Origin of the sequence: Streptomyces poriticola (assembly GCF_036689765.1) — a bacterium.
GTDB lineage: Bacteria > Actinomycetota > Actinomycetes > Streptomycetales > Streptomycetaceae > Streptomyces > Streptomyces poriticola.
In genome coordinates this window covers 400,439-458,109 of the sequence record NZ_JBAGKH010000002.1, presented here as the reverse complement: position 1 = coordinate 458,109, position 57,671 = coordinate 400,439, and the positions used below count along the sequence as shown (strand labels likewise).

Below are 57,671 nucleotides of genomic sequence, written 5' to 3'. Positions count from 1 at the left end.
GCGGGCGGCCGGCGGGCGCGCAGCGTCTCGCTCAGCGGGGACGCCGGGATCGTGATCGGCGTCGACTTCGGGCACACGCACCTGCGGGTCGCGGTCGGCAACCTCGCCCACCAGGTGCTGGCCGAGGAGGCCGAGCCGCTGGACGTCGACGCCTCCTCCACCCAGGGCTTCGCCCGGGCGGAACGGCTGGTCGACCGGCTGATCACGGCGACCGGGGTGGACCGCGCCAAGGTCGCCGGGGTGGGGCTCGGCGTGCCCGGTCCGATCGACGTGGAGTCCGGGACGCTGGGCTCGACCGCCATCCTGCCCGGCTGGGGCGGCACCAAGCCCGCCGAGGAGCTGCGCGAGCGGCTCGGCGTGCCGGTGCACGTGGACAACGACGCCAACCTCGGCGCCCTGGGCGAGCTGGTCTGGGGCAGCGGCCGGGGGGTGCGGGACCTGGCGTACATCAAGGTCGCCAGCGGTGTGGGCGCGGGGCTGGTGATCAACGGCATGATCTACCGGGGCCCGGGCGGCACCGCGGGGGAGATCGGCCACATCACCCTGGACGAGTCCGGCCCGGTCTGCCGCTGCGGCAACCGCGGCTGCCTGGAGACCTTCGCCGCCGCCAGGTACGTGCTGCCGCTGCTCCAGCCCAGCCACGGCACCGATCTCACGATGGAGGGCGTGGTGCGGCTGGCCAGGGACGGCGACCCGGGCTGCCGCCGCGTGGTCGCCGACGTCGGCCGGTACATCGGCAGCGGCGTCGCCAACCTCTGCAACCTGCTCAACCCCAGCCGGGTGGTGCTCGGCGGTGATCTCGCCGAGGCCGGAGAGCTGGTCCTGGGGCCCATCCGGGAGTCCGTGAGCCGCTACGCCATCCCCAGCGCAGGCCGCCAACTCTCCGTTCTCCCCGGGGCACTCGGGGGCCGTGCCGAGGTGCTCGGCGCGCTCGCCCTGGCACTCAGCGAGATGGGCGATTCGACCCTTCTGGACGGAACTGCGTCCGGGGCACTGCCGGCCGCTGCCCCCGCCTTCACTTAGAGAACGGATGGCACCGTTGCCATCTCGTTAAGGATTTACTTCTTGACGTCGCACGTGTGGCCGAGTTGACTTCCAGCCACCTCGGCCGCAACGACGCGGCCTCGTCAGGGAGGTTTCTGAATGAACACGCGTATGCGTCGTGCCGCCGTTGCCGTAGCCGCCACCGCGATGGCCGTCTCGCTCGCCGCCTGTGGCAGCGCCAAGGAGGCCGACGGAGGCAGCGACAAGTCCTCGGACGCCGCCGCCAAGAAGGGCGACGACATCAAGGTCGGTCTCCTGCTCCCGGAGAACCAGACCGCCCGCTACGAGAAGTTCGACCGGCCGCTGATCGAGAAGAAGATCAAGGAGCTGACGAACAACAAGGGCGAGGTCGTCTACGCCAACGCCAAGCAGGACGCCACGGTCCAGAACCAGCAGGTCGAGACCATGATCAGCAACAAGGTGGACGTGCTGATCCTCGACGCGGTGGACGCCAAGGCGATCGCCAACTCGGTGAAGAAGGCCAAGGACGCCGGCATCCCGGTCGTCGCCTACGACCGCCTGGCCGAGGGCCCGATCGACGCCTACACCTCGTTCGACAACGAGCAGGTCGGCAAGGTCCAGGGCGAGGCGCTGCTCGCGGCGCTGGGCGACAAGGCCGAGGACGGGCAGATCGTCATGATGAACGGGTCGATCACCGACCCGAACGCCGCCCTGTTCAAGAAGGGCGCCCACTCCGTCCTCGACGGCAAGGTGAACATCGGCAAGGAGTACGACACCAAGGAGTGGAAGCCGGAGAACGCCAACAAGAACATGGAGGGCGCCATCTCCGCCCTCGGCAAGGACAAGATCGTCGGCGTCTACTCCGCCAACGACGGCATGGCCGGCGGCATCATCACCGCCCTGAAGGCCGGCGGCTTCTCCACCCTCCCGCCGGTGACCGGCCAGGACGCCGAACTCGCCGGTGTGCAGCGCATCGTCGCCGGTGAGCAGTACATGAGCGTCTACAAGCCGTACGCCCCCGAGGCCGAGGCCGCCGCGAAGATGGCCGTCGCGCTGGCCCACGGCGAGGCGCTCGACTCCGTCGCCAAGGACTCGGTCGACAGCCCCACCACCAAGGGCGTCCCCTCGGTCCTCGTCCCGGTCGTCTCGCTGACCCAGGACAACATCAACGACACCGTCATCAAGGACGGCGTCTACACCGTCGAGGAGATCTGCACCGCCAAGTTCAAGGCGGCCTGCGACAAGCTCGGCCTCAAGTAAGCGGTCCCACGGTCCCGTAGGAGCCCGCAAGGCCCCACGGGACGACCGCCCCCTGCTCCTCCGGCGCCCCGCTCATACCAGCCCCGCAAGCTAGGCGGGGCGCCGGACGGAACCCCCCAACTCTTCTGCACTACCTTCCGCCGGGTCAGGCGGCGAAGGAGATGGTTCACGTGTCCGCTACGCCCGTGCTGGCGTTGCGCGGGGTCTCCAAGCGATTCGGTGCCGTCCAGGCGCTCACCGACGTAGAGCTTGAGGTCCACGCCGGTGAAGTGGTCGCCCTGGTCGGCGACAACGGAGCCGGAAAGTCCACGCTGGTCAAGACGATCGCCGGCGTGCATCCCATCGATGAGGGCGTCATCGAATGGGAGGGCAATGCCGTATCGATCAACAAGCCGCACGACGCCCAGGACCTGGGCATCGCGACCGTCTACCAGGACCTCGCGCTGTGCGACAACATCGACGTCGTCGGCAACCTGTTCCTGGGCCGGGAACTGCGCCGCCGCGGCATACTCGACGAGGTCGAGATGGAGCGCCGCTCGCGCGAGCTGCTCGACACCCTCTCGATCCGCATCCCCAGCGTCCGCATCCCGATCGCCTCGCTCTCCGGCGGTCAGCGCCAGACCGTGGCCATCGCCCGCTCCATGCTCGGCGAGCCCCAGCTGGTCATCCTCGACGAGCCCACCGCCGCCCTCGGTGTGGAGCAGACCGCACAGGTCCTCGACCTGGTCGAGCGGCTGCGCGAACGCGGCCACGCCGTCATCCTCATCAGCCACAACATGGCCGATGTGAAGGCGGTCGCGGACAAGGTCGCCGTGCTGCGCCTCGGCCGCAACAACGGCGTCTTCGAGGTCAAGTCGACCTCGCAGGAAGAGATCATCTCCGCCATCACCGGTGCCACGGAGAACGCCGTGACCCGCCGTGCGGCGCGCACCAACGGGGAGGCTCAGAAGTGAGCATCGACAAGACCTCCGCCCCGGCCGACGAGCACGTCGTGGAGAACCCGGAGGCCGCCCGCGGCTCCGACACCGCCGTCGATCCCCGGCTGCTCGTCCGTGAGCAGGGCATCACCGGCTATCTGAACGAGTTCAAGCGCAAGGTCCGCGGCGGCGACCTGGGGTCCATCCCGGTCGTCATCGGCCTGGTCGTCATCTGCGTGGTCTTCCAGAGCCTGAACTCGGCGTTCCTGTCCGCGGAGAACCTCAACAACATCGCCGTCGCCATGGTCGCGACCGGCATGATGTCCGTCGGCATCATCTTCGTGCTGCTGCTCGGCGAGATCGACCTGTCGGTCGGCTCGGTCAGCGGTGTCTCCGGCGCGCTGTTCGCCGTGCTCGCCGTCACCAACGGCGTCAACGAGTGGCTCGCCCTGGTGGTCGCGATCGCCGGCGGTGCCGTGATCGGCGGCCTGCACGGCTTCTTCTTCGCGCGGATCGGTGCCCCGGCCTTCGCCGTCACCCTGGCCGGACTGCTGTTCTGGAACGGCTTCATGCTCCAGCTGCTGGGCCAGAACGGCACCATCAACCTGGACAGCGAGGGCGTGGTCGGCAAGCTGACCACCTACTACTTCTCCGACGTCGCCGCCGCCTACGGCCTGGCCACGCTCGCCGTCGCGGGCTACTTCCTCTCCGCCTTCCTGGACAGCCGCCGCCGGGAGGCCGCCGGTGTGCCGTCCCGCCCGCTGAGCGACATCCTGGTGCGGACCGGTCTGCTGGCCGTCATCGCCTACTCCGCAGCGGTCATGTTCAACCAGTACAAGGGCCTGCCCCTGGCCCTGCTGCTGTTCCTGGTCGTCCTGGTGGGCATGGACTTCGTGGTGCGCCGCACCCCCTACGGCCGCAAGGTGTTCGCGCTCGGCGGCAGCGTCGAGGCCTCCCGCCGCGCCGGCATCAACGTGGTCGCGGTCCGGGTCTCGGTGTTCGCCCTCGCGGGCCTGTTCGCCGCCGTCGGCGGACTCTTCTGGGCCTCCAAGATCGCCGCCGCCAACCAGAGCGCCGGCTCCGGCGACCTCCTGATGAACGTGATCGCGGCGGCCGTCATCGGCGGCACCAGCCTCTTCGGCGGCCGCGGCCGGATCTGGAACGCCCTGCTCGGTGTCATGGTGATCACCTCCATCCAGTACGGCCTGGCGCTGCAGGGCACCGGCGCGCCGGTCCAGTACATGATCACCGGTGGGGTGCTGCTGGCGACGGTCGTCATCGACTCGGTCACCCGCAAGACCCAGCGGACCGCCGGCCGCGCGTAACGCGGCCGACGGCCCTCCCGGAACCTGTGCCCGGCACCAACGGCGGTGCCGGGCACAGCCGCGTCGTCCCCCGTGTCGTACGCGTGTCCGTGTCGTAGAACGGGCCGTGGCTGGGTACAGCCGATCGCGTGACGTATGACGCACCGCCCGGCGGTGTTCCGCCGCGGCGGAACATTAGACTCGACAAGCCCGGCAACAGCTCGAACAGCTCTACTGCAAGGAGGCACGGGTGCCGCTGCTGACCCGCATCACGGGACCGCGCGATCTGGACCGGCTCAGCCCGGAGGAGCTCGGGGAGCTGGCCCAGGAGATCCGGACCTTCCTGGTCGACGCCGTCTCCAAGACCGGCGGCCACCTCGGCCCCAACCTCGGGGTGGTCGAGCTCACCCTCGCCCTGCACCGGGTCTTCGACTCGCCGAAGGACAAGGTGCTCTGGGACACCGGCCACCAGTCCTACGTGCACAAGCTGCTCACCGGCCGCCAGGACTTCTCCCGGCTGAAGATGAAGGGCGGCCTGTCCGGCTACCCCGCCCAGGCCGAGTCCGAGCACGACGTCATCGAGAACAGCCACGCCTCCACCGTCCTGGGCTGGGCCGACGGCATCGCCAAGGCCAACCAGCTGCGCAAGCGCGACGACCACGTCGTCGCGGTGATCGGCGACGGTGCCCTCACCGGCGGCATGGCCTGGGAGGCACTGAACAACATCGCCGACGGCGACCGTCCGCTGGTCATCGTCGTCAACGACAACGAGCGCTCCTACGCCCCCACCATCGGCGGCCTCGCCAACCACCTGGCGACCCTGCGCACCACCGACGGCTACGAGCGCTTCCTGGCCCGCACCAAGGAGGTCCTGGAGCGCACCCCGGTCGTCGGCCGCCCGCTCTACGACACCCTGCACGGCGCCAAGAAGGGCCTGAAGGACTTCATCGCCCCGCAGGGCATGTTCGAGGACCTCGGCCTGAAGTACGTCGGCCCCATCGACGGCCACGACATCGAGGCCCTGGAGTCGGCGCTGACCCGTGCCAAGCGCTTCGGCGGACCGGTCATCGTGCACTGCCTCACCGAGAAGGGCCGCGGCTACCAGCCCGCCCTCGCGGACGAGGCGGACCGCTTCCACGCCGTCGGCAAGATCCACCCCGACACCGGGCTGCCCATCGCCTCCTCCGGTGCCGACTGGACCAGCGTCTTCGGCGAGGAGATGGTGAAGCTCGGTGAGGAGCGCGAGGACATCGTCGCCATCACCGCCGCGATGCTCCAGCCGGTCGGCCTGGACCGGTTCGCCAAACGGTTCCCCGAACGGGTGTACGACGTCGGCATCGCCGAGCAGCACGGCGCCGTCTCCGCGGCGGGCCTCGCCCACGGCGGGGTGCACCCCGTCTTCGCCGTCTACGCGACCTTCCTCAACCGCGCCTTCGACCAGGTGCTGATGGACGTCGCCCTGCACAAGTGCGGCGTCACCTTCGTGCTGGACCGGGCCGGCGTCACCGGCACCGACGGTGCCTCGCACAACGGCATGTGGGACATGTCCATCCTCCAGGTCGTCCCCGGCCTCCGCCTCGCCGCACCGCGCGACGCCGACCAGGTCCGCGCCCAGCTCCGCGAGGCCGTCGCCGTCGACGACGCTCCGACCGTCGTCCGCTTCTCCAAGGGCGCCGTCGGCCCCGCCGTCCCGGCCGTCGGCCGCGTCGGCGGCATGGACGTGCTGCGCGAGCCGGGCACCGACTCCCCGGACGTGCTGCTCGTCTCCGTCGGCGCCCTCGCGCCGATGTGCCTGGAGGTCGCCGAGCTGCTGAACAAGCAGGGCATCTCCACCACCGTCGTCGACCCGCGCTGGGTCAAGCCGGTCGACGAGGCGATGGCCCCGCTCGCCGAGCGCCACCGCGTGGTCGTCACCGTCGAGGACAACTCCCGCGTCGGCGGCGTCGGCTCCGCCGTCGCCCAGGCCCTGCGGGACGCGGGCGTCGACGTCCCGCTGCGGGACTTCGGCATCCCGCCGCGCTTCCTCGACCACGCCTCCCGCGCCGAGGTCCTGGCGGAGATCGGGCTCACCGCGCCCGACATCGCCCGCCAGGTCACCGGCCTGGTCGCCAGGCTCGACGGCCGGTACGAGCGGACGGCCGCCGACGTGGACGCGGTGGAGCCCGCCCGCGACTGATCCACCGCCGACGGGCCGGCCCGCCACCGCGACCGGCGGCGGGCCGGCCCGTGCGCGTGACGTCAGCGCGATCGGCGGCGGGGCCGGCCGCTACGGGGCGTGACTGAGGCCGGTGATCGGGTCGGCGTGAGCGTGTGACGTCTCCGCGGTCGGAGTCGGAATCGGCCTGTACGTGGGGTTGTGCTGCGGTTGGCCGAGGGTCTGTGCGTGTGGCGTCACTGTGGTCGGTGGCGGGACCGGTCTGTGCGTGTGGCATCCACTGTGGTCGGTGGCGGGTCCGGTCCGTGTGTGCGGTCCGTGGCCGTACGGGCCTGCGTGCGCCGGTCGGTGACGGACCGGTCCGGTGCGCGCGGGCGGTGACGGGACCGGCCTCGCGTCCGCCTTCCTCGTCCGGCCTGGCGCCCGCCTTCCCCGTCCGGCGCCGGAACGCTCCGCCCGGGTGAGCCACCCGACCCGCTCCGCCTCCGCCCCGTATGTCCCCTCCGGCCGGGGCCGCCCGCGCCGATAGCGTGCGCCCATGCCCGCCCAGCCCCTCCTGCCGGCACGCTCCGGTTCCGCACCGGAGACGACGGCCGGCCCACCGTACTGGAGGCGGCTGCTCCCCCTGCTGGCGCTGCTGGCCTGCCTGACCCGTGTGCCCTCCTTCACCCGCCCCGTGTGGAACCCCGACGAGGGCTACCTCGCCGTCCAGGCCCGCATGCTGGCGGCCGGCGGAGAGCTGTACGAGACCGTCGTCGACCGCAAGCCGCCGCTGGTGCCCTGGCTGTACCAGGCTGCGTACGCCCTGACCGGCTCCGAGTCACTGCTGTGGGTGCGCGTGGTGGCCGTCGGCGCCCAGCTCGCCACCGCCGCGCTGCTCGCCTCGCTCGCCCGGCGGCGCTGGGGCGACGGGGCGGGCCGCACCGCAGGGGTGCTGTATCTGCTGGTCTCGGTCGGCCTCAACCCGGAGGACGCCCAGGCGGCAGGCTTCGAGGTGTTCATACTGCCGGTCACGGCCGCTGCGATGTGGTGCGCCGACCGCCGCCGCTGGGGCGCGGCCGGAGCCGCCGTGGGCTGCGCCTTCCTGACCAAGCAGACCGGTGCGGCGGTACTGCTGCCGGTGCTGTGGCGGTGGCTCACCGGTTCCCGGCAGGGCGGGCTGGTCCGGCTGGGGGCGGGCGCCGCGGCACCGGTCCTGGGCGCCGCCCTGCTGACCGACCCCGCGGGCTTCGTCTTCTGGACGGTCACCGGCTCGGGCACGTACGCCTCCTTCTCCGGTTCCGCGCTGCACGTGGTGGGCCGGGCGCTGGCCAACACCGCGGTCCTGGCGGTCGCCTGCGCGGGGCTGCTCCCCGCGCTGGTCCGTGCGGTGCGCTCCGGTGACGCCCGTACCGGCACCGCGGACCTGTGGCTGTGGCTCGGGTCCTCGGGGCTGGCGGTCACCGCCGGCCTGCACTTCTTCGGCCACTACTACCTGCAGCTCCTGCCGCCGCTGGTGCTGCTGGCGACGGCCGCGCTGCGGGCGCTGCCCCGGGAGCGGCGGGCGACCGCGGTCCTGCTCTCGGCCTGTGCCTGTGTGCTGTTCCTGGTCTGGGGTCTGCTGGCCCCCCGCGCCGACCTCGACCACGCCCGGCGCGTCGCGGACGCAGCGGCTCGGCGTACCGGTCCGGAGGACCGGGTGCTGATCTGGGGCATGCACCCGGAGACGTACTGGCTCGCCGACCGCGCCCCGGCCAGCCGCTACCTCACCGCCGGCCTCCTCACCAACTACAGCGGCGGACGCTCCGGGGCCCGGGTCGGTGAACGGTACGGCATCGCGGGCGCGTGGCCCGTCTTCCGTGCCGAGCTGACCACCCGTCCGCCCGCCGTCGTCATCGACGACTCCCGGGGCAAGCCGTACGCCCCCCACCATCTCCCGACCCTGCGCCGTCTGCTGGCGGAGCGGTACACGGAGGCGGGTGCCGTGGACGGCGCGGTGCTGTACGTACGGCAGTGAGCGTCGGGGGCTGGGCGCGGTGACGGAACGGGGCGCGGGACCGGCCCGCGGGCGGGCGGCGGGGCGTGGCGTCGGGCGGGTTCCGCTACGCAGGCCGGACCGTGCGGGGGCCGGCCACCTGCGCGCCGAGTTCCGTCACCCGGCGGCGCAGTTCGCGGTCGGCCGTGACGACCAGGACGGCGCGGTCACCGGCCCGGGCGACCAGCTCGACCATGTGGTCGTCACCGCTGCCGGGCGCCGGCTCCACCCGGACGCCGGGGACGGACCCGACGCCGCGCGCCGCCCCCTCCACCACCAGCACGATCTCGACGGCACCGGGACGTCCCGGCACCCCGTCGGCCGCCAGCCGGTCCCGTAGCCGCTCCGCGGCCCCGCGCCGGTCCCGCCACCAGCCGTCGGGCACCGAACCGACGACGTTGGCCGCGTCGACGATCACCATGAGAGGGCTGCCGTGGTCCATGCCGAACAGGGTCCCACGACCGCGTCGTGCCAGGTCGCACCCGCCCTGCGACGGCCGCCGGGCGCCGCTTAGAGTGAACCGGTGAACGGCGACTGGCTCCTTCGCGGCCCCGATGGCCGCCTCTGTGTCTACCTCCCGTCGGGCGATGCCGTGCAGTGCCGTGCCGAACTCGGGCCTGGCGGCCCCTGGGAGGCACCCCGCAGGGTCGGCGGCGAGCAGCGACTGCACCCCGGCGTCTCCCTCGGCCAGGGCGTCGACGGCTACACCCACCTGGTCGCCTGGCGGCCCACGGCCCGGGGCGAGTCCGGACTCGTGCACTCCACCCACTTCCGGCCCCGGCTCGCACCGCTGGACTGGGAGCCGTTGGGCCACCCCGACCAGAAGGGCGACCGCACCGGCACCCCGGCCGTCGCGGTCGACGCGCAGGGCCGCGCCCACGTCTTCGTCCGCAACGCGGGCGGCGGGCTGAGCATGCGGGCGCAGAAGCAGAAGGGCGGCTGGGGGCCGTGGCGTGATCTCAAGGGCCGGGCACTGCACGGCACGTGTGTCGCGGTGGCCGGCCGGGACGGCCGCATCGAGGCCTACGTCGCCGCGCCCGGCGAGCTGCTGTACTGGCGCCAGGAGCAGCCCGGCACCAAGTTCACGCTGGTCGAGAAGGTGGCGGCCGCGGCCCGGCCGGACACCCTGCGGGCGCTGGACACCTCCGCGGAGCGCACGACGCTGTTCTTCACCGACGACTCCGGGACGCTGTGCGCCTGGCGTCCAGGGGGCGATCCCGTCCCCGTGGTTGCCGCAGCCGGACCCGGCCCGCTCGCCGCAGTCCGCTGCGCCATCGACGGCCACGACTGCACCCTGTTCGCCCAGCGTGCGGCGAGCGGCCGGGTCGCCTTCGCCGCGTACCCGTCGGAGGAGGAGACGGCCGGCGCCTGGTGGACCGAGTCCGGTCCGCAGCTGCCGGCCGACGCCGAGGTGGCGCTGGCCCTGGACGAGGCCGGCCGGGTCACGGCGGCGGCGCAGTCCCCGGCGACGGCGCGGCTGTGGCTGGCCCGGCGCAAGGAGGAGCCGGGGCTGGCGCTGGCCGCGTGGCAGAGCGTGTGAGCGGAGTCCGACGACCGGGTTGCGCAGCCATGAGGAACTGGTGAACGAAACGCATATGATGTTCCGCGTTCTAGGATCCCCCGGTCCGTGACACGGCGGGTTTCAGGGAAGGTGCACCAGCCATGCGGAGAAGGTCGTCGGCTCCCGTCCGGTCGGCCGGGAAGAGCGCCACGAAGCGTGGCCGGATCGCGTCCGGCTCCGCCCACGGAGACTGGGTCACGCTGGGCAGGGACGGCAGGCTCACGCTGTACGCGCCCACCGAGGACGGGCTGCTGCGCTGGACGGAGACCACCGTCGGCGGGCCCGGCTGGAGCGGCCCGCACTTCGTGCCCGTGACAGGACTGACGGCGCTGACGGTGGTCCAGGGCGCGAACGCCTACGTCCACTTCTTCGGCCGCAGGGAGCGGGCGGGCGTGGACGGTGCTCCCCATGTGGACATCGTGCACGCCATCCAGTATCAGACGGGCCTGGCCATCACCGACTGGCGCTCGCTGGGCGGTCCGCACCGGGACCGGGGCCAGGGGCGCGAGGTCGGCCCGCCGGTCGGGGCGGTCGCGGCCGACGGCACCGTGTACGTCTTCGTGCGCGACGCACGCGGCGGGCTGGCGCTGCGCCGTGAGGCCCCGGGCGGCGCCTGGCGGGCCTGGGAGGACCTGGGCGGCGGCGGCATGGATGCGCCGCCCGCACCGATCGCGCTGGCCGGCGGCCGGCTGGAGGTCTGCGCGGCGGCCGAGACGGGTGTGCTCGTCTGGCGTCAGCAAGAACCCGGCGGCGAGTTCACCGGACCACGCGGCTTCGCCCTGCGCCCGGTACCGGGCACGGTCGCCGCGCTGGAGACCGGGCCGGACCGGGCCACGTTCTTCTGGACCGATGCCGACAGCGGTGGCGCAGCGGCCTGGAGGGACGGCGACTGGCCCACCGAGCTGGGCGGCTCCTCGGCCGGGCGGCCCTACGCCTGCGTGCGCGCGGTGGTGGACGGCTACGACTGTGTCGTCCTCGCCTACCGCAATGCGGACGGCTCGGCCGTTCTCGGTACCGGCGGCACCGAGAACGAGGCCGACGGGTTCTGGTGGTACGCGCTGGCCGAACCCTGCCAGGGCGCACCGGCACTGGCCCGGGACGGTCTGGGGCGGGTGGTGACGGCGCTGATCGCCCCCGACGGGGTGCCGAGGGTCGCCCGGCAGGAGGACTCCGCCGGACTCACTCTCACCCGGTGGCAGGCACTGAGCGGCTGAGGCCCCCGAAGCTTGGCGTCCCCGGCGTCAGCCGCCCGTCGCCGGCGACTTCTTCGCGGACTCGGGAATCTCGGAGTCCGAGCGGACGGCCTCCCACAGCTGCGCCGCCTGGGGGTCGGCGGGCACCACCCGGTTCGGATCCTGTGTGTCGTATGCGACGGGCAGCATGACGGTCTCCATGGTCGCCGGGTCGACGCCGTTCATGCTCCGGGCGAAATCCGCCAGGCTGGTCAGCGAGGCCAGTTCGGAGTCGGTGGTGAGGGCCGAGGTGAGGGTGTCGGCGATCTGGTAGGTCTTGGTGGGGCTGCCCAGCAGGTCCTGGCGCTTGATCTCGCTCAGCAGCGCGATCAGGAACTGCTGCTGGAGCCCGATGCGGCCCAGATCGCTGCCGTCGCCGACGCCGTGCCGGGTGCGGACGAACGCCAGGGACTCGGTGCCGTCCAGCTTGTGGGTGCCCGCGCTGAGATCCAGTCCGCTGGAGCTGTCCTTGATGGGCTCGTCGACGGTGACGGTCACCCCGCCTATGGCATCGACCAGACCCTTGAACCCGGCGAAGTCGATCTCCACGTAGTGGTCCATGCGCACTCCGGACATCTTCTCCACGGTCTTGACCACACAGGCCGGACCGGCGAGCGAGTACACGGAGTTGAACATCACGCGGTCGGCCGCCGCATGGTCGGTGCCGTCCGCAGCGGTGCACTCCGGGCGGCTCACGAGGGTGTCGCGGGGGATGCTGACCGCGACGGCCTGCTGCCGGCCCTCGGGGATGTGCACCACGAGTGCGGTGTCCGACCGGGCCCCCGCCACCTTGCCGGTGCCCAAGTCGGCGTTGTCACCGGCGCGCGAGTCGGAGCCCAGGACCAGCAGGTTCTGCCCCGCCGTCGGCAGTTTCTCGGGGCGGTCGTCGCCGAGGGCCTCGTTCAGGTCCACACCCTTGATGTTCCCGTCCAGGCCGCTGTAGAGCCAGTATCCTGCGCCGCCCCCGGCGAGCAGCACGATGAGGAGGCCCAGCAGCACGATGCGTCCCCAGCGCCGGCGTCCGCGCTGTGTCCGGCGGCGACCGCCGCCGGACTCGGCCCGGCGGGCACGCCGCGGCTCCGTGGTGGTGCTGTGGGTCATGGGTGTTCGGTTCCTCTCCTCACGGGCTCCGCGCTGCGGAGTGCGGGGCCCGGGTGGGGGGAGACCGGCCCACGGATGCGGTCACATCAGAGGGGAACTATAAGCAATGCCCCGCATCCGAATTAAGGGTGGGTGACTATAACGCTGGTGCGCGATGAACGCCACACCAATGTCGCTTGACCGCACCTAAGAGTGACATAAGATGTGGCAGGCCTGTGATCGATGTGAAGGGGGGCTTTCACAGGGTCATAGGTTCCGGTGCAGTCGAGGCGGCGAGGGGGCCGCCCGTGCGCCACAGGGGTGGGGCGTCTCAAGGGCGAGCCGTGGTCGTCCGGTGGGCGAAATGTCTTGGTAGGAGTGCAAGTTGGTGGTTCATCCACGCCTGAGCGTCGTTGTGCCCTTCCAGGACGTGGAGGCGTACCTGGCCGAATGCCTGGAGTCCCTCGCGCGCCAGTCGTTCCGCGACTTCGAGGTCGTCCTGGTCGACGACGGGTCCACCGACGGCTCCACCAGAATCGCCGCCGACTTCTGCGCGACGGACCCCCGTTTCCGCCTCGTCCGACAGCATGCGCACGGACCGGGTCACGCACGCAACACCGGACTGCGCAACGTCCACCCCGAGGCGGAGTTCCTCGCTTTCGTCGACGGCGACGATGTCATCCCCGAGTACGCCTACGAGCTGCTGGTCCGCACCCTCGACGAATCCGACGCCGACTTCGTCTCGGGCAATGTGCAGATGATGAACTCCACCAAGAAGTGGCAGTCACCGCTGCACCGGGGGCCGATGCAGAAGAAACGCCGCGGCACCCACATCACGAAGTTCGAGGCGCTGATCTACGACCGCACGGTCTGGAACAAGCTGTTCCGGCGGACCTTCTGGGACCACCATCACATCAGTTTCCCCGAAGGCGTCATGTACGAGGACTCGTGGGTCAACATGTACGCCCACTTCCGGGCCGAAAAGGTCGACGTCCTCACGGACGTCGTCTACTACTGGCGCCGCCGGGAGGGCGGCGCGGCCCCCTCCATCACCCAGCGGCACAGCGAACTGTCCAATCTGCGCGACCGTGTCGCGGCGGTGCAGTCGGTGAGCCGCTTCCTCGCCGGGCGGCGCTCCCGGCTGTACGAGGAGAGCAAGCGCAAATACGACTTCGCCTGTCTGAAGTCGGACCTCATGCTGCACCTGAAGGTGCTGCCGGACGCCGACGAGGAGTACCGGAACGCCTTCATGCAGTGGGCCAACGAGTTCCTCGACGAGACCGACCTCACCATCATCGACGAACTGCCCGCCGACGCACGCGTCAAGTGGCTCCTGGTGCGGGAGGGCCGGCTGGCCGAACTCCTCGACGTCATCGAGTTCGAGCGCCGCGGCGGGCCGATGCCCGTGCAGCGCCGGTTCCACCGCTATCTGAAGTACCCCTACCTCGGGGACCGGGAGGTGGGCCTCGACAAGAAGGCCTACCGGCTGGACAAGGAGTTCTCGCTGCACGGTGCGCTGTCCGGCGCGCACTGGAGCACCAACGGAGATCTGCTCACCCTCACCGGAACCGCCTACGTCCGGTTCATCAACGTGCACAAGAAGCACATGTCGGTGAAGGCGATCGCCCTGAGGAACAAGAAGCAGGGACGCATGGTGGTCACCACGGCCAGGACCGTCTATGCGCCGCAGGCCACCGAGAACTCCCAGCAGAATCGTTACTGCTATGACTGGGCCGGCTTCGAGGCCCGCATCGACACCACCCGCCTCAAGCGCAAGGGCAAGTGGGCCGAGGGTACCTGGGACGTCGCCGCCGGCGTGCTCAGCCGCGGACTGTTCCGCTACCGGGGCCTGACCCGGGGCGCTGCGGACACCGCCGCGAACCCGCCCTATCGGTACGTGGACAGGAACACCCGCATCCTCCCGGTCTTCCTCCAGGGCAAGCTCAAACTGCGGGTGGAGGTCGTGCGCTGCCGGATCACCGGCCACCGGATCACCGGCGACCAGCTGGAGCTGCGCGGCGTCTACCTCGGCCCCACGGTCCCTGAGTGGGGCAAACTCCGGGTCGCCAGCCTGAACGGTGCCGGCCAGCACGACGCCACGGTCCGCTTCACCTCGGGCGGGGAAGGCTGGTGCACCTTCACCGCAAAGGTGCCGCTACGCTCCCTCGTCCCGAAGTTCCGGGCCGACGCAGCACCGGAGGCGGACGTCCCGGAGTCCTGGAGCATGGGCAGCAACGGCTGGAAGACCACGTTCCACGTGGAGGGCCGCAAGATGACCATCTATCCGGTCATGGCGGAGGACACCCCGGACGGCCACTACCGCATGCCCTCCTCCCTCCAGACCCGGGAGGGCGACCGCGAGGTCGTCGTGCACCGCAACGGCTCGGGCTATCTCGTGCTCTTCGAACGGGCGAACCTGCCCACGCTGACCCGCTTCGGCTGGCAGGAGGACGGCTCGCTGGAGATCGACGGCCACTACCGGGCCGCGAACCGGCTCTCCGGCCAGCAGCACCGGGACGCCCACCTGGTGGTGCGTTCACGCGCCCACGGGGCCGAGCGCACCGTCCCCCTGACCTGGAGCGGTGACGAGTTCCGCGCCGTGCTGGCGCCTGCCGCCATGCGCACGCTGGCCGGGAACATCCCGCTCGCGGCCGGCCGGTGGGACTTCTTCCTGCGCCGGCAGGACCTTTCGGCGGTGGCACGCGACGACCGCCTCGAAGACCTGATGCTGAAGATCGAGCAGGACCTCATCGAGGCGTTCCCCCAGGAGTACCGGGAGAACGAGCGCCGCTACGAACTCCAGGCCGAGGCCTACGACCGGCTCTCCCTCCTGGTCCACTCCGCCATGCCCGACCACGCGCGCGGCCCGTACCGTCAGAAGCTGCTGCGCACCAAGGCCTACCCCGCGGCCCGCCGAGACCCGGTGCGGGACGCCGTCCTCTTCGACGCCTTCAAGGGCACCCAGTACTCCGACAGCCCCCGCGCCCTGCACGAGGAGCTGGTGCGCCGCCGCACCGACCTGGAGCATCTGTGGGTGGTGCGCGACGACCAGGTGCAGGTGCCGCCCACGGCGACACCCGTGCGCATGTGGTCACCGGAGTGGTACGAGGCCCTCGCCACCAGCCGGTACGTCGTCGCCAACAACCATCTGCCCGACTGGTTCCACAAGCGCGACGGCCAGATAGTCGTCCAGACCTGGCACGGCACCCCGCTGAAGAAGATCGGCCACGACATCGAGGCCATCCACTTCGCGGACCAGCGCTATCTGGAGCGCGTCGAGAAGGAGGTGCAGAACTGGGACATGCTGGTCTCGCCCAACAGCTTCTCCACCCCGATCCTCAAGCGAGCCTTCGGCTTCCCCGGTGAGATGGTCGAATGCGGCTACCCGCGCAACGACATCCTGCGCCGCCCCGGCACGGAGCGCAGGGAGCAGGAGATCCGCCGCCGGATCGGGCTGCCGGAGGGCAAGCGAGTGGTGCTGTACGCACCGACCTGGCGTGACGACCAGTTCTACGCGCCGGGCAAGTACAAGCTCGACTTCCGCATCGACCTGGCCCAGGCCCGCTCCCGGCTGGGCGACGACCACGTCCTCATGGTCCGTCGGCACCCCAACGTCGTGGACCCGGTGCCCGGAGCAGGCGACGGGTTCGTGTTCGACGTCTCCGACTACCCGGACATGGCCGACCTGTCGCTGATAACCGACGTGATGATCACGGACTACTCCTCCCTGATGTTCGACTACGTCAACACCGGGCGGCCCATCCTGTTCTTCACCTACGACCTGGACCACTACCGGGACACCCTGCGCGGCTTCTACTTCGACTTCGAGGGCAGCGCCCCCGGCCCCCTCCTGTCCACCTCCGAGGAACTCGTGGCGGCCGTCCGCGACATCGACCGGATCCAGGAGCGCTACGCCGAGCGGTATCGCTGGTTCCAGAACGAGTTCTGCGACCTGGACGACGGACACGCCGCCGCCCGGCTCGCCGACCGGATGCTGACCGTGGGCGGGGACCTCGCCCCGGGGGAGGCGCGGGCACCCGCCGTGGGCAGCGCCGCTGCCCGGCACACCGGTCGGGCCATGACACCGGTCCGCTGGAGCTCGGCCCACTGGTTCGCCGACCACAGCACGTCTTCGGGCCTGACCGCCGTGCTGCCTGCACGGAGCACGACCGCGGACGGGACCGTGCCGGGACGGCTCCCGGACCGGCAGCAGTCGGTGCCCCCCGAGGAGCGGACGTACGAGGGCGTGATCGCGTGACACCGATCGCCACGCCGGACGGTCCCGGCACCACGCCATGACCCGTCCACCCTTCACTCCGTGCACGCTCGACGCGTCCTCCGCTCCGCTGCCGGACGCCGAGCGTGACCCGGGTGTGGCCTCAGCGGGCGGCGTCGTCCACCCGGATCAGCAGCGCCCGGTGGTCCGAGACCCCCGTGTCGTGCACGGCGCAGCCGAGCAGCGGCAGTCCGGTGAAGAGATAGTCGAGCTTGTGCCCGGACGCATGAGTCGGCGGACCCGACCGGTCCGCGGCGGACTCCTGGTCGCACTCCCGGTAGCGGCGGTAGGGGCCTGCGGGCCAGGCCTCTTCGGCGGGGTTGCCCGGCACCGGCGGTCTGAGGTTGAAGTCGCCGCCGAACACGGTGCGACGCCCCGGCACGGCCGCCAGCAGCGCCCGCAGCTGCCCGTCGCGGTACTCCCGGCCGGGATGCCGCAGATCGCCCCGCGGGACGGTCAGATGGGCGTTGCACACCCGGACGTCGTGGGCGGTGATCGTCCCGCACAGGATGCCCCGCTGGAGCCCGACCACCGGCTGCGGCGAGGAGACGGTGCCCACCGAGGACAGCGAGTGGGCGGAGAGGATCGCGAAGCCGGCCGCGCCCTGCCCGGGGCCGTCGCACGGGACCGTGCGGGTACGCCCGGTCCCGCCGCGCCAGCCGTAGGGGCGGAACGAAGCCTGCCAGGTCCTGCCGAGCCCGGCACGTACCGACTCCACCTGCGCCGCGCAGGTCTCCTGGAGCAGGACGACGTGTGCCCCGGCGGTGACGAGGTGCCGCACGGCCTGCTGTTTGGCTGCCGCCGTCCCGGTGTACGCGCAACCCCACCGCCGGATGCCGCACATGTTCCAGGTCGCCACCGTCAGGGCGCGCGCGGCCGGCCCGGCCGGCGACGGATCCGCGGGGGGCTGCGGTGCGAGGGCGGCGAGGCCCGTGGTCAGCGCAAGGGCCGACGCCGCGGTGAGCCGTCCGCGGCGCCGACGGAGAGCGGTCCGGCTCGCGGAGGCGGCCAAGTGCATTCCGTCATCATGTCCGATCGGCCGAACCGGCGCCAACGTGCCCACTCGCCCCTGTGAGACTGGAGTTCCGTACATGTCCAAAGCGCCCGGCGGGCGGAAGGTGTTCAACGGCATCGAGGCCTCGGGCACGTTTCCGGTCGAGTACCGCTTCTCCCATGCCAAGAGCGGCAACCGGCACCTCGTCGTGGTGTTCGCGAACTTCTCCGCGCCGGAGGACTACGGATGGTCCAACGGCGTCTTCGACAACGTGCGCGCCAACATCCTGTGGATCCGGGACCGTTTCGACGGCATGAACGCGTACTACCTCTGCCGCGCCATGGACTTCGGCCTGGCGGACTCGGTGCAGCTGCTCATCTCGAACGTCACTCATGCCCTCGGACTCACACCGGACCAGGTCACGCTGTGGGGCGGATCCAAGGGCGGCAGCGCAGCCTTGTACTTCGGGCTGAGGTACGGCTACCGGAACATCGTCGCCATCGTCCCGCAGTTCCTGATCGGCGACGCCCTGGAGAAGCGGCACCCCAAGGTCGCCGCCTACATGCTCGGCGAGGGCGCCCCGGCCCACCACGCACGCGTTCTGGACGCGGTCGTCCCCGACCTGGTGCGGGCACAGGCCAACCGAACCGCCAACATCTACCTGCTCTCCTCCCCGCAGGACGAGCACTACGCCGTCCAGGTCGAACCGTTCCTCGGGATGTTCCAGGGGTACGACAACTTCAACTATCTGCACAGCGAATCCCCGACGATCACCGGCCATGCCACGGTGACGAGGCGGAACGTCCCCGCGCTGGTGGGACTGCTGAACCTGCTGGCGGACGGCTACGCCCCGCGGCTGGGCTTCGTGCGCCACGCCGCCGAGGAACACGACCGGGACCGGTCACCCGTCGACGCCTACCTCGCCGCCACCGCCAAGGTGCAGGACGCGGACGCGTTCCCGCCGCCGGTGGTGACCGCCCCGGTCGCCGACGGCGAGGTCCCGGCCGACGGCCTGTGGTTCACCGGCCTGGCCCCCGGGGCGGTACGGGTGAGCATGTGGCGCAACGGCAAGTTCCTGGCGTCGCCGCAGGTCGCCGCCGACGGCACATGGGCCTGGCGGCCGGAGCGGCCCTGGGCACGAGGGCGGCACGCGGTGAAGGTGTTCGCCGTGGACCCCGCAGGCTTCCACTCGGACCGCGTCGAGATCCACTTCACGGTGGCGGACACGGTGTCCCCCGCCGCGCCGTTCGTGTCGGCGCCCGGCCCGCACGCTCAGGTCGCCCCCGACGTCGGATTCCACGGGACCGCCGTGGGTGCGGCACAGGTCCGCTTCCGGGAGAACGGAGTGCTGCTGGGCGCGGTCGGGGCGGCGGCCGACGGCAGCTGGGGCTGGGATCCCGGCCGGCCGTGGCCGGCCGGGCCGCACCTGCTGGAGGTCGTCGCGGTGGACGGCAACGGAACGGAGTCCGCGCCCGCCCCGGCCGCCTTCACGGTCCTGGAGGCGGCCGAGCCGGCCGGCTACTTCATGCCGCGGTACTGACGAACACCGACTGCCGCATCCGACCTAGTCACGAGTGGAATCCGCACATGCCGAAAGCAGCGCCGACGGGGCGCGACATCGTCACCGGGATCGATTCCTCCGGTGCGTATCCCGTCGAGTACCGGTTCGCCCGGGCGCGAAAGGGCAATCGCCGTCTGACGGTGGTGTTCGCCAATCTCGCGGCCCCCGACGACTACGGCTGGTCCACCGGGGTCCTCGACGATCTGCGCTCGAACATCCTCTGGATCCGAGACCGCTTCGAGGGCGGGATCACCTACTACCTGTGCCGGGACATGGACTTCGCCGTCGAGAGGTCCGTCATCGATCTCATCGCCAAGGTGATGCGGTCGCTGGAGCTGACGCCGGACGACGTCACCCTGTGGGGCAGCTCCAAAGGCGGCAGCGCGGCGCTGTACTTCGGGCTGCGCTACGGCTTCCGCAACATCGTGGCCTGCGTGCCGCAGTTCCTGATCGGCACCTTCGTGCGGGACGTCTACCCGAAGGTAGGCCAGAGCATGCTGGGGGAGGCACTCGCGGAGGAGAACGCCAGGATCCTCGACGCGGTGCTGCCCGACCTTCTTCGTGCGGGTGCCAACCCGGAAGCCAACATCTACCTGGTGTCGTCCCCGCAGGACGAGCAGTACACCACTCAGGTCGAGCCGTTCCTCGGGATGCTGCACCGCTACCCGAACTTCAACTTCATCTACACCGAGTCCCCGTTCATCACGGAGCACAACAAGGTGACGGTACGGAACGTGCCGCCCCTGCTGGGCATCGCCTATCTGCTCGCCGACGGCATAGCGCCGCGCATCGGCACCGTGCTCAACGGTCGTGAGGAGCCGGACCGGGACACATCGGCCCTGGATGCCTTCCTCGCCTCGACCGCCAAGGTACGGGCGGCGGAGGCCTTCCCGCCGCCCGTCGTCGATGCCCCGGCCGCCGACGCGGTGGTGCCCTGCACGGGCTCGCGGCTGACCGGCACGGCCCCGGGCGCGGTCCGGGTGAGCATGTGGGAGAACGGCAAGTTCCTCGCCTCGCCGAAGGTGGCGGCCGACGGCACCTGGGCGTGGACCCCCGGCAAGCCCTGGGCGAAGGGCGCCCACCGGGTCAAGGTCTTCGCGGTGAACCCGGCCGGCTTCCACTCCAGGACGACGGAGGTGGTCTTCGAGGCCGCCGAAACCGCGGCGGCAGTGAGTCCGGTCCCTCCCGCGCGACCGTCGCTGTCCGTCCTCGCACCCGAGGCCCGGCAGCAGGTGTCCGGCGCCGCGGTCGGCTTCCGCGGCGTGGCGCCGGGCGCCACGCAGGTCGGGTTCCGGCGCGACGGCGTCCACCTGGGTTCGGCAGCGGTGGCCCCGGACGGCGGGTGGGGATGGGACGCCGGCCGGCCGTGGCCCGCGGGAACGCATCAGGTGGACGTCGTCGCCGTGGACGCGAACGGCCTGGAAAGCCCCCCGGTGACGGTCCCGTTCACCGTCGTGGATCTCCCCGCACCCGCGGCAGGCCCCTTCACCCCGTACCCCTGACCCCCGTACCCCTGTCCTCGCCTGTCCTGACTCAAGACTGGAAGCCGCACATGTCCACAGCACCGCCGAAGGGACGCCGACTGATCCACGGGATCGACACCTCGGGAGCCCATCCGGTCGAGTACCGCTTCACCCATGCCAAGGGCGGCAACCGGCACCTGGTCGTCGTTTTCGCGAACTTCGCGGTCACCGACGACTACGGCTGGTCGAACGGCGTCCTCGACCCGGTGCGTGCGAACATCCTCTGGATCCGTGACCGCTTTCACGGTATGAACAGCTATTACCTGTGCCGGGACATGGACTTCTCCCTGGAGCAGTCGGTCGCGGCCGTCATCGGCAAGGTGATGACGGCACTGGATCTCACCCCGGACGACGTCACGGTCTGGGGCGGCTCCAAGGGCGGCAGTGCGGCGCTGTACTTCGGGCTGCGCTACGGGTTCCGCAACATCGTCTCCATCGTGCCCCAGTTCCTGATCGGCACCTATGTGCGGCAGAAGCACCCCAAGGTCGCCCGGTTCATGCTCGGTGAGGGTGTCCCGGGGCACAACGTACGGGCCCTGGACGCACTGCTGCCCGACCTGGTGCGATCCGGCGCGGGGCGGCGGGCCAACGTCTACCTGCTCTCCTCGCCGCAGGACGAGCAGTACGCTGAGCAGGTGGAGCCCTTCCTGGGACTCTTCCAGGGATATGAGAACTTCAACTTCGTTTTCAGCGAGTCCCCGTACATCACCGATCACACCCAGGTGACCCGACGCAACGTGCCGCTGCTGATGGGCATTCTGAACTGCCTCGCCGACGGCGCCGCCCCCCGGTTCGGCCTGGTGCGCAACGGCTACGAACAGCCGGAGCGGGACACGTCGGCGATCGACGCCTACCTGTCCGCCACCTCCCAGCAGCAGGGGCAGGTCGCCCCGCCGATCGTCCTCGCGCCCGCCTCGGGTGCTCGACTGCCCAGGGACGGGGTGCGCTTCGAGGGCACTGCGCAGGGAGCGGTGCGGGTGAGTCTGTGGGAGAACGGCAAGTTCCTCGGCTCTCCCTCCGTGGCCCCGGACGGCACGTGGTCCTGGCAGCTCAGCAGGGCATGGAGCAAGGGCCGTCACGTAGTGAAGGCCGTGGCGTGGAACGCGGACAAGCAGCACAGCCGGGGGACCGAGGTCCCGTTCGTGACGACCGAGGCGGCCGTCGGCACGGAGCCCGGGACGCCGGCGCGCCCGGCCGCGACCGGGGGAGCGGACGACGTACCGGCCGGGGTGACACTCCCGGCGCCGGATGTGCGTTCCCCCGAGTCCTATGAGCAGATCCCGGGATCGGCCGTGCGGTTCACGGGGCTGGCCCCCGGAGCAGCGCAGGTCGGTTTCAGGGCCGGCGGCACCCTCCTCGGCACCACCCCGGTCGCGGCTGACGGCCGGTGGACCTGGGATTCCGGATGGTCCTGGCAGGAGGGCAGGCACACGGTGGAGGTGTTCGCCGTGGATACGGCGGGCACCGAGTCCACGGCTGCCCCCGTGCCGTTCGCCGTGCTGAACACGCCTGCCGGGGCACGGCCCTTCGGCCACTGACGGCCGCGGCACCACACGGCAAGGAGGGCCCCCGCTGGGGGCCCTCCGCACCGGTGTCCGCTGTGCGCTACGCCGGAACCGACGCCACGCCCCGAGCCAGGAACCGCTTGCCGTTCACCCGCTCGCTGACGCCCTCGCGGTCCAGGTACGGCGTGATGCCGCCCAGGTGGAAGGGCCAGCCGGCGCCGGTGATCAGGCAGAGGTCGATGTCCTGGGCCTCGGCGACGACGCCCTCGTCGAGCATGAGGCCGATCTCCTGGGCCACCGCGTCCAGGACGCGGGCACGGACCTGCTCCTCGGTGAGGACGGTGTCGCCCTGCTTGAGCAGTGCGGCGACCTCCGGGTCCAGCTCGGGCTTGCCGCTGTCGTAGACGTAGAAGCCGCGCTTGCCGGCCTCGACGACCGCCTTCAGGTTCGGGGAGACCGTGAAGCGGTCCGCGAAGGCGCGGTTCAGGGTCTCCGAGACGTGCAGGCCGATCGCCGGGCCGACCAGCTCCAGCAGCACCAGCGGCGACATCGGCAGGCCGAGCGGCTCGACGGCCTTCTCGGCGACGGCGACCGGGGTGCCCTCGTCGATGACGTTCTGGATCTCGCCCATGAAGCGGGTCAGGATGCGGTTGACGACGAACGCCGGGGCGTCCTTGACCAGCACCGCGGTCTTCTTCAGCTTCTTGGCGACACCGAAGGCGGTGGCCAGCGAGGCGTCGTCGGTCCGCTCGCCGCGGACGATCTCCAGCAGCGGCAGCACCGCGACCGGGTTGAAGAAGTGGAAGCCGACGACCCGCTCGGGGTGCTTCAGCTTCGCCGCCATCTCCGTCACCGACAGCGAGGAGGTGTTGGTGGCGAGGATCGCGTGCGCCGGGGCGACCGCCTCGACCTCCGCGAACACCTGCTGCTTGACGCCCATCTCCTCGAAGACCGCTTCGATGACGAAGTCGGCGTCGGCGAAGCCCTCGGCCTTGTCCAGGACGCCGGAGACCAGGGCCTTGAGGCGGTTCGCCCTGTCCTGGTTGATCCGGCCCTTGCCGAGCAGCTTGTCGATCTCGGCGTGGACGTAGCCGACGCCCTTGTCGATGCGCTCCTGGTCGATGTCGGTCAGCACGACCGGCACCTCCAGGCGGCGCAGGAAGAGCAGCGCCAGCTGGGAGGCCATCAGACCGGCGCCGACGACGCCCACCTTGGTGACCGGGCGGGCCAGGTTCTTGTCCGGGGCGCCGGCCGGGCGCTTGCCGCGCTTCTGCACCAGGTTGAAGGCGTAGATGCCGGAGCGCAGCTCGCCGCCCATGATCAGGTCGGCCAGCGCCGTGTCCTCGGCGTCGTACCCCTGCTGCAGGTCGCCGTTCTTGGCGGCGGCGATGATGTCCAGCGCGCGGTAGGCGGCCGGGGCGGCGCCGTGCACCTTGGAGTCGGCGACGAACCGGCCCCGCTCGACGGCCTGGTCCCAGGCCTCGCCGCGGTCGATCACCGGGCGCTCGACCTGGATCTCGCCCTTGAGGACGGACGCCGTCCAGATCAGCGACTGCTCCAGGAAGTCGGCGCCCTCGAAGATCGCGTCGGCGATCCCCAGCTCGTAGACCTGCTTGCCCTTGAGCTGCTTGTTCTGGTTGAGGCTGTTCTCGATGATCACCGAGACGGCCTTGTCGGCGCCGATCAGGTTCGGCAGCAGCGCGCAGCCGCCCCAGCCGGGGACCAGGCCGAGGAAGACCTCGGGGAGCGAGAACGCCGGTACGGCCGCGGAGACGGTCCGGTACGTGCAGTGCAGGCCGACCTCGACGCCGCCGCCCATCGCGGCACCGTTGTAGTACGCGAAGGTCGGGACGGCGAGCGCGGCCAGTCGCTTGAAGACGTCGTGACCGCCCTTGCCGATGGCGAGCGCGTCCTTGTGCTCCTTGAGCAGCTCGACGCCCTTGAGGTCGGCGCCGACCGCGAAGATGAACGGCTTGCCGGTGAGGCCGACGCCGACGATGTCGCCGTCCGCGGCCTCCTTCTCCACCTGGTCGATCGCGGTGTTGAGGTTCGCCAGCGACTGGGGGCCGAAGGTGGTCGGCTTGGTGTGGTCGTGACCGTTGTCCAGGGTGATCAGCGCGAAGCGCCCGGCACCCAGGGGCAGGTCGAAGTGGCGTACGTGGGCGGTGGTGACGACCTCGTCCGGGAACAGGTCGGCCGCACCCTTCAGCAGCTCTGCGGTGGTGCTCACTTGTCCCCCTCGAAGTGCGGGTTCTCCCAGATGACGGTCGCGCCCATGCCGAAGCCGACGCACATGGTGGTGAGGCCGTAGCGGACCTCGGGCTGCTCCTCGAACTGGCTGGCCAGCTGCGTCATGAGCCGGACGCCGGAGGAGGCCAGCGGGTGACCGAAGGCGATGGCGCCGCCGTACTGGTTGACGCGCGCGTCGTCGTCGGCGATGCCGTAGTGGTCCAGGAAGGCCAGGACCTGCACGGCGAAGGCCTCGTTGACCTCGAACAGGCCGATGTCGGAGATCGACAGCCCGGCCTGGGCCAGGGCCTTCTCCGTCGCCGGGATCGGGCCGTAGCCCATCACCTCGGGCTCGACGCCCGCGAAGGAGTAGGAGACCAGCCGCATCTTCACCGGCAGGTCGTGCTCGCGGGCGAAGTCCTCGGAGGCGATGACCGAGGCGGTGGCACCGTCGTTGAGACCGGCCGCGTTGCCGGCCGTGACCCGGCCGTGGACACGGAACGGGGTCTTCAGACCCTCCAGGTTCTCCAGCGTGGTGCCCGGGCGCATCGGCTCGTCCGCCGTCACCAGGCCCCAGCCGGTCTCGCCGCCCTCGGGGTTGGTGCGGCGCACCGAGACCGGCACCAGGTCCTGCTGGATCTTGCCGTTGGCGTACGCCTTGGCGGCCTTCTCCTGCGAGCGCACCGCGTACTCGTCGGCGCGGCGCTTGGTGATGTGCGGGTAGCGGTCGTGCAGGTTCTCCGCGGTCATGCCCATGAACATGGCGGACTCGTCGACCAGCTTCTCGCTGACGAACCGCGGGTTCGGGTCCACGCCCTCGCCCATCGGGTGGCGGCCCATGTGCTCGACACCGCCGGCGATGACGGCGTCGTAGGCGCCGAAGGCGATGGAGCCGGCCGTGGTGGTCACGGCGGTCATCGCACCCGCGCACATGCGGTCGATGGAGTAGCCGGGGACGGACTGCGGCAGGCCCGCGAGGATCCCGGCGGTGCGGCCGATGGTCAGGCCCTGGTCGCCGATCTGGGTGGTCGCGGCGATGGCGACCTCGTCGATCTGCTTCGGGTCGAGACCGGGGTTGCGGCGCAGCAGCTCCCGGATCGCCTTCACGACGAGGTCGTCGGCACGGGTCTCGTGGTAGATGCCCTTCGGGCCCGCCTTGCCGAACGGGGTGCGGACGCCGTCGACGAAGACGACGTCCCTGACGGTACGAGGCACGATGGCTCTCCTCCAGGGTGCGGGATGGCACTGCTGCGGCACGCAGGTACTGAGCGTGCGCTCAGGCTCATGCTACTTGTGGGTAACGTAGCTGCCCAGTCCCCCCGCCTGGAGCGGTGAACGTCACACTCCGTCGGCCGAACAACCGCACCAGCCCCGGCCTCCGCGGACGTCCCCCCAGGCCACCGTCGCGGATCCGTCCGGAGTGCATGGCCCGGAGTTCCGGGCCCGCTCGCGGAGCTACGCCGACAGCGCGGTCACCAGCACCGGCGTCACCAGGTCCACCTGCCAGGACCGGGCCCCGTGCGCCATGAGCGCGCCGGCCACGGCGTCGGCGGTCACCGGGGCGGGCGGCTCCCAGCACACCCGGCGCACCGTGTCCGGCGTGATCAGGTTCTCCTGGGGCATGTTCAGCTGCTCGGCGAGCGTGCTCACCCCGGTGCGCGCCGCGGCCAGCCGGGCGGCGGCGGCCGGGTCCTTGTCGGCCCAGGCGCGCGGCGGCGGAGGCCCGGTCACCGGCTGCCCCGGCTGTGGCAGCTGCGACTCCGACAGCGCTCTCGCCCGGTCCACCGCGGACTGCCACTGCTCCAGCTGGCGGCGGTTGACCCGCCCGAAGCCGTTCAGCGCGGCGAGCGCGTGCACCGTGGCCGGTACGGAGAGCGCGGCCTCGACGATCGCCGCGTCCGACAGCACCTTGCCCGGCGAGACGTCCCGGCGGCGGGCGATGCGGTCCCGGGTCTGCCACAGCTCCCGGACCACCGCGAGCTGCCGCCGCCGGCGCACCTTGTGCATCCCGGAGGTGCGCCGCCACGGGTCCTTGCGCGGCTCGGGCGGCGGGGCGGAGGCGATGGCATGGAACTCCTGCCGGGCCCACTCCAGCTTGCCCTGCCGTTCGAGCTCCTTCTCCAGCGCGTCCCGCAGGTCCACCAGGAGTTCGACGTCCAGGGCGGCGTAGCGCAGCCAGGGCTCGGGCAGCGGGCGGGTCGACCAGTCGACCGCGGAGTGCCCCTTCTCCAGTACGAAGCCGAGGACACCCTCCACCATCGCGCCGAGGCCGACCCGTGGGAAACCGGCCAATCGGCCGGCCAGCTCGGTGTCGAACAGCCGGCTGGGCACCATCCCTATCTCGCGGAGGCAGGGCAGGTCCTGGGTGGCCGCGTGCAGCACCCACTCCACGCCGGAGAGCGCCTCGCCGAGGCCGGACAGATCGGGGCAGGCCACGGGGTCGATCAACGCGGTGCCGGAGCCGGCGCGGCGCAGCTGTACCAGGTAGGCGCGCTGGCCGTAGCGGTAGCCGGAGGCGCGTTCGGCATCCACGGCGACCGGACCGGAACCGGCCGCGAAGGCCGCGCTCACCTCGGCGAGGGCGGCCGGGTCCGCGACCACCGGCGGAATGCCCTCCCTGGGCTCCAGCAAGGGGATCGGCGCCTCGGCAGGAGATCCGGCCTCGTCCGGAGGGGCGCCTCCGGTGGTTCGCAGTGAACGGTCTGCTGCGGTTTCGTGGGCGTCGGTCACCTGTCAAGAGTATCCGTGTGCGGACAGCGCCCGTCGACGGAACGTTCCGTCGACGGGCGCTGAAGGGTCGTAAACCGGTCAGGTAGGTGAGTCGCGGCTCGGAAGGGTCCCTCGGACACGTGCCGGGATCAGCGGCCGGCCCCGTTCACGTCGGTGAACAGCAGGAAGCGGAGGGAGAGGGGGGAGGGAAGGGGCGGAGGAGAGGGGCAGGGAAAGGGGGGCAGGGCGTCGAGCGGGGATGGGACGGCGGGGGGCGAAACGGAGGAAGTGGGGGAAGTGGGGAGGAGTGGAGGAAGGGACGGGAGGAGCTGGTGCGGGGGAGGGGGTGCCGGGGCTCCCGCCGTCCGCCGTGGTGTCAGTGGATGATGCCGGTGCGCAGCGCCACCGCCACCATCCCGGCGCGGTCGCCGGTGCCGAGCTTGCGGGCGATCCGGGCGAGGTGGCTCTTGACGGTCAGTGCGGACAGGCCCATCGAGACGCCGATCGCCTTGTTCGACTGGCCCTCCGCGACCAGCCGCAGTACCTCGACCTCGCGGCCGGACAGTTCGCGGTAGCCGCCCGGGTGGCTCGGGGCACCCGGGGGACGGCGGTGCAGCCGGGCTGCGGCGGCGCCGATGGGGGCGGCACCCGGGCGGGTGGGGAGCCCGAGGTTGGTGCGGGTGCCGGTGACGACGTAGCCCTTGACACCGCCGGCGAGGGCGTTGCGTACGGCGCCGATGTCGTCGGCGGCGGACAGGGCCAGGCCGTTGGGCCAGCCCGCGGCGCGGGTCTCGGACAGCAGGGTGAGACCGGAGCCGTCGGGCAGGTGGACGTCGGCGACGCAGATGTCGCGGGGGTTGCCGATGCGGGGACGAGCCTCCGCGATGGACGAGGCCTCGATGACGTCGCGCACACCGAGCGCCCACAGGTGGCGGGTGACGGTGGAGCGGACGCGGGGGTCGGCCACGACCACCATGGCGGTCGGCTTGTTCGGGCGGTAGGCGACCAGGCTTGCGGGCTGCTCGAGGAGAACGGACACCAGGCCTCCTGGGGTGCGGGGACGGGGCCGGCTCGTGGGGAAGAAGCCGGGACGAACCGTGCTTTCAAGGTCACAGTCGTCTTCGGCACCGAACCCGTCCGCCTTTAGAGAATGATCACGATCTGGTGAGTAACAATCCGAGCAATTCGGACAGACGGTCGATCATTCGAAGACCGAACGGTTTCGCCCTGCGTCGTTACGGTGTCGTTATCCTTCCGAAAGTGGCCGTATCGACAAAGTGACGGAATGCGCGCCGCCCGTGGGACGGCCCGGAGAACCCTCGCGGAGGCTACGGCGACTGCGGCCCCCGGCGCTGCGGCAGCGTCACCACCGAGGCGTCGCCCGGACCGGCCGGCGGCAGACCGGCGACCTGCGCCAGCAGATCGCACCAGGCGGTCAGGTGGGCGGCGGTGTCCGGCACCCCGCCGAGCTGCTCGCGGGGTGTCCATGAGGCGCGGATCTCGATCTGCGAGGCCGCGGGGCGGGCCGACAGCCCCCCGAAGTAGTGCGAGCTCGCGCGCGTGACCGTGCCGCTCGGCTCGCCGTAGGCCAGCCCGCGCGCCTGCAGGGCACCGGTCAGCCAGCTCCAGCACACCTCCGGCAGCAGCGGGTCCGCGGCCATCTCCGGCTCCAGCTCCGCCCGCACCAGTGTCACCAGACGGAACGTACCCCGCCAGGCGTCGTGGCCGGCCGGGTCGTGCAGCAGGACCAGCCGTCCGTCGGCCAGCTCCTGGTCGCCGTCGGCCACCGCGGCCTCCAGCGCATACGCGTGGGGCGCCAGCCGCCGTGGCGCGCGCGTCGGCTCCACCTCGATCTGCGGCCGGAGCCGCGCGGTTCTCAGCGCGTCGACCGCGGCCCGGAACACCCGTGGTGCCGTGTTCTCCGCGTCCCCTGTGCCTCCGGTACTCCCCGTGCCTCCGGTGCTTCCCGTACTCCCTGTGCTTCCCGTGCTTCCCGTACTCCCCGTACTTCCCTTGCTCCCCGCGTCCTTGGCGTCCTTCGCGTCGTCCATTCCGCCAGCGCCGTCCGACAGTCGTCCCTGAGCCGCAGCCATGCGGGGAAGATTAAGCGGAACGCGGCCCCGGCGCAGGGAGGGACACCCGAGTGCGGCGGCGATGTCCGGATCACGCGGCGCGCGGCCGGAGAGCGCGCGGCACGGGCGGGGCGCGGGGTGCTCGGGGGCGCGGCGCGGACGCCGGACGTGCGCGTCCCGGGACGCCGGCCGCCCCCACGGGGGCGGCCCCACGCTCGCGCCGCGCCCTCCCGGGGTCTGCGATCGAGCCCCGCGCCCCGCGCCGTTCCCCTCCGGCGGACCGGTCGACCGACGGACGGACGTCCGGCGAGGGCGTCCCGGCCTCCGCGGACGGCCCGCCCCGCGGAGGCCGGGATCCGCGACGGCCCGCCCCGCGGACGCCCCGCCCCGCGGTCCGGCGGCCGCGGCCGGTCGTGCGAGACTGGCCGTCGTGAGTGCCAATCAGAGCCCCGCGGGCAAGCAGCCGACCGCCACGTACGACTCCGCCTTCCTCAGGGCGTGCCGGCGTGAGCCGGTGCCGCACACCCCGGTGTGGTTCATGCGGCAGGCCGGGCGCTCGCTGCCGGAGTACCGCAAGGTACGCGAGGGCATCCCGATGCTCGAGTCCTGCATGCGCCCGGACCTGGTCACCGAGATCACCCTGCAGCCCGTGCGCCGGCACGGCGTGGACGCGGCGATCTACTTCAGCGACATCGTCGTCCCGCTCAAGGCCATCGGCATCGACCTCGACATCAAGCCCGGCGTCGGCCCGGTCGTCGAGCGTCCCGTCCGCTCCCGTGCCGACCTGGCGCGGCTGCGCGACCTGACCCCCGAGGACGTCTCCTACGTCACCGAGGCGATCGGTCTGCTCACCCGCGAGCTGGGCAGCACCCCGCTCATCGGCTTCGCCGGCGCGCCGTTCACCCTGGCCAGCTACCTCGTGGAGGGCGGTCCCTCCCGCAACCACGAGCACACCAAGGCGATGATGTACGGCGACCCGCAGCTGTGGGCCGACCTGCTCGACCGGCTCGCCGGGATCACAGGCGCGTTCCTGAAGGTGCAGATCGAGGCCGGCGCGAGCGCGGTCCAGCTCTTCGACTCCTGGGTCGGCGCCCTCGCCCCCGCCGACTACCGCCGCTCGGTGCTGCCCGCCTCGGCCAAGGTCTTCCGGGCCGTCGCCGACTACGGCGTGCCCCGTATCCACTTCGGCGTCGGCACCGGTGAACTGCTCGGCCTGCTGGGCGAGGCCGGCGCGGACGTGGTCGGAGTCGACTGGCGCGTCCCGCTGGACGAGGCCGCCCGCCGCGTCGGGCCCGGCAGGGCACTGCAGGGCAACCTCGACCCCGCCGTGCTGTTCTCCACCCCGGAGGCGGTCCAGACCAAGGCCCGGGAGATCCTGGACGCGGCGGCGGGTCTGGAGGGCCACGTCTTCAACCTCGGCCACGGCGTCCTGCCCGCCACCGACCCGGACGCCCTCACCCGCCTCGTCTCCTACGTCCACGAGCAGACGGCCCGCTGAGCCCCGGGCCCGGCTCCGTCCCGGCGGGACCGGGCCGTGGCCGCCCTCGCCCACAGCACGGCCGGCCCGGACCTCCGCCGGGTACGCCGGTCCGCCGTCGCCGGAGACGCCCCGCACGACTGAACGCCCCAGCGTCGGGCTGCGTATCTGACGGCAACCGCCCGCGGCACGGGGAAGGCGCGTCGCGGGGACGACGTGAGGAACAGGCGATGAACGACCGAGTGGGTCCCGTGATGCACGCACTGCCCGACGGAGAGGCCGAGGTGGCCCTCGTGCTCCGGCTGCCCTGGGAGGACGTCGCCCGGCTCGGCCAGGAGGCCGGGCGGCTGGCGGCGCAGATGCAGCGGCCGGTGACGCTGGACGAGGCGGTGAGCCACCGGCTGCGCTCGGCGCGCACCGCCGCGCACGCCAAACCGGCCGGGGAGCAGCCCGCCGCCACCCCCGCACAGGCCGCGGTGCCGCCCGCCCCCGCGACGGCGGCGTCGGTGTCGTCACTGCCGTCGCGGCCCCCCGCGGAACAGGCACGGCAGGCGATCGACCGGATCACCGGAACGGCGTGACCGCGGGCCGCCGCGGCGCACGTCACCTCTGCTGCTCCACCGCCCCGGCCGCCTTGCGTGCCGCCACCAGCACCGGGTCCCACACGGGGGAGAACGGCGGGGCGTAGCCCAGGTCCAGTGCGGTCATCCGCTCCACCGTCAGCCCGGCGGTCAGTGCCACCGCCGCCACGTCCACCCGCTTCCCGGCGCCCTCCCGGCCCACGATCTGCACGCCGAGCAGCCGGCCCGTGCGCTGCTCGGCGAGCATCTTCACCGTCATCGGGGAGGCACCCGGGTAGTAGCCGGCGCGGCTGGTGGACTCCACGGTGACCGTCACGAACCGCAGGCCTGCGCGGCGGGCGTCCTTCTCGCGCAGCCCGGTGCGGGCGATCTCCAGGTCGCAGACCTTGCTGACCGCCGTGCCGACCACGCCCGGGAACGTGGCGTACCCGCCACCGGCGTTGGCGCCGATGACCTGCCCGTGCTTGTTGGCATGGGTGCCGAGCGGCATGTACCGCTGCTGCCCGGAGACCAGGTCGAGCACCTCGACGCAGTCACCGCCCGCCCAGATGTTCTCGTGCCCGCGCACGCGCATCGCCCGGTCGGTCAGCAGACCGCCGTGGTCGCCGAGCGGCAGCCCGGCCGCCGCGGCGAGCGAGGTCTCCGGGCGCACGCCGATGCCGAGCACCACCACGTCGGCCGGGTACTCGGCGTCCCTCGTGACCACCGCCCGGACCCGGCCGTCGCCACCGGTGCGCAGCCCCGTCACCTCGGTGTCGTTCACCATGGTGATGCCCATGCCCCGCATCGCCTCGTGCACCAGGCGGCCCATGTCCGGATCCAGCGTGGACATCGGCTCCCGGCCGCGGTTGACGACCGTCACCTCGTAGCCGCGGTTGATCAGGGCCTCGGCCATCTCCACGCCGATGTACCCGGCCCCGACGACCACGGCGCGCCGCCCGCGCGCGCGTGCCAGCGTGTCCAGCAGGGCCTGTCCGTCGTCGAGGGTCTGCACCCCGTGCACGCCGGGCGCGTCCATCCCGGGCAGACCGGGGCGGACCGGCCGCGCGCCCGTCGCGATCACCAGCCGGTCGTACGACGTCCAGGACTCCGCCCCGGAATCGACGTCACGGGCGCGTACCCGCCCGCCGGCCACGTCGATATCCGTGACCTCGGTGCGCAGCCGCAGATCGATGCCGCGCGCCCGGTGCTCCTCGGGCGTACGGGCGACCAGCAGGTCGCGCTCGGGGACGTCGCCGCCCACCCAGTACGGGATGCCGCACGCCGAGTAGGACGTGAAGTGGCCGCGCTCGAACGCGACGATCTCCAGTTCCTCGGGTCCCCTCAGCCGGCGTGCCTGCGACGCCGCGGACATCCCCGCGGCGTCGCCGCCGATCACGACCAGTCGTTCTCCCGTACCCGGCGCACCGCTCATGTCCATGCGAACACGCTACGGTGGCAGGGCATTTCGGGTCCGGCCGGGCGCGCCGGTCAGTCCTGCTCCGGTGTCCGCGGGCGCAGCCGGGGCCGGACGACCCGCAGCCACAGCAGTACCAGCAGCGCCGCCACCACGGTGAACGGCAGCGCCGCGCCGATGGCCACCGCCAGCCAGCGCAGCATCGTCAGGAACGCGTCCCAGCCGCCGGCCAGCGCGTCCAGGAACCCGGTGCCGTCGTCCTCGCCGGTCCGGTCCACCGGCGTCCCGCTCAGGGTGAGCGTGACCGTGGCCAGACTGGTGCGGTCCTTCAGGGCCGCCTGCCGGGCGAGCAGCGACTCCAGCTCGGCCTGCCGGGAGCTCAGTTCGCCCTCCAGTGTCACCACGTCGCCGAGCTCGGTGGCCCGGTCCATCAGCTCGCGCACCCGGGCCACGCTGGCGCGCTGGGACTTGATCCGGCTCTCCACGTCCACGACCCGGTCGGTGACGTCCTCCGCCTTCGCGGTGCGCTCGACCAGTTCGCCCGCGCCCTCCAGGGCGGCGAGTACCTCGTCGTACTCGCCGACGGGCACCCGCAGCACCAGCCGGGTCCGCTCGTGGCCCTCCCCGTCGCGGTCGGTGGTCTCGTCGCCGACGTACCCGCCGGCGGCCCCCACGGCGGTGCGGGCCTCGTCGAGCGCCTTGGGGACGTCCTCGACCCGCACGGTCAGCGAGGCGGTGCGGATGATGTGGTTCGCGCCCCGCAGTGGTGGCGCGGACGCCGGGGCGCGGTCCCCGGAGGCGCCGGGAGCACCCTGGCCGGAGTCCTGCTGCGCCTCCTGCGCCTGCCCGCCGCCGTCGGCCCGGCTCTCCGCCCGGCCGTCCGCCGCGCCCTCGGCCGGGCCGGCGACCCCCTTGGCCGCGCCGCCCGCGGACTCGTCGGTGTCCGCGCTCGAGCTGCATCCGGTGAGGGAGAGTGCGGCGGCCAGCAGCAGAGCGGCCAGGGCCGGAACGGGTCGTACGGACGGTCGTGTGCGCGTGCGCATGAGTGCCCCCCGGGGCGTCGGTGCCGACTGACGCTCCTACGACGCCGCAAGGTGCCGGGACGTTGGCGCGGAACGGTTCCGAAGAGGTCACGGTCCGGACTCGCGGCACCGGCGTCCGGGAGACCGGGGGAGGGGACGCGGGCGAGGGGCCCGGCCGGGAACGCCGGTGGGGTCTGAGAGGCTGGGGTCATGGGCGCAAGCGAGACCCGTGCGGGCACGGGGCAGGTCGTCGGGCAGGTCGTCGTCGTGGGGGCGGGCATCGCGGGGCTGGCCGCCGCCCACCGGCTGCTGCAGCGCGGGGCGCGGGTGACCGTGCTGGAGGCCTCCGACCGGGTCGGTGGCAAGCTGCTGCCCGGCGAGATCGCGGGCGTGCGGGTCGACCTCGGCGCCGAGTCGATGCTGGCCCGCCGCCCGGAGGCGGTCGGCCTCGCCCGCGAGACCGGCCTCGCCGACCGGCTGCAGCCGCCCGCCACCGCGACCGCAGCCCTGTGGACCCGCGGCGCCCTGCGGCCGATGCCCAAGGGCCATGTGATGGGCGTCCCCGGCACCGCCTCCGCCCTCTCCGGCGTGCTGTCCGAGGAGGGCGTCGCCCGCATCGAGCGCGACGCCGAGCTGCCCCGCACGGAGATCGGCGACGACGTGGCGGTGGGCGAGTACGTGGCGGCCCGACTGGGCCGCGAGGTCGTCGACCGCCTTGTCGAGCCGCTGCTCGGCGGCGTCTACGCGGGCGACGCCTACCGCCTCTCGCTGCGCTCGGCCGTCCCCCAGCTCTTCGAGGCCGCGCGCAGCCACACCTCGCTGACCGAGGCGGTCCGCGCGGTCCAGGCCCGCGCGGCGGGCGCCCCGCAGACCGCGGGCCCGGTCTTCACGGGCCTCGAGGGCGGCGTCGGCACCCTGCCCCCGGCGGTCGCCGAGTCCGTCCGCGCGCAGGGCGGCGAGATCCGCACCGGCACCCCGGTCACCGGACTGCGCCGCACCGCCCACGGCGGCTGGCGCGTCATCGCCGGTGACCGGGAGCTGCACGCCGACGCGGTCGTCGTCGCGGTGCCCGCCCCGGCCGCGGCCGGGCTGCTGCGTGCCGAGGCCCCGGCCGCCGCCGCCGAACTGGCCGCCGTCGAGTACGCCTCCATGGCACTGGTCACCCTCGCCTACCGCCGCACCGACGCCGCAGCGCTCCCGGAGGGCAGCGGCTTCCTGGTGCCGCCGGTCGACGGGCGCACCATCAAGGCGTCCACGTTCGCCTCCCGTAAGTGGGCCTGGATCGCCGAGGAGGACCCGGACCTGGTCGTCCTGCGCACCTCTGTCGGGCGGTACGGCGAGACGGAGATCCTCGGCCGCGACGACGCGGGGCTCGTCGACGTCTCCCGGCACGACCTGCGGGAGGCCACAGGTCTGACCGCCGCGCCGGTCGCCACCCGCGTCACCCGCTGGCGGGACGGCCTGCCCCAGTACCCGGTCGGCCACCATGCGCGGGTGGCCCGCATCCGTGAGCACGTGGCGAAGCTCCCCGGCCTCGCCGTCTGCGGCGCGGCCTACGACGGCGTCGGCATCCCGGCAAGCATCGCCAGCGCCCACGCGGCGGTCGACGCGCTCGGCGGTGACCCGCATGCCGAGCGGGAGCTCAGCGCCCACCCGGTGCAGAGCCTGCACGGCGGAGCGGGAGAATAGGGACCATGAGTGACGACGCCTCCACCCCCGCCGCAGAGCGGATCCCCAACAAGGGCAAGCTGGCCAGGGACCTGAACGAGGTCATCCGCTACACCCTCTGGTCCGTGTTCCGGCTCAAGGACGTGCTCCCGGCGGACCGCGCGGGCTACGCCGACGAGGTCCAGGAGCTGTTCGACCAGCTCGCAGCCAAGGACGTCACCGTCCGCGGCACCTACGACGTCTCCGGGCTGCGCGCCGACGCCGACCTGATGATCTGGTGGCACGCCGAGACCAGCGACCAGCTCCAGGAGGCGTACAACCTCTTCCGCCGGACCCGGCTGGGCCGCGCCCTCACGCCCGTCTGGTCGAACATGGCGCTGCACCGCCCCGCCGAGTTCAACCGCTCGCACATCCCGGCGTTCCTCGCCGACGAGACGCCGCGGAACTACGTCAGCGTCTACCCGTTCGTCCGCTCCTACGACTGGTACCTGCTGCCGGAGGAGGACCGCCGCCGGATGCTCGCCGACCACGGCAAGATGGCCCGCGGCTACCCGGACGTGCGCGCCAACACCGTCGCCTCCTTCTCCCTGGGCGACTACGAGTGGCTGCTCGCCTTCGAGGCCGACGAGCTGTACCGCATCGTCGACCTCATGCGTCACCTGCGCGCCTCGGAGGCCCGCATGCACGTCCGCGAGGAGGTCCCGTTCTTCACGGGCCGTCGCAAGGACATCGGCGAGCTGGTGGCCGGGCTGGCCTGAGCCGGCACCGGGGTCCGGCCGGGGGCTCGGGGCGTTGTTCCCCGGCCTGATCAGGGCTTCGGCGCCGGGCGTGGGGCGCAGGTCGCGTCCCACGCCGGAAGCCGTCCCTCGAGCAGATACGCCTCCAGATGGCCGTTGACGCACGCGTTCGGTCCGCCCGCGATGCCGTGCGTGCCGGTGTCCCGCTCGGTCACCAGCACCGAGCCGGACAGTCGCCCCTGCAGCTCCAGGGCACCTTCGTAAGGGGTGGCCGCGTCGTCCTCCGCGGCCAGGATCAGGGTCGGCGGCAGCTCGCCGGGCCCGGTGCGCACATCGAGGGGCCGCTGCCGGGGCGCCTGCCAGAAGGCGCACGGCAGATTGGTCCACACGTTGTCCCAGGTCTCGAACGGCGCCCGGCGCGCCAGCCGGGTGTTGTCCCGGTCCCAGACCGCGAAGTCCGCAGGCCAGGGCGCGTCGTTGCACTCGACCGCCGTGTAGACCGCGTGCGCGTTCTCCGCCTCGGCCGCCGTCGCCGGCTGTGGTCCGGCCAGTTCGACCAGCGGCTGCGGGTCGCCCTTCAGATAGGCCGACAGCGCCTGGGCACGGGCCGGCCAGTAGTCGTCGTAGTACCCGGCCCGCAGGAACGTCCCCTGCAGCTGCGCCGGCCCCACCGTGCCGCCCGCGGGCTCGGCGGACAGCCGCGTGCTCGCCCGCTCGTAGCTGCGCTGCACCTCGCGCGCCGTGCCGCCGAGTCCGTACACGGCGTCGTGCTCGGCGATCCATTCCTTGAAGTCCGTCCAGCGGTCCTCGAACGCCGCCGACTGGTCGAGGTTGTTGCGGTACCAGATCTGTTCCGGGTCCGGGTTCACCACCGCGTCGAACACCATCCGCCGCACCTGCGCGGGATACAGCTCCGCGTAGACCGCCCCCAGGTACGTGCCGTACGACGCGCCCATGAACGTCAGCCGCTCCTCACCCAGCGCGGCCCGCAGCACCTCCAGGTCCCGGGCGTTGTTGAGCGAGTGGTAGTGGCGCAGCGCCTCCCCCTCCCGCTCGGCGCAGCCGCGCGCGTACGCCCCGGCCTCGGCGACCCGCTCCCGTTTGAACGACTCCGAAGGCTGCACCGGGGCCGGGCGCGGCCCCTTGAAGAAGTGCTTCGGATCCACGCACGACAGCGGCGCGGACGGGGCGACCCCGCGCGGGGCGTAGCCGACGAGGTCGTACGCGGCACCGATGCGCTTCCACTCCGGCACCATGCCGATCAGCGGGAAGTACAGTCCCGAGGCGCCCGGTCCGCCCGGGTTGTAGACGAGGGCCCCCTGCCGGGGCACCTTGTGCTTGCTGTTGTCCGGGTCCCGGTGCGTGGCCCGCACGCGGGCGACGGCGAGCTCGATCTGCTCGCCGTCGGGGCGGGCGTAGTCGAGCGGCACCCGCACCGTGCCGCAGCGGATGGCGCCCGGCAGCTCCTCCGCCCGCGGACACCGGCCGAAGCTGATGCCGTCAGCCGCCGCCCGCTGCGCGGCCGTCGCGGCGCCCTGCCGCTCTGCAGCACCGGGCGTGCCGGGGGCGGCTGCGGTCGGGGCACCGGAGGGTGCCGTGGTGAGGGCCAGGAGCAGGGCCCCGGCGGCCGAGTGGCGGGCGGCAGCGCGCATTCGCGTATCCCTTCGGTGCACGGTGGCGACAAAAGGGATGTTTCGTTCGGGCTGGAGGGAAGGCAAGCACCGTCGGCCGGTGTCGGCGCCACATGCCCCCGTGCGCCCCTCCGTCCCTCCGGCCCTCCGCCCCTCCGGCCCTCCGCCCCTCCGGCCTACCGGCCGGGTCCGGTGTCCGGTCCGGGGTGCCGGAGTCCCCGGAGGAGCAGTTCGATCAGGCGCCGGGGGTCGTAGCGCGGGTCGCTGTCGCGTCCGATGCAGAGGTTGCCGATCCCGCGCATGAGTTCGTAGGGCTGTGTGCCCGGCCGGATGTCACCCGCCTCGACGGCGGCGTCGAGCAGCTGTGTGCAGACGGGGAGCAGGCGGTCGAGGAAGTAGGTGTGCAGCGCGGCGAAGCGGCTGCTGTCCGACTGCAGGGCGTCGGCGAGCCCGTGTTTGGTCACCAGGAAGTCGACGAAGAGGTTGATCCACTGCCGGAGCGCGGCGAACGGGGAGCCGGCTTCGGCCAGCAGTCTCGGGCCGGCCTCGGCGCACTCCTCGATCTGGTGGCGGTAGACGGCGGTGACGAGATCCGCCCGGGTGGGGAAGTGGCGGTAGACGGTCCCCATCCCGACGCCCGCCCGGGCGGCGATCCGGCGGATCGGCGCGTCGACGCCGGAGCTGACGAACACCTCGGCGGCGGCCGTCAGCACCGCCTGCTCGTTGCGCTGCGCGTCGGCGCGCCTGCTCCGGGCCGGTGCCTTCCCCGCGGGGCCGCTCTCCATGGACATCGCGCTTTCCTCCCGGCGCCGTTGACAAAGCGGAGCGCTGTTCCGGATACTAATCGGAGCGCCGCTCCGCTTCATCGTAGTCGAAGCGGCGCGCTCCTGACCGCTTGCGTGCGCCCCGGCCGGACCCGGCCGGCGGTGGCCGGAAGGGTCCGTCAGAAGGGGAACAGCCCATCGTGAACGCCTCCGCCTCCATCTCCACCTCCGTCTCCCCAGTGGCCGCCGACGCCCTCGGCCCGCCCGCCCCGGTGCTGTCCTTCGGCCCGGTGGTGCTGCCCGTACCCGGTCGCCCCGTGGACCTCCGGGTACGGGTCTCCGCACCCGCGACCGGAACCGGCCTCCCGGTGATCCTCCTCTCGCACGGCCACGGGCCCTCGAACCACCTCTCCTCGCTGCACGGCTACGCACCGCTCGCCGACTTCTGGGCGGCCCACGGGTTCGTCGTCGTCCAGCCCACCCACCTCACCTCCAGGACGCTCGCCCACATGGTCGCGGACGCCCCCGGAGCCCCCGACTTCTCGCGCTCCCGCGCCGAGGACATGTCCCACGTCCTCGACCGGCTCGACGTGATCGAGAACGCCGTGCCGCACCTCGCCGGACGCATCGACGACGGCAAGGTCGCGGTGGCCGGACACTCCCTGGGCGGCTTCACCGCCGGCCTCCTGCTGGGCGCCCGGCTCACCGACCCGGAGACCGGGACGAAGGCGGACCTCCTCGAGCCCCGGATCAGGGCGGGCGTACTGCTCGCCGCGCCCGGCAGGGGTGGTGACGTCCTCAACGGACCCATGGCCCAGCAGTGGCCGGTCATCGGGGGCGTCGACTTCTCCACGATGACCACACCCGCACTGGTCGTCGCCGGTGACAAGGACGACCCCCGGCACTTCACGGACATGGGGCCGGACTGGCACGCCGACCCCTACACCCTCGCCCCCGGCCCCAAGACCCTGCTCACCCTCTTCGGCGCGGAGCACGGACTCGGCGGAATCGCCGGATACGACGCCGCCGAGACCACCGACGAGAACCCCGGGCGGGTCGCCGCCCTCGCACGGCTCACCGCGGCCTACCTCCGCACCGAGCTGCACCCCGGGGACGACGCCTGGCGGACGGCGTGCCAGGCGCTGACGACCGGCCCCGACTCCTTCGGGCGTGTCACGTCCAAGTAGACCGACGGCCGCGGAGCCGGTGAGACCGCAGCACCCGGGTCCGGCGTGCGGGGCCGCGGCACCCGGCGCCGACGCGGGGTGCCGCGACTCGCTGACCCTGGCGCCTCAGTCCCGCCGGTACCCGTGCGCCCGCAGATGCTGTTCGCGGTGTGCGAAGGCCGCCCGCAGGTCCGGCTCGCCGACCGCTTTGATGCCCCGTACCGCGACCGAGGCGAGGTACGTACGGTCGTCGTCGTGGCCGTCCGGCTGCCGGGCGGCCAGCGTGCCGAGCAGCCGCTGGCCCGCCGGGGACGCCCACGGCGAGTACGGGTGGACCTCGATCCGCGCGATGGCCAGGCAGCTCAGGGTGAGCGCCAGCGGCAGCGCGAACCACGCGGCGATCAGATGACGCGGCAGCTCCGCCGGCACCGGCAGTGCCAGCGCCACCGCGCCCAGCACGCACACGGTCAGCGCCGCCCACCGCACCTGCCGGACCCCGGACGCTATGGTGCGGGCCCCCTCGGGCACCGCGAGGCCCGCGCCGACCAGCCGGTCGGACAGCCCGCGCACCGCGTCCGCGGCGGCGGCAGCGGCCCGCACCGGAGCGATCCGGGACTGTCCCTGGGGCCCGATCGCCCCGATCACCGACCGCTCCATCTCGTCCCGCCCGCGCGGGTCGACGACGGTCGCCCAACCGGTGTGGGCGAGCAGCAGCCGGCGCTGACGCGCCATGGAGACCAGCGTCAGGTCGGCGACCCGGCCCGGCCCGCCGGACAGGAAGGCGGCCTCGTACAGCGTCAGCGCGTGCCCCCGGCCCGTGTCCGTGCCGACGGCGGCCGTGCGCAGGGCGGCCAGACACAGCCGGGTGCACGCGGCTCCGGCGACGGCCCAGGCCAGCAGCAGAAGAAGGACCCAGAACATGCCGTGTTTCTATGCCAGGGTCCAGTACTCGCGCCATGCCCTGTTCACCATCCGGGACGCGGTGTTGTCGGTCCGTGACGTTCCGCTTCCGCCGTCGCTGCCGGGCGCCGCGCCTGCCTGCGGGTGCCGTGCGCGCCCGGCGCTCAGCGGCGCAGCAGCACCCGCCGGGTGGCGCGGGCCAGCCGCACCGAGCGCCGCCGCGACCGCGGCACCGGTCCCGAGCGCTCCAGCCACCACTCCCGCAGCTCCCGCCGCGTCCGGTCCTCCGGCGGCTGCCCGGTGTGCAGCAGCCGCCCGGCGAAGTCCAGCGCGTCCTGCCGGTAGCCACCGGTCATCGGCCGGTTCCGGGCGTAGGCGACGAAGGCGGCCCGGTAGCCGGCACCAAGGATCTCCGGCAGCTCGGGCGCCACCCGGGCCACCACGTCGGCCCGCTTGGCGACGAGCGCCCGTGCCTGCACCCCCAGCCGTGCCCGGTCGAACCCCTCGGGGGCGGGCGTCCCGGCGACGAGCGCGGACACCAGCGCCGCCTGCGCAAGTCCCAGCCGCTGACGGGCGGGTGCGGTGTCGGGCAGCACCTCCAGCCCACCGTGCGCCTCACCGGCACCCCCGCGCCCGCCCCCGGAGACCGCGGCGCCCCGCCCCGTCTCCACGGCGCCCCGCCCCGTCTCCACGGCGCCCCGCCCCGTCTCGACGGCCGGCCCCTTCTCCACGGCGGCCCGCCCCTTCTCCACGACGGCCGGCCCCTTCTCCACGGCGGCCCGCCCCTTCTCCACGGCGGCCCGGACGGCCTCGACCTCCGTCTCCAGTTCCACGCGCGAGGGGAAGTCCTCGTCACGCTCGAGCAGTACGCCCGGCGGTGCGACGCGCGACGCCAGGTCGGTGAGGATGTCCAGGACCGGCTGCGGCACCGGATGGGCGTGGCTGTCGTGCCAGACGCCGTCCCGTGCGAAACCGCCCGCGACATGGACGTAGGCGAGCGCCTCCAGCGGCAGTTCGGCGAGCGCCTCGGCCGGGTCCTCGCCGCGGTTGACATGATTGGTGTGCAGATTGGCCACGTCGATCAGCAGCCGTACGCCGGTCCGGTCGACCAGGTCGTACAGGAACTGCCCCTCCGTCATCTCCTCGCCCGGCCAGCAGAACAGCGCGGCGATGTTCTCCACGGCGAGCGGCACCGGCAGCGCGTCCTGCGCGATGCGCACGTTCTCGCACAGCACGTCGAGCGCGTCACGGGTGCGCGGCACCGGCAGCAGATGCCCCGCCTCCAGGCGAGGCGACGCGGTCAGCGGCCCGCCCGCCCGGACGAACGCGATGTGCTCGGTGACCAGCGGCGCCCCCAGTGCCCCGGCCCGCTCGGCCAGCGCGGCCAGCCGCACCGGGTCGGGCCGCTCGGCGCCGCCCAGGCCCAGCGAGACGCCGTGCGGCACCACGGTCACGCCGCGCTCGCGCAGCCGCAGCAGTGACCGGGGCAGATGGCCCGGGCAGACGTTCTCGGCGACGACCTCGACCCAGTCGATGCCGGGCATCCGCTCGACGGCGTCCGCGATCTCCGGCCGCCATCCGATCCCCGTCCCCAGTCGCTCCATGGTCCCCCTCCTCGGTCCGTGCGGGGGGTATCGCCCGGAGCCGCCCGCCCGAACCTTGTCGCGCTCACGTTCAGAGCAACATTTGAGGTTTCCGGTCCGCCCTCCGATGAGTCACACCTGCCCCGGCGGTCCTACGGCGAAGAATCCTGTGAGGATGCGAGGAGAGGAGATTCCATGGACTTCACGCACGTGCTCGCGGTGGCCCCGGTCCGGGACGTCGACGCGGCGGCGGCCTGGTACGAGCGGCTCCTCGGCCGCCCGGCCGACGCGCGGCCGATGCCGGACCTGGCCGACTGGCACATCGCCCCGTCCGGCTGGATCCAGGTCTTCCGGTCCCCCGAGCACGCGGGATCCACACTGCTCGAAGGCTGCGGTGTCGGGTGGGTTCCTGCTTCGCTGCGCGGTGCCGGGACGCGTCCCGGTCCTACCTGCGCTCCACGGGCTGACCCGGCCGGTCCGGCCGCCTCGGCGAAGCTGACCGCCGCGTCGATGTCCCGGTCGAGGACGGCGCCGCACGCCGGGTACCTCCGCTCGCGGACGTGCAGGGGCTCGGGGCCGCCCTCGACGCCGCACCGCGAGCACACCTGGCAGATTCGCTTCACCACCGCGGTGAAGCGTGGTGCACTGCGCGAGAACTCGGTGGCGGAACCGGCCGGGCAGTACCGCTCACCGGCGGACGGGCCGCCCCTCGGACCGATCACCCGCGACCCGCACGGCGCTGCCGCAGCCCCGGGTGGTCCGCCACCACCGTGCAGGAGCCGGCGGCGATCTCGGTGTAGCCGGCGTCGCGGACCACGGGCAGTCCGCTCGCCGTGAGCCGCTGCCAGGCATCGGGGGCAGCGGTGCGCACGGCCAGCGGGAAGCCCGCGTCGCGCCAGGCGGTGCGCTGCCGCGCGGTCAGCTCCCACCAAGCCAGCTGGGCGCCGTGACCCGCCTGGGCCATGCCCTTGCCGGCCGACATCTCCAGCTCCGGACTGAGCCAGAGGACGGGGGAGCCGGGGCGGGCGGGCACCGGGGGCCGGGGGTCCTCGAGGTCGGTGCCGGAGACCTGGAGGCGGGCCAGGTCCTTGGGCCAGCCGTCCAGCGGGACGGGCGGGAAGACCCGTACTTCGGCCGCCTCGCCGGTGACCGTGATGCCGGGCAGCGCCTTCGCCCGGCGCCACTCGGCGCCCCGCGCGCGGCGCACCACCTTGCGGATCCGGGCGTCCTGCCAGTCCCGCATCGCCTGCGCCCACCGCCCGTCGCCGGCCGACCGCTCGTCCGCCAGCATCACCAGCACCGCCCGGGCGGCGGTCTCCAGCGCGTCGGTGCGGGCCGGCGGGGCCGTCCGCTCGATGCGTACGACCAGCGGCAGCACGAACTGCGGCGCGAGATCGCGGGCGCCGGGTTCGGCCCGGAAGGGGCTGTCGCCGGGTGCGGGGCCGTCGCTCTTCAGGGGACCGGCGTTCGCCGACGAGGCGGGGTCGAGGCTCATGGCCTCCAGTCTGCCCTGCCGGTCAGCAGCCGCAGGCGGCGCGCTCGGCCTCCAGCCACTCGCACGCCGGGCAGAGCGTGATGCCCCGGTACGACTCCGGATGCTCCGTGGGCTCCCGGCACAGCACGCACTCCGCGTAGGGCGGTCCGTCCGCCCTGGGCGGCCTGGCCGCGTCGATCAGACAGTAGTCGTTCCCGGCCGCCGTACCCGTCTGTGCGGCCGCAGGCGTCCCGGTCTCCGTCGTGCCGCTCATGACGCCACCTCCGCCTCCCAGCGTAGATCCGTCAGCGCCGCCCGTTCGCCGCTCCGATCAGCTCCGACACCTTCACCAGGCGGTAACCCTCGCGGCGCAGCTCCGGGACGATCCGCCGCACCGCCCGCTCCGTCGCCGGGGCGGCGCTGCGAGTGCAGTGCAGCACGACGACCGAGCCCGGGCGCACCCCGTCCAGCACCTGCCGGGCGACGGCGTCGGCGTCCGTCGCGAACGCGTCCCCGCCCACCACGTCCCACTGCACGGCGGTGACACCGGCGGCCGTCAGCTCCTTCAGCGCCGACCGGTCGTAGCACCCGCCGGGGAAGCGGAAGTACGGCATCGGATCCCGGACCCCCGCTTCGCGCAACGCCGTGTACGCTCGCTCCACATCCGTGCGCATCCGGTCCCGGGAGACGACCGGCAGGCCGTAGCAGTCGCCGGTGAAGGCGTAGTGACTGTAGGAGTGGTTGGCGACCTCGAACAGGGGGTCCCCGCCGATCGCCCGGGCCTGGTCCGGGTACTCCTCGGCCCAGCGCCCGGTCATGAACACCGTCGCCGGCACCTTCAGCTCGCGCAGCGTCGCGATCAGCTCGGGGTTGTCGAAGCGCTCTCCCCGCGCCGCACGCGGTCCCTGGTCGGCGGTCATGTCGGCGTCGAAGGTGAGGGCGACGGTCTTCTCCCGCGGTGCGCGCGGGCCGTGCTCGAAAACGGGGGTGAGCCCGGCCGGCCCGGGAGCGAGGGTCGGGTGGTGCGTCGGGGCCGGGGAGACGGGGGAGTGGGAGGGGGCCGGGCGGGGTGTCTCACGGGCCGGCCGGTCGGTGCCGCAGGCGCTGAGGACCGCGGCCCCCAGGGCGCAGACGGCGACCACACGTCGTACAGAAAGGATCATCGTACGAACGTACGGGTGTGGTGCTCCGCTTGGACGGACCCGTGGGGAGTGGCGCCACGGGCTCACCCGTCCGGCGCCGTCCCGTCGACGCCCCGGTGTCCGGGCCCGAGACCCCGGCACCATCGTCCCGAGCACCCGCCCGCCCGGTCCGACCACCCGGGGACGACACCCTCCCCCGACCGGGGGAGGGAGCCATCCGTCGATCGGTCCGGTCCGGGACGCCGGACGCCGGACCGGACAGACGACGCCGGCGGTCCGAAAGCCGGACTCGGCCGCGGTGATCTCAGCGACCGCCCGCGGGGACCAGGACGTCAGGGCGAGTCGTCATGTCGGCTGTGAGGCCGGGCCTGCGGGTACCTCCGGGGCCGGGGTGGGGTGCGGAACCTCGTCCGGTGTGCGGCCCGCCGTGCCGGTCTGGCCGTGCTGCTGGGGCGGGCTGTCCTCGGGCGGCAGCTGCTGGGGCTTCTCCAGGAACCGCAGCAGTTCCACCGGGAACGGCAGCACCAGCGTGGAGTTCTTCTCCGCGGCGACCGCCACCACCGTCTGCAGCAGCCGCAGCTGCAGGGCCGCCGGGGTCTCGGCCATCTCGCGGGCGGCCTCCGCCAGTACCTTCGAGGCCTGGCGCTCGGCGTCGGCGTTGATGATGCGGGCCCGCCGCTCGCGGTCCGCCTCCGCCTGCCGGGCCATCGAGCGCTTCATCGTCTCCGGCAGCGACACGTCCTTGATCTCGACCCGGTCGATCTGCACGCCCCAGCCGACCGCCGGGCTGTCGATCATCAGCTCCAGGCCCTGGTTCAGCTTCTCCCGGTTCGACAGCAGGTCGTCCAGATCGCTCTTGCCGATGATGGAACGCAGCGAGGTCTGGGCCATCTGGGAGACCGCGAACCGGTAGTCCTCGACACGGATGAGCGCGCTGGCCGCGTCGACCACCTTGAAGTAGACCACCGCGTCGACCCGCACCGTGACATTGTCCCGGGTGATGCCCTCCTGGGCGGGCACCGGCATCGTGACGATCTGCATGTTGACCTTGTGCATCCGGTCCACGACCGGAACGATCATGGTGAATCCGGGCCGCCGGACCTCGCCGGCGAGCCGCCCGAGGCGCAGCACCACCCCGCGCTCGTACTGCTTCACGATCCGGGCGGCGGAGGCTACGTAGAGCAGTCCGGCGCTTCCCGCGACTGCGGCCGCGGTCAGGAGCTCCTCGACCATGACGACCTCCCTGCCAGAGGCCTGAGATTCGTTCTACGGCTCCTATCACGATATGCCAGGCGCCCGGTCCGGGGCCATGCCCGGGACCGGGCACCCGGCAGGGGCCGGCGCGGCGGCCGAATGGTGCCCCGGAAGACCGCCGCCCGTCCGCGCGCCGTGACCAGTCCTGCGGCGGCCGGCGGTCGTAGGGTCGAACCCGATCCCCGAGGAGGACTTCCGATGCGCAGCGTGACGTATTCGATGAGCGTCTCACTGGACGGCTACATCGTCGGGCCGGACGGCGAGTTCGACTGGACGACGCCCGACGAGGAGGTCTTTCGCTCATGGATCGACGAGGTCCGCCAGGTCGGCGCCCACCTGCTGGGACGCCGGCTGTACGAGACGATGCTGTACTGGGAGACCGCCGAGCAGGATCCCGAGCTCGACGACGCGATGCTCGAGTTCGCCGCGCTCTGGAAGCCGCTCCCGAAGGTGGTGTTCTCCACCACTCTGACGACCGTGCAGGGCCGTGCCCGCCTGGCTTCCGGCGGCCTGGCGGAGGAGATCGAACGGCTCCGGGCCGAGCCGGGGGAGGGCGACATCGCGATCGGCGGCGCGACACTCGCCGCCGAGGCGGCCGCGCTGGGTCTGATCGACGAGTACCGGGTCAGGGTCTACCCGGTACTGGTCGGCGGTGGCACTCCGTTCTTTCCCCGGCACGAGCGCCGGGTGGATCTCGAACTCCTCGAGACCCGGACCTTCGGCTCAGGAGTCGCCCACCTCCGCTACCGCGTGGCGCGCCAGGCCCCGGTCTAGAAGCTGCTGAGGTGCAGGCGCGGGCCGTCCGGGAAGTCGCGGGCGGTGAACCGGACCGGCGGTGATGCGCTGCCCGATCTCCGCGGTGGCCCGGTCGAGCACGGCGACCGGGGTGCCGTGGCCGAGCTCAGCAGCCCGTCGGGGCCGTACCGCACGGTGTTCGCGGGGCGTCGTTCACGGGGGCTCCTCACGGCGGCCTGGCACGAGTCACTCTCGCCTCATCGGAAGAGAGGGAGGGCGGCATGACCGTCCGGGTCTCCTGGACGCACGGGCAGCATCCGTGCGAACCGGGGTGAGGGTTCCACGCCCAGCTCCTCGTCCAGGAGACGGCTGAACGCCTCGTAGTGCCGCACCGCCTCACCGATGTTGCCCTCCGCGAGATGCGCCGCCACCAAGGCACGGTGCGCGCTCTCCCGCAGCGGTTCCGCGTGCACGCTCGCCCACGCGGCCTCCATCGCCAGGGCCGGTCTGTCCTGCCCTACAAGGGCCTCGGCGAGTGCGTCAAGGGCGTGCAGGCGCAGCTGACGCAGCCGCTCGCGCTCCATCAGGACCCAGTCCTCGTCCCAGCCCGGCAGCAGGTCCTCACTCGTCAGCAGGCTCAGCGGCGGGTGGACGCCGGGTGGCGGGCCGCAGCCTTCCACGACACCGAGTGCTGTCCGGGTGAGGGTGTGGACATCCACCCGCAGGTCCGGGGTGACCAGCAGGACGTCCCCGCAGCAGCCGATGAGGGGCGGCTGGTTCCGCGGCAGCTTCCACAGTGTGGTGCGCAGGCTGCCCCTGGCGTGCCCCTCGGTGACCTCGGGCCACAGGGTGCCGGCGAGGACCGTGCGGGACACCCGCCCCCGGAGTGCCATGAACGCCAGCAGCCGCTGGCCGTTGCGGCACAGTTCCACGGGCTCGGTGTCCAGCTCCAGACGGAACTGGCCGAGCAGTCGCAGCACAGGGGGAGCAGACATCAGCTTGATCGCCTCACGGACGGTGTTCAGCGTGGGAACGTCTGTGCAGTCCGTCCGGCCGGGTCGACGGAGCGGCGCCTGGAGTGCGTCGGTGCTTCCTGACGCGGCGTCGAGGGCTTGCCCCACCCTCGCGATGAGGCCTGCCTGTCACCATTCTCGGCCACCCGGTTCACACGCGGCAACTCGGAACCCGGGCCGCCCTCGATGACGGCGGAATGACGCCACGCTGACACCGGTTTCCGTACCTTCGGACGCGGTGACGGGTTGGACCCGTCGGTTCCGGCAGGCCGCGACATCCCGACGCATCGCTTCAGAGGAGTACTGCCATGACAGCCACGGCAACCATCGACGAGGTCGTGTGCCTGCGACCGGCGACGTCGACCGACTTCGACCTCGAGGCGGTGGTCAAGAGCCTCTTGGAGCCCGTCTTCGCACTGCCCGGCGGCGGGGTCCTCGAGAGGCTCGCCGACATCGCCCAGGTGGAGCAGATGATCAGCGACGCCGTCAACGAGCAGCCGGACGATCTGTACCTCACGACGGCCGAGTCCTCCGGGATGGACAACGCGATCTGGCCCGACGGTGATCCGGTCCAGGCAGGAGCCCGTGACCGCATCCCCGTGGGTGTCCCGGTCACCGTGGAGGGCAGCCAGGACGTCTTTCTGTTCGACAAGGACGAGGGCGGCCTGTTCGGCTCCGACGACGACGTGCTGGGTTCCGTGACCATCAGCGAGGACGATCGTGGCATGGGCCCGCTGTCGAAGCTCGCGCACTCGGAGGAAGAGCACTCCTTCTACTACGTCAACTACCACGTCGACTGACCGTCAGTTCGGCCGGGAGCCGGGGCAACACCGGGAGCGAGCGGTCATGGTCTCTGTGTCCGACGTCCGGTTCGGCAGGCGGAACGAGGACGTGCGCATCGTGCAGAAGGCCTCCTCGAGCGGGGCCGCAGCATCCCCGACGGCACGACCGGCCTCTTCGGCGAGCAGACCAAGGCCGCCTACCGTGCAGAGCAACTCGCCCAGGCTTCAGGAAACCGACACCGACGGCAGACCGGGCCCCACCTCCCTGACCACCCTCGGCCTGCTCACCGGCCTGTTCCGCGCCACCGGCAAGCCCCCGGCCAAGGGACGCGTCCCCTCGGCGGCACCCGACCACAAGGTCACCTTCGGGTTCTTCGAGCGCGGCCCCCACGCCTGGAGACCCGACGGCGTCGGGCGGCACACCGGTCAGGACCTCGCCGCTCCCTCCGGTGTCCCCGTGGTCGCCGTACGCGGAGGCAAGGTCGCCCGGCCGAACGGCAAGGCCGGCGCGTACGGCCAGTGGATCGGTCTCGCCGCGGGGCAGCAGCTCGGCAAGGTCGGCAACACGGGCAACCCCACCGGCCCGCACCTGCACTTCGCGATGTCGAAGGGCTCTTCCTGTTCCTACGGCAATGTCGCGAAGCCCACTTGGTGAACCAGCGAAGAAGGCGCCGTCATGACACAACGCAATCCCCACCCTGTCCCGCAGGAGCCGGGCACGTTCGTGCCCGCCGAGGTCAGGGGCTGGCAGAAGGGCTATGACGCGGGCATCAGCTCACCGCCGGACGTACCCGCGACACCGAGTGTGCGGCACACCGGCTTCATGCACGCCTGGGCCGAGGGCGCCGCTGCGGGCCACGCGGACGGGCGCCCGAGGGCTGGCGCTGGGCGTACTTCGACGGGGGCGCCCTGCCGCAGCCCGGGGACATCGGCTCGTACGGGCCGCGTGAGAGCGGTGAACCGGAAGCCGACTTCGCCGAGAGCTGGGCGTGCGTGGGCGAGCGGCCGCTGCGGGTGCTGCTGGCGCAGTTCGCGCCGGGCGACGAGCCCGAGGACGGACTGATCGGCCGTACGCTGGCGCGGGCCTGCGCGGACAAGGGGGTCGCGCGGCTGTATCTGCCCGTCCTCACGTCGTCGTCGGGGCCCGCTGCCGAGCCGACCGGTGACGCGCTGCTCGACGAGGGCTTCCGGCACGGTTCGGTGAGCGAGTCACTGGCCGAGGCGGCCCCGCAGGCGCGCCCCGAAGTGCAGGCCCGCGTGCCCCACTTCGGTGCCGTCGTGCGGTACACGCCCGCGGCCGAGCACCACTTCTTCGACCTGCTGCCCCTGGACGGCCGACTGGCCAGGCGGAGCTGACCGCGACGTGCGGCCGGCCCGACGCCGGGGCGCCGCAGGCCTTGCTGCCGGCCCTTCCGCCCCGGACTGCCCGTGCGGTGGCTCGGGCCGGGGCCATGGATGGCGGCCGATCTATGAGGCCTCAGGCCGGAGCCGCCGCCTTCCCCGGGTCCGTGCTGCTGTCCGGACCGGTGCTGCTGTCCGGGCCCTTGATCCGGACCGGGCCGGTGCCGTCGGTGGTGCGGCGTTCCGCCCAGGTCTCCAGGGCGGTGCGGCAGGCGTGGTCCAGGTGATGCAGGCCGGACAGGTCCAGTTCCACCGGGCGGTCGTGGGGGAGTGCCTCCAGGCCGTCCAGGATTCTCGGCAGCCGCAGGAAGGTCGCGTTGCCGGACAGATGTGCCTGGACGGGGCCGGCCCCCTTGTCTATGATCTCCATCTTCAGATGCGAGGCCTCCCAGGCGGTCTTGGCCACCGACAGCGCCAGGCCGATCAGCACGCCCTCGAACATGTTCACCGCGACGATCGAGACGGCGGTGGCCGCCAGGATCAGCGCCTCGCCCCGGTGCGCCCGCCACAGCGGCCCGAACTTCCGGAACGGAATCAGCTTCCAGCCCGCATGGACCAGCACCCCGGCCAGCGCGGGCAGCGGGATCAGGGCCAGCGCCGACGGCAGCAGCGCGGCGAACAGCAGCAGCCACACGCCGTGCAGTACCCGGGACGCTTTGGTCCTGGCACCCGCGGCGACATTGGTGGAGCTGCGCACGATCACCGCGGTCATCGGCAGGGCGCCGAGCGCACCGCATACCGTGTTGCCCACGCCCTGGGCCATGAGCTCCTTGTTGAACTCGGTGCGCGGACCCTGGTGCATCCGGTCCACCGCGGCGGCGCTGAACAGGCTCTCGGCCGAGGCGATCAGTGTGAAGGCGACGACGGTGCCGAGGACGCCGAGCCCGGCCAGCTGTCCGAAGGCGTCGCCGCCGGGCGGCTGGACGGCCTCGAGCAGGCCGCTGACCTCGACGGTCGCCACCGGCAGGCCGAACGCGAGCGTTGCCGACGTCGCCAGCACCACCGCGGCGAGTGCGCCCGGCACGGTCCTGGCCCGCCGCGGCAGCTTCGGCCAGAGCACCAGCACCGCGACGGTGCCCGCGCCCAGGGCGACCGAGATCAGCGCGTCCGTGCTGCCGAGGGCGTCGGCGAAGGCCCCGGGAAGGCCGATGATCTTGTCGATGCCGGAGGCGGGGGCCGCCAGCCCGGCCGCCGCGTACAGCTGGCCCGCGATGATCACCAGTCCGATACCGGCCAGCATGCCCTCGACGACGGAGAGCGAGATGGCCCGGAACCACCGGCCCAGCCGCAGCGCGCCCATGGCGAGCTGGAGCAGTCCGGCGGCGAGCACGATCACGCCGAGCGCGGGCAGGCCGTAGGCGTCTACCGCCTCGAAGACCAGCACCGTCAGCCCGGCGGCGGGGCCGGACACCTGCAGACTGCTGCCGGGCAGCAGGCCGGTGACGATGCCGCCGACGATCCCGGTGACGAGTCCGAGCTCTGCCGGGACGCCGGAGGCCACCGCGACGCCGACGCACAGGGGCAGCGCGACAAGGAAGACGACGAGCGAGGCGGCGAAGTCCTGTCGCAGGAAGGGATACCTGGACCTGGAGGGGGATATCGAGGTCATGGGGGCGCTCACAGGGCCTCGAAGGTGTCGGTGTCCGCGCGGTGCTGCCGCACGGCGCCGGTGTGGACCTCGTAGTACCAGCCGTGCAGCCGCAGCCGGCCGGCGGCCAGTCCCTGCTCGACGCACGGGTAGGAGCGCAGCCGCAGGATCTGTGCGAGCACGTGGTTCTGCACGGCCTCGGCGACGGCCGGGTCGGCGGGGTCGGCGCACGTCGGACGGTCCGCGCCGTAGGCCAGCCAGTCGCGCACGGCCGGTACGGCGGTGAGATCGTCGCCGCGGACCATCGCGCCCACGGCGCCGCAGTGCGAGTGGCCGCACACGACGATGTCGCCGACGCCGAGCACTTCGACGGCGTACTCGATGGTGGCCGCCTCGCCGGTGGGGCGCCGGGCGGGGTACGGGGGGACGACGTTGCCGGCGGTGCGCAGTTCGAAGAGCTCGCCGGGCCGGGCGCCCGTGATCAGCGCGGGTACGACACGGGAGTCGGAGCAGGTGATGAACAGGACGTCGGGGGACTGGCCCGCGGCGAACCCGGCGAACTCCTCAGGGCGCTGTCCGAACGAACGGGCGTTGTCGATGAGGGGCTGCATGATGGTGAATTCCTCCTGGCGCGCGGTGGGGAGCGCGTCGGACGGGCAGGGCAGAGGTGGGGGGCTGCTCGTGGCTCAGCAGCGGACGACCTGGAGCGCCGCCGGGGCGTGGGGCGTCGAGGGTCTCGACGCGCCCGGGTGCACGGCACCGGGGGCGGCCGGCTCGGGCGTGGCCGGGGTGCGCCGGCCCGGAAGCGGGCGCTGCGGTGCTTCGGCACCGGCGGCGGCGGTGCGATGCCGGTCGCGGACGGGTGCGGGACCGGTCGGGTCCCCGGGCCGGCCGGGGTGGTGGCACAGGGCGGACGCGTCGCGCGACAGCCCCTCGGAAAGGGTGATTCCGGTCTGGGTTCTGGCCATGGCATCACGAGATGTGTGCGCGGATGCGAAGGATCCGGTGACCACGAAGAGGGAGAGGGCGAACAGGGCGGTGGCGAGGAGCGGCAGCGCGCCGCGAGCCGTCGTACCTCCGGACATGCGCCCCCCTTCAGTGTTTTCGCACCTCTGGCACAGGCCAAGGCTTGGTCAACGCTTGGTCAAGAGACACGGTAACGCGGCAAAGTCGTTTGCAGGGTGAACCACGCGTTACGAGCCGAAGAGAGCCTCAAATGCACGGGTCGTATGGCCTGAACAGACCCTTGACCGGGGCGGGTTGGTCGTGCTGGTGAGGGAGCGTCAGGACTCGGCCAGGCGTGCCGCGTCCCGGGCCAGGGCGGTGAGGCGGGAGATCGCCCGGAAGTACTTCTTGCGGTAGCCGCCCTTCAGCATCTCCTCGCTGAACAGCCGGTCGAACGGCAGTCCGGAGGCCAGGACGGGCACCTCCCGGTCGTACAGCCGGTCCGCCAGCACGACCAGCCGGAGCGCCGTCGACTGGTCGTCCACCGGGCGGACCCCGGTGAGGCAGACGGCCCGGACGCCGTCGGTGAGGGCGCCGTAGCGGCTGGGGTGGACGCGGGCGAGATGGTCGAGGAGGTCGGGGAAGGCGTCGAGGCAGGCGCCGTCGGTGGCGTGCGCGGCCCGGGTCACCTGCTCGTCGGAGTGCGGGGCCGGCGCGTCGGGCAGACCGCGGTGGCGGTAGTCCTCGCCGTCGATGCGCAGGGCGCGGAAGTGGGCCGACAGGCCCTGGATCTCCCGCAGGAAGTCGGCCGCCGCGAAGCGGCCCTCGCCGAGCTTGCCCGGCAGCGTGTTGGAGGTGGCGGCCAGGGCCACACCGGCGTCGACGAGCCGGCCCAGCAGGGTCGAGACGAGGACGGTGTCGCCGGGGTCGTCGAGTTCGAACTCGTCGATGCACAGCAGCCGGTGCCCGGAGAGGGTCTGCACGGTCTGCTGGAAGCCGAGGGCGCCGACCAGGTTGGTCAGCTCCACGAAGGTGCCGAACGCCTTGCGGGCGGGCTCCGCCGGGGTGGCGTGCCAGAGGGAGGCCAGCAGATGGGTCTTGCCGACGCCGTAGCCGCCGTCGAGATAGACGCCGCGGGGGCCGGCGGGGGTCCTGGGTGCCCTGCTCCGGCCGAACCCGAGGAAGCCGCGCTTGCGGCCGCCGGCGGGGGCCCCGTCCAGGCCCGTGGCGAAGCCTTCCAGCAGCCGCACGGCCTCGGTCTGGCTGGGCTGGTCCGGGTCCGGGACGTAGGTGCCGAAACGGACCGAGTCGAAGCGCGGCGGTGGGACCATCTCGGCCACCAGCCGCTCCGCGGGGACGTGCGGCTCACGGGCGCACAGGGACAGCGGAGCGGCGCCGGCTATCGGGCCAGTCCCGGACGCGGCGGAGCCGGAGGCGGTGGAGGAGGACGACACGCCTCCCCATGTTACGGGCTGCCCGGGCGGGGCGGACGGGGCGGCCCGGGCAGGCACCCGGGTCCGCGGGGTCGCCCGGCCACCCGCACGGGTGCAGACCACCGGGTGAATCTGCAGGTCGGAGCGGGAGGGCGGTGGCCGGGACGGTCCGCCGGTGACGTGGAACACTGCACCGCATGCGACGCCTCTTCCCTGTGACCCACCTGACCGACGAACCGGGCTCCGGCTCCGCGGAGGACCACGAGTGGAGCCTCGCCGAGCTCGCCGCCGCCTACGCCTACCCGGAGCCGGGCGGTGCCGGGGCGGCGTGGCTGCGCGCCAACATGGTCGCGAGCCTGGACGGCGCCGCCCAGCACGACGGCCGCTCGCAGCCCATCTCCAGCGCCGCCGACATGCGGATCTTCGGCACGCTGCGGGCGCTGTCGGACGTGGTGGTCGTCGGTGCCGAGACGGTGCGCCGGGAGGGGTACCGCCCGGCCCGGGCGCGGGCGGAGTTCGCCGAGGCCCGGCGGTCCGCAGGGCAGGGCCCGGCACCGGCGATCGCGGTGGTCAGCGCCGGTCTGGAGCTCGACTTCACGCTGCCGCTGTTCACCTCGCCCCTGGTGCCCACCCTGGTCCTCACCGGCGCGGCCGCGCCCCGCGAGCGGATCGCCGCGGCGGAGCGGGCCGGCGCCCGCGTGGTGATCGCCGGTGACGGTGTCGGGGCGGAGCCCGGCCGGGCCGTCGCGGCCCTGGCCGGGCTCGGCCACACCCGGCTGCTCACCGAGGGCGGCCCCCGGCTGCTCGGCCAGTTCGTCGCGGCGGGTGTGCTCGACGAGCTGTGCCTGACCGTGTCACCGATGCTCACCGCGGGTGACGCCCAGCGCGTCGCCGGCGGGCCGTCGGTGGCCGTGCCGCAGCGGTTCGCGCTGGTCTCCCTGCTGGAGGAGGAAGGTTTCCTCTTCAGTCGGTACCGGCGCGACTGACCTCGGTGCCGCTGCGCCGGCCGTAGATTCGTACGAGTGATGCCGCGCATCCGGGAATCGACGGAATCTTCCGTTCCGTTTAGCTTCCGGCGGGCACACTGAATCCGGCAGTACCCGTGCGAGCACGGGGCAGGATGGTTTCCGCAGGGCTGCTTCGGCCCGCGGCCGGTGGGCCCACGGGGGGCCCTCGAGCAGAAGGGGCGCCTGGTGTTCACAAGCGTTTTGATGATCGAGAAGGCACTGACGTCCGCCGACGTGGAGTTCGTCACCACCTTGCACGGGGACGAGTCGGTCTCCTTCCACGTGCTGCTCCAGCCGCGCGGCGACCAGGCGGACCGGCTGCTGCGGGCCATCGACGACGTGGCCCTCGGCGAGCTGGACGAGGCCGTCCGCGAGGGCGGGACCCCCGAGGGCGAGGAGGCGATGAGCGTGGGGCAGCGAGCCCTGGAGGTTTCCCTGGCCGCTCTGCACGCGGCCGGCAGCGAGGCCACCGGCCGGCTGGTCCAGGACCACCCGCTGGACGCGCTCAGGTCCCTGGTCGAGGAGTCCGGCGCCGACGAGGTGATCGTCCTGACCGACCCGCACTACGTGGAGGAGTTCTTCCACCGGGACTGGGCCTCCCGGGCCCGGCACAAGGTCGGCGTACCGGTCCTGAAACTCTTCTCCCACAGCAAGGCATAGGGTGGTCCGCGGTACGTCCGCCGCACACCGCGACCAACGCACGCACAGGGAGAACAGCACATGGCACCCGGCCTTCCCCCCGCCATGGACCGACCGCACTTCATCGGCATCGGCGGCGCCGGGATGTCGGGCATCGCCAAGATCCTCGCGCAGCGCGGCGCGAAGGTGGCCGGCAGTGACGCCAAGGACTCCGCGACCGCCGGGGCGCTGCGTGCGCTGGGCGCCACCGTGCACATCGGGCACGCCGCGGAGCACCTCGCCGACGACGCGAGCTGCGTGGTGGTCTCGTCGGCGATCCGGGAGGACAACCCCGAGCTGGCCCGCGCCGCCGAGCGCGGCATCCCGGTCGTGCACCGCTCCGACGCCCTCGCCGCCCTGATGACCGGCCTGCGCCCGATCGCGGTGGCCGGTACCCACGGCAAGACCACCACCACCTCGATGCTCGCCGTCTCCCTGTCCGAGCTGGGCCTGAACCCGTCGTACGCCATCGGCGGCGACCTGGACGCCCCCGGCTCCAACGCACTGCACGGCGAGGGCGAGATCTTCGTGGCAGAGGCGGACGAGAGCGACCGCAGCTTCCACAAGTACGCCCCCGAGGTCGCGATCGTCCTCAACGTCGAGCTGGACCACCACGCCAACTACGCCTCGATGGACGAGATCCACGAGTCCTTCGAGACCTTCGCGGCGCGGATCGTCCCCGGCGGCACCCTGGTGATCGCCGCCGACCAGGAGGGCGCGCGGGAACTGACCCGGCGGCTCGCCGGGTCGGTGCGGACGGTGACCTACGGCGAGTCCGAGGACGCCGACGTGCGCATCCTCTCCGTGCTCCCGCAGGGTCTGAAGAGCGAGGTCACGGTCGTCCTGGACGGCACCGAGACCACCTTCACCGTCTCCGTCCCCGGCCGCCACTACGCGCACAACGCCGTGGCCGCGCTGGCCGCGGGCGCCGCCCTCGGCATCCCCGCCGCGGAGCTCGCCGCCGCGCTGGGCGCCTACACCGGTGTCAAGCGCCGTCTGCAGCTCAAGGGCGAGGCGGGCGGCGTCCAGGTGATCGACTCCTACGCCCACCACCCCACCGAGATGACCGCCGACCTGGAGGCGATGCGGGCCGCGGCCGGCGACGCCCGCATCCTCGTCGTCTTCCAGCCGCACCTGTTCTCCCGCACCCAGGAGCTGGGCAAGGAGATGGGCCAGGCGCTGTCCCTGGCGGACGCCTCGCTGGTCCTCGACATCTACCCGGCCCGCGAGGACCCGATCCCCGGCATCACCAGCGACCTCGTCGTCGAGGCGGCCCGCGCGGCCGGCGCGGACGTGACGCCCCTGCACGACAAGGCCGAGGTGCCCGAGGCGGTCGCGGGAATGGTGAGGCCCGGTGATCTCGTTCTCACCATGGGCGCGGGCGACGTCACCGACCTCGGACCGCGCATCCTGGACCGTCTGCCGAAGTGAACGAAGTGAGGGGCTGAAGGCTCATGCCGTACGACGTCGAGAAGCCGGACGAGCAGTGGCGCGCGGAGCTGAGCCCGGCCGAGTACGCCGTGCTGCGCCAGGCCGGCACCGAGCCCGCCTTCACCGGCGAGTACACCGACACCAAGACCGAGGGCGTCTACTCCTGCCGCGCCTGCGGCGCCGAACTGTTCACCTCGGAGACGAAGTTCGAGTCCCACTGCGGCTGGCCGTCCTTCTTCGACCCCAAGGACACCGACGCCGTCGAACTGCTGGAGGACCGGTCGCACGGCATGGTGCGCACGGAGGTGCGCTGCGCCCGCTGCGGCTCCCACCTCGGGCACGTCTTCCGCGGCGAGGGCTACCCGACGCCGACGGACCAGCGGTACTGCATCAACTCGATCTCCTTGCAGCTGAATCCGGGCGAGAGCTGACGGACGGCGTGCCGCCCGATACCTCGGGCGGGATC

General features: G+C 72.6%; 48 protein-coding genes (1 of these 48 cut by a window edge). 25 read left to right on the top strand and 23 right to left on the bottom strand.

The genetic code is table 11. From position 1 onward, the window contains the following. The 6 genes from V5O46_RS04710 to V5O46_RS04685 form a co-directional block, all read left to right on the top strand. On the top strand, positions 1-1,023 hold the 3' portion of the coding sequence (locus V5O46_RS04710; protein WP_332883113.1) for an ROK family transcriptional regulator. The gene continues 189 nt to the left of window position 1, outside the view; the window shows 1,023 of its 1,212 coding nt (coding positions 190-1,212); its start codon lies beyond the left edge, outside the window; it ends in the stop codon at positions 1,021-1,023. Between the two features lie 120 nt (positions 1,024-1,143). Further along, positions 1,144-2,265 (top strand): substrate-binding domain-containing protein, encoded by a 1,122-nt coding sequence (locus V5O46_RS04705; RefSeq protein ID WP_332883112.1) that lies wholly within the window; start codon positions 1,144-1,146, stop codon positions 2,263-2,265. 161 nt (positions 2,266-2,426) lie between these two features. After that, positions 2,427-3,218: an ATP-binding cassette domain-containing protein gene (locus V5O46_RS04700; RefSeq protein ID WP_332883111.1), complete on the top strand. Its 792-nt coding sequence runs from the start codon at positions 2,427-2,429 to the stop codon at positions 3,216-3,218. Next, the gene (locus tag V5O46_RS04695) at positions 3,215-4,507 is read left to right on the top strand and encodes a sugar ABC transporter permease (protein ID WP_332883110.1); all 1,293 of its coding nucleotides are present in this window, start codon (positions 3,215-3,217) and stop codon (positions 4,505-4,507) included. Before V5O46_RS04700 ends, V5O46_RS04695 begins: the two co-directional genes overlap by 4 nt. A 229-nt stretch (positions 4,508-4,736) precedes the next feature. Further along, entirely contained in the window at positions 4,737-6,662 is a 1,926-nt protein-coding gene (gene dxs, locus V5O46_RS04690) for a 1-deoxy-D-xylulose-5-phosphate synthase (RefSeq protein WP_332883109.1), read from the top strand. Positions 6,663-7,179: 517 nt separating this feature from the next. Continuing rightward, a complete protein-coding gene (locus V5O46_RS04685; RefSeq protein WP_332883108.1) occupies positions 7,180-8,637 on the top strand; it encodes a glycosyltransferase family 39 protein in 1,458 nt (485 codons plus the stop codon). Positions 8,638-8,722: 85 nt separating this feature from the next. Here V5O46_RS04685 and V5O46_RS04680 read toward each other — a convergent pair whose 3' ends face one another. After that, positions 8,723-9,097, bottom strand: a complete 375-nt coding sequence (locus V5O46_RS04680) for a PIN domain-containing protein (protein WP_332883107.1) — start codon at positions 9,095-9,097, stop codon at positions 8,723-8,725. A gap of 81 nt (positions 9,098-9,178) precedes the next feature. On the opposite strand from V5O46_RS04680, the gene V5O46_RS04675 reads away from it, so the two are divergent. Continuing rightward, on the top strand, positions 9,179-10,195 hold the full coding sequence (locus V5O46_RS04675) for a hypothetical protein (RefSeq protein ID WP_332883106.1): 1,017 nt from the start codon (positions 9,179-9,181) through the stop codon (positions 10,193-10,195). Positions 10,196-10,317: 122 nt separating this feature from the next. Beyond that, the gene (locus V5O46_RS04670) at positions 10,318-11,430 is read left to right on the top strand and encodes a hypothetical protein (protein WP_332883105.1); all 1,113 of its coding nucleotides are present in this window, start codon (positions 10,318-10,320) and stop codon (positions 11,428-11,430) included. 27 nt (positions 11,431-11,457) lie between these two features. Here the strand turns inward: V5O46_RS04670 and V5O46_RS04665 are convergent, their stop codons facing one another. Continuing rightward, positions 11,458-12,549: an LCP family protein gene (locus V5O46_RS04665; RefSeq protein WP_332883104.1), complete on the bottom strand. Its 1,092-nt coding sequence runs from the start codon at positions 12,547-12,549 to the stop codon at positions 11,458-11,460. Positions 12,550-12,916: 367 nt separating this feature from the next. Between V5O46_RS04665 and V5O46_RS04660 the strand changes: the two genes are divergently transcribed. Then, the gene (locus V5O46_RS04660) at positions 12,917-16,786 is read left to right on the top strand and encodes a bifunctional glycosyltransferase/CDP-glycerol:glycerophosphate glycerophosphotransferase (protein WP_332883103.1); all 3,870 of its coding nucleotides are present in this window, start codon (positions 12,917-12,919) and stop codon (positions 16,784-16,786) included. A gap of 121 nt (positions 16,787-16,907) precedes the next feature. Here V5O46_RS04660 and V5O46_RS04655 read toward each other — a convergent pair whose 3' ends face one another. Continuing rightward, entirely contained in the window at positions 16,908-17,822 is a 915-nt protein-coding gene (locus V5O46_RS04655) for an endonuclease/exonuclease/phosphatase family protein (protein ID WP_332883102.1), read from the bottom strand. A 73-nt stretch (positions 17,823-17,895) separates the two neighbouring features. Between V5O46_RS04655 and V5O46_RS04650 the strand changes: the two genes are divergently transcribed. From V5O46_RS04650 to V5O46_RS04640, 3 genes are read left to right on the top strand one after another with little or no spacing between them, the layout of a single operon-like run. After that, positions 17,896-19,338 (top strand): hypothetical protein, encoded by a 1,443-nt coding sequence (locus V5O46_RS04650; protein WP_332883101.1) that lies wholly within the window; start codon positions 17,896-17,898, stop codon positions 19,336-19,338. 47 nt (positions 19,339-19,385) lie between these two features. Then, positions 19,386-20,861 (top strand): hypothetical protein, encoded by a 1,476-nt coding sequence (locus V5O46_RS04645; protein WP_332883100.1) that lies wholly within the window; start codon positions 19,386-19,388, stop codon positions 20,859-20,861. Positions 20,862-20,911: 50 nt separating this feature from the next. Further along, positions 20,912-22,420, top strand: a complete 1,509-nt coding sequence (locus tag V5O46_RS04640; RefSeq protein WP_332883099.1) for a hypothetical protein — start codon at positions 20,912-20,914, stop codon at positions 22,418-22,420. Between the two features lie 67 nt (positions 22,421-22,487). Here V5O46_RS04640 and V5O46_RS04635 read toward each other — a convergent pair whose 3' ends face one another. From V5O46_RS04635 to V5O46_RS04615, 5 genes are all read right to left on the bottom strand, one after another. Further along, positions 22,488-24,617 carry a 3-hydroxyacyl-CoA dehydrogenase NAD-binding domain-containing protein gene (locus V5O46_RS04635; protein ID WP_332883098.1) on the bottom strand — a complete coding sequence of 710 codons (2,130 nt, stop codon included), beginning with the start codon at positions 24,615-24,617 and terminating at the stop codon, positions 22,488-22,490. Next, the gene (locus V5O46_RS04630; RefSeq protein ID WP_332883097.1) at positions 24,614-25,831 is read right to left on the bottom strand and encodes a thiolase family protein; all 1,218 of its coding nucleotides are present in this window, start codon (positions 25,829-25,831) and stop codon (positions 24,614-24,616) included. Before V5O46_RS04630 ends, V5O46_RS04635 begins: the two co-directional genes overlap by 4 nt. Positions 25,832-26,071: 240 nt before the next feature. Next, positions 26,072-27,346: a ribonuclease D gene (locus V5O46_RS04625; protein WP_332883096.1), complete on the bottom strand. Its 1,275-nt coding sequence runs from the start codon at positions 27,344-27,346 to the stop codon at positions 26,072-26,074. A gap of 355 nt (positions 27,347-27,701) precedes the next feature. Then, positions 27,702-28,364 carry a response regulator transcription factor gene (locus tag V5O46_RS04620; RefSeq protein ID WP_332883095.1) on the bottom strand — a complete coding sequence of 221 codons (663 nt, stop codon included), beginning with the start codon at positions 28,362-28,364 and terminating at the stop codon, positions 27,702-27,704. A 289-nt stretch (positions 28,365-28,653) separates the two neighbouring features. Then, complete coding sequence (locus tag V5O46_RS04615; RefSeq protein WP_332883094.1) at positions 28,654-29,418, bottom strand: DUF3000 domain-containing protein; 765 nt, start codon at positions 29,416-29,418, stop codon at positions 28,654-28,656. A gap of 409 nt (positions 29,419-29,827) precedes the next feature. Here V5O46_RS04615 and hemE point away from each other — a divergent pair, with 409 nt between their 5' ends. After that, positions 29,828-30,895, top strand: a complete 1,068-nt coding sequence (gene hemE / locus V5O46_RS04610) for a uroporphyrinogen decarboxylase (RefSeq protein ID WP_332883093.1) — start codon at positions 29,828-29,830, stop codon at positions 30,893-30,895. Positions 30,896-31,104: 209 nt separating this feature from the next. Further along, the gene (locus V5O46_RS04605) at positions 31,105-31,455 is read left to right on the top strand and encodes a hypothetical protein (protein WP_332883092.1); all 351 of its coding nucleotides are present in this window, start codon (positions 31,105-31,107) and stop codon (positions 31,453-31,455) included. Between the two features lie 22 nt (positions 31,456-31,477). Here the strand turns inward: V5O46_RS04605 and V5O46_RS04600 are convergent, their stop codons facing one another. Together V5O46_RS04600 and V5O46_RS04595 are read right to left on the bottom strand one after the other, a co-directional pair. Next, positions 31,478-32,875, bottom strand: a complete 1,398-nt coding sequence (locus tag V5O46_RS04600) for an FAD-dependent oxidoreductase (protein ID WP_332883091.1) — start codon at positions 32,873-32,875, stop codon at positions 31,478-31,480. Positions 32,876-32,925: 50 nt separating this feature from the next. Further along, entirely contained in the window at positions 32,926-33,894 is a 969-nt protein-coding gene (locus V5O46_RS04595; RefSeq protein ID WP_332883090.1) for a DUF4349 domain-containing protein, read from the bottom strand. Between the two features lie 189 nt (positions 33,895-34,083). Here V5O46_RS04595 and hemG point away from each other — a divergent pair, with 189 nt between their 5' ends. Continuing rightward, entirely contained in the window at positions 34,084-35,562 is a 1,479-nt protein-coding gene (gene hemG, locus V5O46_RS04590; RefSeq protein ID WP_332883089.1) for a protoporphyrinogen oxidase, read from the top strand. A gap of 5 nt (positions 35,563-35,567) precedes the next feature. Next, positions 35,568-36,299, top strand: a complete 732-nt coding sequence (gene hemQ / locus V5O46_RS04585) for a hydrogen peroxide-dependent heme synthase (protein WP_332883088.1) — start codon at positions 35,568-35,570, stop codon at positions 36,297-36,299. 50 nt (positions 36,300-36,349) lie between these two features. Here hemQ and V5O46_RS04580 read toward each other — a convergent pair whose 3' ends face one another. Beyond that, a complete protein-coding gene (locus V5O46_RS04580; RefSeq protein WP_332883087.1) occupies positions 36,350-37,930 on the bottom strand; it encodes an alpha/beta hydrolase in 1,581 nt (526 codons plus the stop codon). Between the two features lie 155 nt (positions 37,931-38,085). Further along, positions 38,086-38,694 (bottom strand): TetR/AcrR family transcriptional regulator, encoded by a 609-nt coding sequence (locus tag V5O46_RS04575; RefSeq protein WP_332883210.1) that lies wholly within the window; start codon positions 38,692-38,694, stop codon positions 38,086-38,088. 197 nt (positions 38,695-38,891) lie between these two features. Here V5O46_RS04575 and V5O46_RS04570 point away from each other — a divergent pair, with 197 nt between their 5' ends. Continuing rightward, entirely contained in the window at positions 38,892-39,860 is a 969-nt protein-coding gene (locus V5O46_RS04570; RefSeq protein WP_332883209.1) for an alpha/beta hydrolase family protein, read from the top strand. 105 nt (positions 39,861-39,965) lie between these two features. Here the strand turns inward: V5O46_RS04570 and V5O46_RS04565 are convergent, their stop codons facing one another. The 6 genes from V5O46_RS04565 to V5O46_RS04540 all read right to left on the bottom strand — a co-directional run bounded on the left by V5O46_RS04565 (position 39,966) and on the right by V5O46_RS04540 (position 46,171). Further along, positions 39,966-40,760 (bottom strand): TIGR04222 domain-containing membrane protein, encoded by a 795-nt coding sequence (locus V5O46_RS04565; RefSeq protein ID WP_332883086.1) that lies wholly within the window; start codon positions 40,758-40,760, stop codon positions 39,966-39,968. A 143-nt stretch (positions 40,761-40,903) separates the two neighbouring features. Next, positions 40,904-42,343, bottom strand: coding sequence for a DUF692 domain-containing protein (locus tag V5O46_RS04560; RefSeq protein WP_332883085.1), 1,440 nt, complete (start codon positions 42,341-42,343; stop codon positions 40,904-40,906). Between the two features lie 697 nt (positions 42,344-43,040). Then, positions 43,041-43,817, bottom strand: a complete 777-nt coding sequence (locus V5O46_RS04555; RefSeq protein WP_332883084.1) for a peptidyl-tRNA hydrolase — start codon at positions 43,815-43,817, stop codon at positions 43,041-43,043. Between the two features lie 22 nt (positions 43,818-43,839). After that, positions 43,840-44,070: a hypothetical protein gene (locus tag V5O46_RS04550; protein ID WP_332883219.1), complete on the bottom strand. Its 231-nt coding sequence runs from the start codon at positions 44,068-44,070 to the stop codon at positions 43,840-43,842. 31 nt (positions 44,071-44,101) lie between these two features. Continuing rightward, positions 44,102-44,959, bottom strand: a complete 858-nt coding sequence (locus V5O46_RS04545; protein ID WP_332883083.1) for a polysaccharide deacetylase family protein — start codon at positions 44,957-44,959, stop codon at positions 44,102-44,104. Between the two features lie 324 nt (positions 44,960-45,283). Beyond that, positions 45,284-46,171: a slipin family protein gene (locus tag V5O46_RS04540; protein ID WP_332883082.1), complete on the bottom strand. Its 888-nt coding sequence runs from the start codon at positions 46,169-46,171 to the stop codon at positions 45,284-45,286. A 219-nt stretch (positions 46,172-46,390) separates the two neighbouring features. Here V5O46_RS04540 and V5O46_RS04535 point away from each other — a divergent pair, with 219 nt between their 5' ends. Next, positions 46,391-46,966, top strand: a complete 576-nt coding sequence (locus V5O46_RS04535; protein ID WP_332883081.1) for a dihydrofolate reductase family protein — start codon at positions 46,391-46,393, stop codon at positions 46,964-46,966. A gap of 218 nt (positions 46,967-47,184) precedes the next feature. On the opposite strand, the gene V5O46_RS04530 is transcribed toward V5O46_RS04535, so the two are convergent. Next, positions 47,185-47,922, bottom strand: coding sequence for an AfsR/SARP family transcriptional regulator (locus V5O46_RS04530; RefSeq protein ID WP_332883080.1), 738 nt, complete (start codon positions 47,920-47,922; stop codon positions 47,185-47,187). Between the two features lie 326 nt (positions 47,923-48,248). Between V5O46_RS04530 and V5O46_RS04525 the strand changes: the two genes are divergently transcribed. The 3 genes from V5O46_RS04525 to V5O46_RS04515 all read left to right on the top strand — a co-directional run bounded on the left by V5O46_RS04525 (position 48,249) and on the right by V5O46_RS04515 (position 50,078). Next, a complete protein-coding gene (locus V5O46_RS04525; protein ID WP_332883079.1) occupies positions 48,249-48,740 on the top strand; it encodes a hypothetical protein in 492 nt (163 codons plus the stop codon). A gap of 184 nt (positions 48,741-48,924) precedes the next feature. After that, the gene (locus V5O46_RS04520; protein WP_332883078.1) at positions 48,925-49,377 is read left to right on the top strand and encodes a M23 family metallopeptidase; all 453 of its coding nucleotides are present in this window, start codon (positions 48,925-48,927) and stop codon (positions 49,375-49,377) included. A gap of 338 nt (positions 49,378-49,715) precedes the next feature. Then, on the top strand, positions 49,716-50,078 hold the full coding sequence (locus V5O46_RS04515) for a hypothetical protein (protein ID WP_332883077.1): 363 nt from the start codon (positions 49,716-49,718) through the stop codon (positions 50,076-50,078). Positions 50,079-50,199: 121 nt separating this feature from the next. Here V5O46_RS04515 and V5O46_RS04510 read toward each other — a convergent pair whose 3' ends face one another. The 4 genes from V5O46_RS04510 to zapE all read right to left on the bottom strand — a co-directional run bounded on the left by V5O46_RS04510 (position 50,200) and on the right by zapE (position 54,110). After that, the gene (locus tag V5O46_RS04510; RefSeq protein ID WP_332883076.1) at positions 50,200-51,732 is read right to left on the bottom strand and encodes a SulP family inorganic anion transporter; all 1,533 of its coding nucleotides are present in this window, start codon (positions 51,730-51,732) and stop codon (positions 50,200-50,202) included. 8 nt (positions 51,733-51,740) lie between these two features. Then, on the bottom strand, positions 51,741-52,322 hold the full coding sequence (locus V5O46_RS04505) for a carbonic anhydrase (RefSeq protein WP_332883075.1): 582 nt from the start codon (positions 52,320-52,322) through the stop codon (positions 51,741-51,743). A gap of 75 nt (positions 52,323-52,397) precedes the next feature. After that, a complete protein-coding gene (locus tag V5O46_RS04500; RefSeq protein WP_332883074.1) occupies positions 52,398-52,796 on the bottom strand; it encodes a hypothetical protein in 399 nt (132 codons plus the stop codon). 198 nt (positions 52,797-52,994) lie between these two features. Then, positions 52,995-54,110, bottom strand: coding sequence for a cell division protein ZapE (gene zapE / locus V5O46_RS04495; protein ID WP_332883073.1), 1,116 nt, complete (start codon positions 54,108-54,110; stop codon positions 52,995-52,997). A 176-nt stretch (positions 54,111-54,286) separates the two neighbouring features. Between zapE and V5O46_RS04490 the strand changes: the two genes are divergently transcribed. From V5O46_RS04490 to msrB, 4 genes are all read left to right on the top strand, one after another. Then, positions 54,287-55,075, top strand: coding sequence for a pyrimidine reductase family protein (locus V5O46_RS04490; protein ID WP_332883072.1), 789 nt, complete (start codon positions 54,287-54,289; stop codon positions 55,073-55,075). Positions 55,076-55,282: 207 nt separating this feature from the next. Next, positions 55,283-55,756, top strand: a complete 474-nt coding sequence (locus tag V5O46_RS04485) for an indole-3-glycerol phosphate synthase (RefSeq protein WP_332883071.1) — start codon at positions 55,283-55,285, stop codon at positions 55,754-55,756. 60 nt (positions 55,757-55,816) lie between these two features. After that, on the top strand, positions 55,817-57,205 hold the full coding sequence (murC, locus tag V5O46_RS04480; protein WP_332883070.1) for a UDP-N-acetylmuramate--L-alanine ligase: 1,389 nt from the start codon (positions 55,817-55,819) through the stop codon (positions 57,203-57,205). Positions 57,206-57,228: 23 nt separating this feature from the next. Then, complete coding sequence (msrB, locus tag V5O46_RS04475; protein ID WP_332883069.1) at positions 57,229-57,636, top strand: peptide-methionine (R)-S-oxide reductase MsrB; 408 nt, start codon at positions 57,229-57,231, stop codon at positions 57,634-57,636. Positions 57,637-57,671 lie beyond the last annotated feature (35 nt).

Bases quoted from the DNA above. Each gene is read 5' to 3' on its own strand.
- V5O46_RS04575 (WP_332883210.1), bottom strand. From the start codon at position 38,694: ATGGAGAGCGGCCCCGCGGGGAAGGCACCGGCCCGGAGCAGGCGCGCC.
- V5O46_RS04565 (WP_332883086.1), bottom strand. From the start codon at position 40,760: ATGTTCTGGGTCCTTCTTCTGCTGCTGGCCTGGGCCGTCGCCGGAGCC.
- V5O46_RS04535 (WP_332883081.1), top strand. From the start codon at position 46,391: ATGCGCAGCGTGACGTATTCGATGAGCGTCTCACTGGACGGCTACATC.
- murC (WP_332883070.1), top strand. From the start codon at position 55,817: ATGGCACCCGGCCTTCCCCCCGCCATGGACCGACCGCACTTCATCGGC.
- V5O46_RS04545 (WP_332883083.1), bottom strand. From the start codon at position 44,959: ATGATCCTTTCTGTACGACGTGTGGTCGCCGTCTGCGCCCTGGGGGCC.
- V5O46_RS04530 (WP_332883080.1), bottom strand. From the start codon at position 47,922: ATGTCTGCTCCCCCTGTGCTGCGACTGCTCGGCCAGTTCCGTCTGGAG.
- V5O46_RS04595 (WP_332883090.1), bottom strand. From the start codon at position 33,894: ATGCGCACGCGCACACGACCGTCCGTACGACCCGTTCCGGCCCTGGCC.
- V5O46_RS04685 (WP_332883108.1), top strand. From the start codon at position 7,180: ATGCCCGCCCAGCCCCTCCTGCCGGCACGCTCCGGTTCCGCACCGGAG.
- V5O46_RS04490 (WP_332883072.1), top strand. From the start codon at position 54,287: ATGCGACGCCTCTTCCCTGTGACCCACCTGACCGACGAACCGGGCTCC.
- V5O46_RS04580 (WP_332883087.1), bottom strand. From the start codon at position 37,930: ATGCGCGCTGCCGCCCGCCACTCGGCCGCCGGGGCCCTGCTCCTGGCC.
- V5O46_RS04640 (WP_332883099.1), top strand. From the start codon at position 20,912: ATGTCCACAGCACCGCCGAAGGGACGCCGACTGATCCACGGGATCGAC.
- V5O46_RS04560 (WP_332883085.1), bottom strand. From the start codon at position 42,343: ATGGAGCGACTGGGGACGGGGATCGGATGGCGGCCGGAGATCGCGGAC.
- V5O46_RS04540 (WP_332883082.1), bottom strand. From the start codon at position 46,171: ATGGTCGAGGAGCTCCTGACCGCGGCCGCAGTCGCGGGAAGCGCCGGA.
- V5O46_RS04700 (WP_332883111.1), top strand. From the start codon at position 2,427: ATGGTTCACGTGTCCGCTACGCCCGTGCTGGCGTTGCGCGGGGTCTCC.
- V5O46_RS04705 (WP_332883112.1), top strand. From the start codon at position 1,144: ATGAACACGCGTATGCGTCGTGCCGCCGTTGCCGTAGCCGCCACCGCG.
- V5O46_RS04645 (WP_332883100.1), top strand. From the start codon at position 19,386: ATGCCGAAAGCAGCGCCGACGGGGCGCGACATCGTCACCGGGATCGAT.
- V5O46_RS04650 (WP_332883101.1), top strand. From the start codon at position 17,896: ATGTCCAAAGCGCCCGGCGGGCGGAAGGTGTTCAACGGCATCGAGGCC.
- V5O46_RS04550 (WP_332883219.1), bottom strand. From the start codon at position 44,070: ATGAGCGGCACGACGGAGACCGGGACGCCTGCGGCCGCACAGACGGGT.
- V5O46_RS04555 (WP_332883084.1), bottom strand. From the start codon at position 43,817: ATGAGCCTCGACCCCGCCTCGTCGGCGAACGCCGGTCCCCTGAAGAGC.
- V5O46_RS04505 (WP_332883075.1), bottom strand. From the start codon at position 52,322: ATGCAGCCCCTCATCGACAACGCCCGTTCGTTCGGACAGCGCCCTGAG.
- V5O46_RS04670 (WP_332883105.1), top strand. From the start codon at position 10,318: ATGCGGAGAAGGTCGTCGGCTCCCGTCCGGTCGGCCGGGAAGAGCGCC.
- V5O46_RS04600 (WP_332883091.1), bottom strand. From the start codon at position 32,875: ATGGACATGAGCGGTGCGCCGGGTACGGGAGAACGACTGGTCGTGATC.
- hemQ (WP_332883088.1), top strand. From the start codon at position 35,568: ATGAGTGACGACGCCTCCACCCCCGCCGCAGAGCGGATCCCCAACAAG.
- msrB (WP_332883069.1), top strand. From the start codon at position 57,229: ATGCCGTACGACGTCGAGAAGCCGGACGAGCAGTGGCGCGCGGAGCTG.
- V5O46_RS04655 (WP_332883102.1), bottom strand. From the start codon at position 17,822: ATGCACTTGGCCGCCTCCGCGAGCCGGACCGCTCTCCGTCGGCGCCGC.
- V5O46_RS04680 (WP_332883107.1), bottom strand. From the start codon at position 9,097: ATGGACCACGGCAGCCCTCTCATGGTGATCGTCGACGCGGCCAACGTC.
- V5O46_RS04500 (WP_332883074.1), bottom strand. From the start codon at position 52,796: ATGTCCGGAGGTACGACGGCTCGCGGCGCGCTGCCGCTCCTCGCCACC.
- V5O46_RS04525 (WP_332883079.1), top strand. From the start codon at position 48,249: ATGACAGCCACGGCAACCATCGACGAGGTCGTGTGCCTGCGACCGGCG.
- V5O46_RS04615 (WP_332883094.1), bottom strand. From the start codon at position 29,418: ATGGCTGCGGCTCAGGGACGACTGTCGGACGGCGCTGGCGGAATGGAC.
- V5O46_RS04665 (WP_332883104.1), bottom strand. From the start codon at position 12,549: ATGACCCACAGCACCACCACGGAGCCGCGGCGTGCCCGCCGGGCCGAG.
- V5O46_RS04510 (WP_332883076.1), bottom strand. From the start codon at position 51,732: ATGACCTCGATATCCCCCTCCAGGTCCAGGTATCCCTTCCTGCGACAG.
- V5O46_RS04605 (WP_332883092.1), top strand. From the start codon at position 31,105: ATGAACGACCGAGTGGGTCCCGTGATGCACGCACTGCCCGACGGAGAG.
- hemG (WP_332883089.1), top strand. From the start codon at position 34,084: ATGGGCGCAAGCGAGACCCGTGCGGGCACGGGGCAGGTCGTCGGGCAG.